Source organism: Acetobacter orientalis (assembly GCF_000963965.1).
Classification (GTDB): Bacteria; Pseudomonadota; Alphaproteobacteria; order Acetobacterales; family Acetobacteraceae; genus Acetobacter; species Acetobacter orientalis.
In genome coordinates this window covers 1-56,388 of the sequence record NZ_BAMX01000010.1, presented here as the reverse complement: position 1 = coordinate 56,388, position 56,388 = coordinate 1, and the positions used below count along the sequence as shown (strand labels likewise).

Annotated in this window: 58 protein-coding genes and 1 tRNA gene (1 of these 59 only partly in view); 40 read left to right on the top strand and 19 right to left on the bottom strand. The window is 53.8% G+C overall.

The window, feature by feature from the left end:
- The 20 genes from folK to gloA all read left to right on the top strand — a co-directional run.
- Positions 1-207: the final stretch of a 2-amino-4-hydroxy-6-hydroxymethyldihydropteridine diphosphokinase gene (gene folK, locus Abor_RS03970; protein WP_084594375.1), read on the top strand. 282 nt of this gene lie to the left of the window's left edge; only the last 207 of its 489 coding nucleotides appear in the window; its start codon lies off the left edge, out of view; it ends in the stop codon at positions 205-207.
- 79 nt (positions 208-286) lie between these two features.
- Complete coding sequence (rpoZ, locus tag Abor_RS03965; RefSeq protein WP_048840547.1) at positions 287-658, top strand: DNA-directed RNA polymerase subunit omega; 372 nt, start codon at positions 287-289, stop codon at positions 656-658.
- Between the two features lie 108 nt (positions 659-766).
- The gene (locus Abor_RS03960; RefSeq protein ID WP_048840673.1) at positions 767-3,022 is read left to right on the top strand and encodes a RelA/SpoT family protein; all 2,256 of its coding nucleotides are present in this window, start codon (positions 767-769) and stop codon (positions 3,020-3,022) included.
- A gap of 31 nt (positions 3,023-3,053) precedes the next feature.
- Positions 3,054-3,461, top strand: coding sequence for a holo-ACP synthase (gene acpS / locus Abor_RS03955; protein ID WP_048840672.1), 408 nt, complete (start codon positions 3,054-3,056; stop codon positions 3,459-3,461).
- Positions 3,462-3,537: 76 nt separating this feature from the next.
- Positions 3,538-4,347 (top strand): signal peptidase I, encoded by an 810-nt coding sequence (lepB, locus tag Abor_RS03950; RefSeq protein WP_048840546.1) that lies wholly within the window; start codon positions 3,538-3,540, stop codon positions 4,345-4,347.
- Positions 4,344-5,090 carry a ribonuclease III gene (gene rnc / locus Abor_RS03945; protein ID WP_048840545.1) on the top strand — a complete coding sequence of 249 codons (747 nt, stop codon included), beginning with the start codon at positions 4,344-4,346 and terminating at the stop codon, positions 5,088-5,090. The genes lepB and rnc overlap by 4 nt, the downstream gene beginning before the upstream one ends.
- Positions 5,083-5,982, top strand: a complete 900-nt coding sequence (era, locus tag Abor_RS03940; RefSeq protein ID WP_048840544.1) for a GTPase Era — start codon at positions 5,083-5,085, stop codon at positions 5,980-5,982. Before rnc ends, era begins: the two co-directional genes overlap by 8 nt.
- A 109-nt stretch (positions 5,983-6,091) precedes the next feature.
- Positions 6,092-6,829, top strand: coding sequence for a UMP kinase (gene pyrH, locus Abor_RS03935; protein WP_048840543.1), 738 nt, complete (start codon positions 6,092-6,094; stop codon positions 6,827-6,829).
- 99 nt (positions 6,830-6,928) lie between these two features.
- Positions 6,929-7,471 (top strand): ribosome recycling factor, encoded by a 543-nt coding sequence (gene frr, locus Abor_RS03930; protein WP_048840542.1) that lies wholly within the window; start codon positions 6,929-6,931, stop codon positions 7,469-7,471.
- A 57-nt stretch (positions 7,472-7,528) separates the two neighbouring features.
- A complete protein-coding gene (gene uppS, locus Abor_RS03925) occupies positions 7,529-8,263 on the top strand; it encodes a polyprenyl diphosphate synthase (protein ID WP_048840541.1) in 735 nt (244 codons plus the stop codon).
- Complete coding sequence (locus Abor_RS03920) at positions 8,260-9,090, top strand: phosphatidate cytidylyltransferase (protein ID WP_048840540.1); 831 nt, start codon at positions 8,260-8,262, stop codon at positions 9,088-9,090. Before uppS ends, Abor_RS03920 begins: the two co-directional genes overlap by 4 nt.
- A 60-nt stretch (positions 9,091-9,150) precedes the next feature.
- Complete coding sequence (dxr, locus tag Abor_RS03915; RefSeq protein WP_048840539.1) at positions 9,151-10,308, top strand: 1-deoxy-D-xylulose-5-phosphate reductoisomerase; 1,158 nt, start codon at positions 9,151-9,153, stop codon at positions 10,306-10,308.
- Positions 10,309-10,339: 31 nt separating this feature from the next.
- Positions 10,340-11,452, top strand: coding sequence for an RIP metalloprotease RseP (gene rseP, locus Abor_RS03910; RefSeq protein WP_180537851.1), 1,113 nt, complete (start codon positions 10,340-10,342; stop codon positions 11,450-11,452).
- Between the two features lie 168 nt (positions 11,453-11,620).
- Positions 11,621-14,050 (top strand): outer membrane protein assembly factor BamA, encoded by a 2,430-nt coding sequence (gene bamA / locus Abor_RS03905; protein WP_084594374.1) that lies wholly within the window; start codon positions 11,621-11,623, stop codon positions 14,048-14,050.
- A gap of 7 nt (positions 14,051-14,057) precedes the next feature.
- Complete coding sequence (locus tag Abor_RS03900; RefSeq protein WP_278368268.1) at positions 14,058-14,936, top strand: OmpH/Skp family outer membrane protein; 879 nt, start codon at positions 14,058-14,060, stop codon at positions 14,934-14,936.
- 2 nt (positions 14,937-14,938) lie between these two features.
- Complete coding sequence (gene lpxD, locus Abor_RS03895) at positions 14,939-16,027, top strand: UDP-3-O-(3-hydroxymyristoyl)glucosamine N-acyltransferase (protein ID WP_048840536.1); 1,089 nt, start codon at positions 14,939-14,941, stop codon at positions 16,025-16,027.
- A 74-nt stretch (positions 16,028-16,101) separates the two neighbouring features.
- On the top strand, positions 16,102-16,548 hold the full coding sequence (fabZ, locus tag Abor_RS03890) for a 3-hydroxyacyl-ACP dehydratase FabZ (RefSeq protein WP_256940292.1): 447 nt from the start codon (positions 16,102-16,104) through the stop codon (positions 16,546-16,548).
- Between the two features lie 135 nt (positions 16,549-16,683).
- On the top strand, positions 16,684-17,541 hold the full coding sequence (gene lpxA / locus Abor_RS03885) for an acyl-ACP--UDP-N-acetylglucosamine O-acyltransferase (protein WP_048840534.1): 858 nt from the start codon (positions 16,684-16,686) through the stop codon (positions 17,539-17,541).
- Positions 17,538-18,380: an LpxI family protein gene (locus Abor_RS03880; protein ID WP_048840533.1), complete on the top strand. Its 843-nt coding sequence runs from the start codon at positions 17,538-17,540 to the stop codon at positions 18,378-18,380. Before lpxA ends, Abor_RS03880 begins: the two co-directional genes overlap by 4 nt.
- A 203-nt stretch (positions 18,381-18,583) precedes the next feature.
- A complete protein-coding gene (gene gloA, locus Abor_RS03875; RefSeq protein WP_048840532.1) occupies positions 18,584-18,976 on the top strand; it encodes a lactoylglutathione lyase in 393 nt (130 codons plus the stop codon).
- A 68-nt stretch (positions 18,977-19,044) separates the two neighbouring features.
- Here gloA and Abor_RS03870 read toward each other — a convergent pair whose 3' ends face one another.
- Positions 19,045-19,467, bottom strand: a complete 423-nt coding sequence (locus Abor_RS03870; RefSeq protein ID WP_048840531.1) for a hypothetical protein — start codon at positions 19,465-19,467, stop codon at positions 19,045-19,047.
- A 158-nt stretch (positions 19,468-19,625) separates the two neighbouring features.
- On the opposite strand from Abor_RS03870, the gene rpmH reads away from it, so the two are divergent.
- The 5 genes from rpmH (at position 19,626) to argB (ending at position 23,729) form a co-directional block, all read left to right on the top strand.
- A complete protein-coding gene (rpmH, locus tag Abor_RS03865) occupies positions 19,626-19,760 on the top strand; it encodes a 50S ribosomal protein L34 (protein ID WP_006559468.1) in 135 nt (44 codons plus the stop codon).
- Between the two features lie 23 nt (positions 19,761-19,783).
- Entirely contained in the window at positions 19,784-20,191 is a 408-nt protein-coding gene (gene rnpA, locus Abor_RS03860; RefSeq protein WP_048840530.1) for a ribonuclease P protein component, read from the top strand.
- A 149-nt stretch (positions 20,192-20,340) separates the two neighbouring features.
- Complete coding sequence (yidC, locus tag Abor_RS03855) at positions 20,341-22,104, top strand: membrane protein insertase YidC (RefSeq protein WP_048840529.1); 1,764 nt, start codon at positions 20,341-20,343, stop codon at positions 22,102-22,104.
- Positions 22,104-22,781 carry a ribosome biogenesis GTP-binding protein YihA/YsxC gene (yihA, locus tag Abor_RS03850; RefSeq protein WP_048840528.1) on the top strand — a complete coding sequence of 226 codons (678 nt, stop codon included), beginning with the start codon at positions 22,104-22,106 and terminating at the stop codon, positions 22,779-22,781. Before yidC ends, yihA begins: the two co-directional genes overlap by 1 nt.
- Before the next feature lie 42 nt (positions 22,782-22,823).
- Entirely contained in the window at positions 22,824-23,729 is a 906-nt protein-coding gene (argB, locus tag Abor_RS03845; protein ID WP_048840527.1) for an acetylglutamate kinase, read from the top strand.
- Here the strand turns inward: argB and Abor_RS13210 are convergent.
- Positions 23,716-23,847, bottom strand: a complete 132-nt coding sequence (locus Abor_RS13210) for a hypothetical protein (protein ID WP_261767199.1) — start codon at positions 23,845-23,847, stop codon at positions 23,716-23,718. The genes argB and Abor_RS13210 overlap by 14 nt on opposite strands.
- A gap of 86 nt (positions 23,848-23,933) precedes the next feature.
- On the opposite strand from Abor_RS13210, the gene dapD reads away from it, so the two are divergent.
- The 3 genes from dapD to Abor_RS03830 all read left to right on the top strand — a co-directional run bounded on the left by dapD (position 23,934) and on the right by Abor_RS03830 (position 26,631).
- Complete coding sequence (gene dapD / locus Abor_RS03840; RefSeq protein ID WP_048840526.1) at positions 23,934-24,782, top strand: 2,3,4,5-tetrahydropyridine-2,6-dicarboxylate N-succinyltransferase; 849 nt, start codon at positions 23,934-23,936, stop codon at positions 24,780-24,782.
- Positions 24,783-24,844: 62 nt separating this feature from the next.
- Positions 24,845-26,008 carry a succinyl-diaminopimelate desuccinylase gene (gene dapE / locus Abor_RS03835; RefSeq protein WP_048840670.1) on the top strand — a complete coding sequence of 388 codons (1,164 nt, stop codon included), beginning with the start codon at positions 24,845-24,847 and terminating at the stop codon, positions 26,006-26,008.
- Entirely contained in the window at positions 26,008-26,631 is a 624-nt protein-coding gene (locus Abor_RS03830; protein WP_048840525.1) for a hypothetical protein, read from the top strand. Before dapE ends, Abor_RS03830 begins: the two co-directional genes overlap by 1 nt.
- Before the next feature lie 274 nt (positions 26,632-26,905).
- Here Abor_RS03830 and Abor_RS03825 read toward each other — a convergent pair whose 3' ends face one another.
- The 4 genes from Abor_RS03825 to def all read right to left on the bottom strand — a co-directional run bounded on the left by Abor_RS03825 (position 26,906) and on the right by def (position 29,793).
- Positions 26,906-27,427 carry a YaiI/YqxD family protein gene (locus Abor_RS03825; RefSeq protein WP_048840524.1) on the bottom strand — a complete coding sequence of 174 codons (522 nt, stop codon included), beginning with the start codon at positions 27,425-27,427 and terminating at the stop codon, positions 26,906-26,908.
- The gene (truA, locus tag Abor_RS03820) at positions 27,420-28,202 is read right to left on the bottom strand and encodes a tRNA pseudouridine(38-40) synthase TruA (RefSeq protein WP_048840669.1); all 783 of its coding nucleotides are present in this window, start codon (positions 28,200-28,202) and stop codon (positions 27,420-27,422) included. The genes Abor_RS03825 and truA overlap by 8 nt, the downstream gene beginning before the upstream one ends.
- A gap of 71 nt (positions 28,203-28,273) precedes the next feature.
- Positions 28,274-29,206, bottom strand: a complete 933-nt coding sequence (gene fmt / locus Abor_RS03815; protein WP_048840523.1) for a methionyl-tRNA formyltransferase — start codon at positions 29,204-29,206, stop codon at positions 28,274-28,276.
- Positions 29,207-29,226: 20 nt separating this feature from the next.
- Entirely contained in the window at positions 29,227-29,793 is a 567-nt protein-coding gene (def, locus tag Abor_RS03810; protein ID WP_048840522.1) for a peptide deformylase, read from the bottom strand.
- Between the two features lie 224 nt (positions 29,794-30,017).
- On the opposite strand from def, the gene Abor_RS03805 reads away from it, so the two are divergent.
- Positions 30,018-30,518, top strand: coding sequence for an Hsp20 family protein (locus Abor_RS03805; RefSeq protein ID WP_048840521.1), 501 nt, complete (start codon positions 30,018-30,020; stop codon positions 30,516-30,518).
- 70 nt (positions 30,519-30,588) lie between these two features.
- Entirely contained in the window at positions 30,589-30,855 is a 267-nt protein-coding gene (locus tag Abor_RS03800) for a DUF1150 family protein (RefSeq protein WP_048840520.1), read from the top strand.
- An 88-nt stretch (positions 30,856-30,943) separates the two neighbouring features.
- Here the strand turns inward: Abor_RS03800 and hpf are convergent, their stop codons facing one another.
- Entirely contained in the window at positions 30,944-31,558 is a 615-nt protein-coding gene (hpf, locus tag Abor_RS03795) for a ribosome hibernation-promoting factor, HPF/YfiA family (RefSeq protein WP_048840519.1), read from the bottom strand.
- A gap of 333 nt (positions 31,559-31,891) precedes the next feature.
- Between hpf and Abor_RS03790 the strand changes: the two genes are divergently transcribed.
- Positions 31,892-32,167, top strand: coding sequence for a hypothetical protein (locus Abor_RS03790; RefSeq protein WP_048840518.1), 276 nt, complete (start codon positions 31,892-31,894; stop codon positions 32,165-32,167).
- A gap of 16 nt (positions 32,168-32,183) precedes the next feature.
- Here Abor_RS03790 and lptB read toward each other — a convergent pair whose 3' ends face one another.
- Genes lptB through Abor_RS03765 form a run of 5 tightly spaced genes read right to left on the bottom strand, consistent with a single transcriptional unit; the run spans position 32,184 to position 36,470 of the window.
- Positions 32,184-32,999, bottom strand: a complete 816-nt coding sequence (gene lptB / locus Abor_RS03785; protein ID WP_126621154.1) for an LPS export ABC transporter ATP-binding protein — start codon at positions 32,997-32,999, stop codon at positions 32,184-32,186.
- A 2-nt stretch (positions 33,000-33,001) separates the two neighbouring features.
- Positions 33,002-34,027, bottom strand: a complete 1,026-nt coding sequence (locus Abor_RS03780; protein ID WP_048840517.1) for an LptA/OstA family protein — start codon at positions 34,025-34,027, stop codon at positions 33,002-33,004.
- Positions 34,028-34,029: 2 nt separating this feature from the next.
- Positions 34,030-34,767, bottom strand: a complete 738-nt coding sequence (lptC, locus tag Abor_RS03775; protein WP_048840516.1) for an LPS export ABC transporter periplasmic protein LptC — start codon at positions 34,765-34,767, stop codon at positions 34,030-34,032.
- The gene (locus tag Abor_RS03770; RefSeq protein ID WP_048840515.1) at positions 34,764-35,789 is read right to left on the bottom strand and encodes a KpsF/GutQ family sugar-phosphate isomerase; all 1,026 of its coding nucleotides are present in this window, start codon (positions 35,787-35,789) and stop codon (positions 34,764-34,766) included. Before Abor_RS03770 ends, lptC begins: the two co-directional genes overlap by 4 nt.
- Before the next feature lie 27 nt (positions 35,790-35,816).
- On the bottom strand, positions 35,817-36,470 hold the full coding sequence (locus Abor_RS03765) for a ribonuclease D (protein ID WP_086552290.1): 654 nt from the start codon (positions 36,468-36,470) through the stop codon (positions 35,817-35,819).
- A gap of 442 nt (positions 36,471-36,912) precedes the next feature.
- Between Abor_RS03765 and proP the strand changes: the two genes are divergently transcribed.
- Both proP and rlmB read left to right on the top strand, forming a co-directional pair.
- Positions 36,913-38,367: a glycine betaine/L-proline transporter ProP gene (proP, locus tag Abor_RS03760; RefSeq protein WP_048840514.1), complete on the top strand. Its 1,455-nt coding sequence runs from the start codon at positions 36,913-36,915 to the stop codon at positions 38,365-38,367.
- A gap of 137 nt (positions 38,368-38,504) precedes the next feature.
- Positions 38,505-39,344 carry a 23S rRNA (guanosine(2251)-2'-O)-methyltransferase RlmB gene (rlmB, locus tag Abor_RS03755; RefSeq protein ID WP_048840513.1) on the top strand — a complete coding sequence of 280 codons (840 nt, stop codon included), beginning with the start codon at positions 38,505-38,507 and terminating at the stop codon, positions 39,342-39,344.
- Here rlmB and Abor_RS03750 read toward each other — a convergent pair.
- Together Abor_RS03750 and Abor_RS03745 are read right to left on the bottom strand one after the other, a co-directional pair.
- Positions 39,278-40,636, bottom strand: coding sequence for a purine-cytosine permease family protein (locus Abor_RS03750; RefSeq protein WP_048840512.1), 1,359 nt, complete (start codon positions 40,634-40,636; stop codon positions 39,278-39,280). The genes rlmB and Abor_RS03750 overlap by 67 nt on opposite strands.
- Before the next feature lie 38 nt (positions 40,637-40,674).
- Positions 40,675-41,493 (bottom strand): SDR family NAD(P)-dependent oxidoreductase, encoded by an 819-nt coding sequence (locus Abor_RS03745; protein ID WP_048840511.1) that lies wholly within the window; start codon positions 41,491-41,493, stop codon positions 40,675-40,677.
- 133 nt (positions 41,494-41,626) lie between these two features.
- Here Abor_RS03745 and gmk point away from each other — a divergent pair, with 133 nt between their 5' ends.
- Both gmk and Abor_RS03735 read left to right on the top strand, forming a co-directional pair.
- On the top strand, positions 41,627-42,277 hold the full coding sequence (gene gmk / locus Abor_RS03740; protein ID WP_048840510.1) for a guanylate kinase: 651 nt from the start codon (positions 41,627-41,629) through the stop codon (positions 42,275-42,277).
- Between the two features lie 120 nt (positions 42,278-42,397).
- Positions 42,398-43,912: a replicative DNA helicase gene (locus Abor_RS03735; RefSeq protein WP_048840509.1), complete on the top strand. Its 1,515-nt coding sequence runs from the start codon at positions 42,398-42,400 to the stop codon at positions 43,910-43,912.
- 190 nt (positions 43,913-44,102) lie between these two features.
- Here the strand turns inward: Abor_RS03735 and Abor_RS03730 are convergent, their stop codons facing one another.
- The 5 genes from Abor_RS03730 to Abor_RS03710 all read right to left on the bottom strand — a co-directional run bounded on the left by Abor_RS03730 (position 44,103) and on the right by Abor_RS03710 (position 49,206).
- On the bottom strand, positions 44,103-46,553 hold the full coding sequence (locus Abor_RS03730; protein ID WP_048840508.1) for a DUF3772 domain-containing protein: 2,451 nt from the start codon (positions 46,551-46,553) through the stop codon (positions 44,103-44,105).
- Between the two features lie 156 nt (positions 46,554-46,709).
- Positions 46,710-47,351, bottom strand: a complete 642-nt coding sequence (locus tag Abor_RS03725) for a TetR/AcrR family transcriptional regulator (RefSeq protein WP_244877861.1) — start codon at positions 47,349-47,351, stop codon at positions 46,710-46,712.
- Between the two features lie 29 nt (positions 47,352-47,380).
- Positions 47,381-47,524, bottom strand: a complete 144-nt coding sequence (locus Abor_RS03720; protein WP_179193293.1) for a hypothetical protein — start codon at positions 47,522-47,524, stop codon at positions 47,381-47,383.
- Between the two features lie 114 nt (positions 47,525-47,638).
- A complete protein-coding gene (locus tag Abor_RS03715; protein WP_048840666.1) occupies positions 47,639-48,418 on the bottom strand; it encodes an ABC transporter ATP-binding protein in 780 nt (259 codons plus the stop codon).
- 2 nt (positions 48,419-48,420) lie between these two features.
- Complete coding sequence (locus Abor_RS03710) at positions 48,421-49,206, bottom strand: MlaE family ABC transporter permease (protein WP_048840506.1); 786 nt, start codon at positions 49,204-49,206, stop codon at positions 48,421-48,423.
- Positions 49,207-49,487: 281 nt separating this feature from the next.
- Between Abor_RS03710 and Abor_RS03705 the strand changes: the two genes are divergently transcribed.
- From Abor_RS03705 to Abor_RS03685, 5 genes are all read left to right on the top strand, one after another.
- Complete coding sequence (locus Abor_RS03705; RefSeq protein WP_048840665.1) at positions 49,488-50,801, top strand: UDP-glucose dehydrogenase family protein; 1,314 nt, start codon at positions 49,488-49,490, stop codon at positions 50,799-50,801.
- Between the two features lie 77 nt (positions 50,802-50,878).
- Positions 50,879-52,273 carry a DNA repair protein RadA gene (radA, locus tag Abor_RS03700; protein WP_048840505.1) on the top strand — a complete coding sequence of 465 codons (1,395 nt, stop codon included), beginning with the start codon at positions 50,879-50,881 and terminating at the stop codon, positions 52,271-52,273.
- Positions 52,274-52,426: 153 nt separating this feature from the next.
- Positions 52,427-52,500 (top strand) — tRNA-Gly (locus Abor_RS03695).
- Between the two features lie 743 nt (positions 52,501-53,243).
- Positions 53,244-54,773 carry an alginate export family protein gene (locus tag Abor_RS03690; protein ID WP_048840504.1) on the top strand — a complete coding sequence of 510 codons (1,530 nt, stop codon included), beginning with the start codon at positions 53,244-53,246 and terminating at the stop codon, positions 54,771-54,773.
- 80 nt (positions 54,774-54,853) lie between these two features.
- Positions 54,854-56,209, top strand: a complete 1,356-nt coding sequence (locus Abor_RS03685) for an amino acid permease (RefSeq protein ID WP_048840503.1) — start codon at positions 54,854-54,856, stop codon at positions 56,207-56,209.
- Positions 56,210-56,388: the final 179 nt, after the last annotated feature.

Sequence of the window (56,388 nt, the reverse complement as noted above, 5' to 3'; positions counted from 1 at the left end):
ACGCTTGATTTGGACATTATAGCCTATAACGCTTTGTGCCAGGCAGACCCTAAGCTAACTCTGCCACACCCCCGTGCGCATGAGCGTGCATTTGTCTTGTTGCCCTTGCACGATGTGGCCCCAGAATGGGTGCACCCAAGCCTTGGTGTGGGGGTGGATGCTTTGCTGGAAGGGGTTTCTGGGCAGGAAATCAGGAGAATCCCCTAAACAGCCCTTTCGTGTTGGGGGCTGATGCGCTAGAATGCTCTTTCTGATTTTTAGCTGAATTGTCTGGAGGCTCTTCGTAATGGCCCGCGTCACCGTCGAAGACTGCGTAGAGAAAGTCCCTAACCGCTTTGAGCTGGTGCTGTATGCGGCCCAACGTGCCCGCAACATCTCCCGCGGGGAAGAGCTTACCATTGATCGGGATAATGACAAGAATCCGGTTGTTGCCCTGCGCGAAATCGCAGACGAAACCGTGAAACTGCCCGAACTGCGCAATGATCTTATCCGCTCTCAGGCCCGTGAGCCTGAACCCGAACCTGTTGATGAAGAAGTGCAGGATCTGGTGCCAACAGAGCAAAATATCTTTGGCTTGCAGGAAGTCTCTCCTGAAGAAGAAGCTGCTGACGACGCCGGTGCGGTTGAAGCTGCCCTGAGCGGGCGCGGTCGCCGGTAAGAGCGTGTGGCGCAGGCGGGTAGCGATAATCTGAGCAGTGCCGGTATTCCGGCACAGATAGATGCACAGGCTGCCCTGCCGCCCGCAACGCAAGAAGGCGCTGTAACAATCGCTCCTACGCGGCCTGAAAAGCTGCGTGGTGATGTTAATTGTGAGCGCCTTGTCCATGTGGTGCGTGAGTACGCACCCGGGGCGGATATGGACCTTATCCGCCGGGCTTTTGCTGTCGCCAAAAAGGCGCACGAAGGCCAGCTCCGTGATAACGGAGACCCCTATATAACCCACCCCTTAGCCGTAGCCATGATTTTGGCTGGCTTTAGGCTGGATGTGCCGTCTTTATTGACGGCGTTGCTGCACGATACGATTGAAGATACCGGCATAACGCAAGACGAACTGCGTAAGCAGTTTGGCGACACTGTGGCCGATTTGGTTGATGGTGTGACCAAGCTAACCCGGCTTGAGTTGCAGTCTGACCGTACCAAGCAGGCTGAAAACTTCCGTAAGCTTGTGCTGGCTATGTCCAAAGACATTCGTGTTCTTTTGGTCAAGCTGGCAGACCGCCTGCACAACATGCGCACTCTGCATTTTGTGGAGCGCACAGACCGTAGGCAACGGATTGCTCGTGAAACGCTCGATATTTACGCGCCTCTGGCCGAGCGTATTGGTATGGACCGGGTTAAGACAGAGTTGCAAAACCTGTCTTTTGCCCAGTTGGAACCCGAGGCCGATGCCACCATTCGTGCTCGTTTAAACTATCTGCGCGGGCAGGGGGCGGATGTTATTGAAGAGGTGCGGCGTGAGTTGCTGCGCCTGTGCCACGAAGCCGGACTGAAAAACGTTCATGTGTCTGGCCGTGAAAAATCTCCCTATTCTATTTGGGAGAAAATGCAGCGTCGGAATGTGGCGTTCGAGCAGTTGTCAGACATCATGGCTTTTCGGGTATTAGTTGATGCACGAGAAGACTGCTATATGGCGCTAGGCGCTGTGCACGCGGCGTACCCCGTTATTGCCGGGCGCTTTAAAGACTATATTTCAACGCCAAAAGCCAACGGTTATCAAAGTTTGCATACGGGTGTGACGCTGCGCTCACCCCGTAACCAAAAAATTGAGGTGCAAATTAGAACCTCTGCCATGCATGACGTGGCAGAAAACGGGGTGGCAGCGCACTGGGCGTATAAAGACGGCACCGCAGAAGATGAAAGCGGGCCAGCAGCCTTTAGGCGGCCACGCTGGGTGCAGGATCTGCTTGAAATTCTGGAGGCATCATCTGCGCCAGATGAGTTTTTGGAAAACACGAAACTTGAACTCTACCAAGATCAGGTTTTTTGTTTTTCCCCCAAAGGTCAGCTTATTTCTCTGCCGCGCGGCGCAACCCCGGTTGACTTTGCCTACGCTGTACACAGCCAGATTGGTGACGCCTGCGTAGGTGCTAAAATTAACGGCCGCCTGATGCCCCTGCGGCATGAACTACAAAATGGCGACCAAGTAGAAATTATGACCGCCCGTGGCGGCGCACCCTCTCCCTCGTGGGAGCGGTTTGTTGTTACGGGTAAAGCGCGCGCGCGTATTCGCCGCTATGTGGCCGCCCAGCAGCGCCAAACTTATTTAGATAATGGGCGCGCGGCCTTGGCTAAAGCCTTCCGTCAGGAAGGGGTCGATGGGTCTGAAAAAGTGATTGAGCCTACGCTCAAAACGCTTAAGCAAGCCAGCTTGCAAGACCTGTATGTGGCCATTGGCAACAACAACCTGAGCGCGCGCGATGTTGTGTCTGTTGCCTACCCAGAGTTACGTCGTGCGTCACGTGCGCCGCGTATGGTGCCGGGTCTGCCCGGTGTGTTGGGTACGGCTGGCCCGCGCCCACGCTCTGCGCCGGGGGCAGCGAGTGGCCGCCGCTCTGGTGGGGCTATTCCGCTCTTGGGGCTTGGGCCGGGTGTGGCTGTGCATTTTGCAGCATGCTGCCACCCCTTGCCGGGTGACCGTATTGTGGGTGTTGTCGCAACGGGTCGTGGCGTTACGGTGCATACCCGTACCTGCCAAACGCTGGAAAGCTTTGCAGCCACCCCAGAACGCTTTTTGGACGTGGACTGGGACTACGATGCCATGTCTCGCGCGGGTGTGGGCGAGTTGCGGGTGGGGCGTATTAGCCTGGTGGCAGATAACGAGCCATCTGTGCTGGCAACGGTTACCAACACGGTTTCAAAATGTGATGCCTCTATGGTGAACCTGAAAATTGTAAACCGGCAGCTCGATTTCATGGAAATACTGGTAGATGTGGAAGTGCGTGACCTGCGCCACCTCTCTTCTGTTATTGCCGGGTTGCGGGCGGCGTCTGGTATTGTGCAGGCAGACAGGGCGCGCTCGTAATGGGTGGGCAGTGCAGCGGTAAGGAATGGGTATGAGTCTTATCGCGGTAGGGGTCGATCTGTGCGATATGCGCCGTATAGAGCGGGCCATAGAGCGCTTTGGTGAACGGTTTTTGGAGCGGGTTTTTACCCCCATAGAGCGTGCACGGGCAGAGCGCCGCACGGGGGCTGCGCGTATTGGCGCCTATGCAAAACGTTGGGCCGCGAAAGAGGCCGGGGCTAAAGCTTTAGGCACCGGCTTTGCGCAAGGTGTGGCCCATAGCTTAATCGGGGTTGAAAACCTGCCAACGGGGCAGCCAACGCTGGTTTTGCAAGGTGGGGCATTACTAAGGTTGCATACGCTTGTTCCCGCAGGGTATGAGCCGCATATTCTTTTAAGTATGACGGATGAACCGCCATATGCTTTTGCCGAGGTGATTATCTCGGCCCGTGCGGGTTGACACACGACAGGCCCCACGGTTTGACTTTGGACGTTTTTCTTTTGTCGGAACCACTTTCACACAGGCGATGCAGGACATGACCAAACCGGAACATCCTCCCTCAAAGGCAGGCGTGGATCGTCCAGCATCAACGGGGCAGATCATTCTTGAATATGCCCGGACAATTATAACTGTTGCTATTGTGGTGACATTTGTCCGGACATTCCTGTTTGAATCCTTCGTGATTCCGTCAGGTTCCATGATCCCGAGCTTGCAGGTGGGGGACTATATCTGGGTTTCCAAATATAGTTATGGCTACTCTAAATACTCGCTCCCGTTCTCTCCTAACCTGTTTGAGGGGCGTGTTTGGGGGGGTGCGCCACACCGGGGTGATGTTGCGGTGTTCCGTTTCACAAAAGATACCTCAATTGATTACGTGAAGCGCGTTATCGGGCTGCCGGGAGACCATATTCAGGTTACGGGCGGGCATCTTTTCCTTAACGGTGAACAAGTGCCTTGCCTTGATGTGCACCCCTATACCGCCATTGATGAATCGCACGTTGCAATGGAGGGTGAAGCCTGTGAAGAGGTTTTGCCCGGCAGCAACGGCCATGCCCCCGTTAAGCATGCCATGTTGAAGCTCATGGATGACGGGCAGCAAAATAACACGCCAGAATATGTGGTGCCCGCAGGCTATTTCTTTGCCATGGGCGATAACCGAGACGACAGTGCAGACAGCCGCTTTATGGGCGATGCCCCCAAAGACCTAGGGTTTGTGCCCATGGAAAATTTGGTGGGCAAAGCTCAGCTTGTGTTTTTCTCGGCAGATTCGGTGGCGCCATTCTGGCAGTTTTGGCATTGGCCAGCCGAAATTCGGTGGGGTCGTTTATTCCGGAGCGTGACGTGACCCGCTTAGGCGCAGAACCTGCGGTTGCACCGCAGGTTGAGCAACTACAGCGCCGCTTAGGGTATGTGTTTAAGCGTTCGGCTTTGTTGCTAGAGGCGTTAACGCACCGCTCTGCTGCGTACCAAAATGCAGGGGGGCGCCGCCGCGGCCAAAAAGCTAAGGGCGCTGGATCTAACGAACGTTTGGAATTTATGGGCGACCGTGTGCTTGGCCTGTTAATGGCCGAATGGTTGCTTGAACGTTTTCCAGAAGAGCAGGAAGGCGCATTAGGGTCCCGGCTTGCGCATCTTGTTTCGCGCACCACACTTGTTGATGTGGCTGAGCGTTTGGATATTGCTACCAGCTTAACCGTAGCGGTACATGAAGCGCGTGTTGGCGTGCAGGCAACCGCCAGTGTTGTGGCTGACGCTATGGAAGCCGTGCTGGGGGCTGTTTTTCTTGATGGTGGCCTAGACCCTGCCCGTAAAATTGTACGTGCCGCATGGAAACCGCTGCTAGACGCGCAAGCCAAGCCCCCCAAAGACCCCAAAACTGCCTTGCAGGAGTGGGTGTTGGGGCGTGGGCAAGCCTTGCCTGTTTATAAAACTATCGGGGCTGATGGGCCATCTCATGCTCCGCTTTTTGTTGTTGAAGTTCAGGCTGGTGGCCAGCGGGCCGAGGGGCGCGCTGGTAGTAAACGGGCGGCAGAAAGTGCTGCTGCCGCCAGCCTTTTGGAAGAATTAGGAAAGACGCGTCATGGTTGAAACGACACGCTGCGGTTTTGCAGCCCTTGTGGGGGCTCCCAACGCGGGCAAATCAACCCTGCTTAACCGCATGGCGGGTGCCAAGCTGTCTATTGTTAGCCCCAAGGCGCAAACAACGCGCTTTCGGGTTTTGGGCATTCTTATGCGTGGCCAAACACAGATTTTGCTGGTGGACACGCCCGGAATTTTCCGCCCGCGCCGTAAGTTGGACCGTGCTATGGTCGCGGCTGCTTGGACTGGCTCGGACGATGCTGACGTAACCCTGCTGTTGGTTGATGCTCAAAAGGGCTTAACCGAAGCTGTGCAGGAAATTATGGAGCGTCTTGCCAGTGCTGGTCGTAAAATTTGGCTGGTGCTGAACAAAACAGACCTTGTGCAGCCAGAAACCTTACTGCCCTTGACCGCCGCTATTACCGAAAAACTGGCAGTTGAGCACGTGTTTATGGTGAGCGCGCGCTCTGGTAAGGGAGTTGATGACCTGCTGGATAACTTGGCTGCCAGCCTGCCGGAAGGGCCATACCTGTATCCAGAAGATGACCTAACAGACCTGCCAGACCGCTTGTTGGCGGCTGAACTGGTGCGTGAGCAAATTTTTATGCTGACACACGAAGAGGTGCCTTACGGTGCAACGGTAGAAACTGAAAGCTACAAAGACCGCCCGGATGGCTCTGTGCGGATTGATGCAACCATCTATGTCTCACGTGCGGGGCATAAAGCTATTCTGATTGGGGAAGGTGGGCAGAAAATTCGCCAGATTGGTGAGCGTGCCCGCAAGCAGCTTTCTTCTTTGCTAGAGCGGCAGTGCCATTTGTTTCTCAACGTAAAAGAGCGTTCTGGTTGGGACGAAGAACGTGCCCGCCTGCGTGCTATCGGGCTGGATGATGTGCCTTAAGCACGCTCTGGCGCTTGTCGCCTGAGGCTATGAAGGATAAGAGAGGGCACCCTGCCTTGCTTGCGCAGTAAGCAGGGGTGTTTCAGACTGTCTGCATGATCGAGGGCCAATGATTGCTTCCAAAGGCGAAACGCCAAGCCGCAAACGCGTGTTGCTTAAGGTTTCAGGTGAAGCCCTTATGGGTGATGGAGCCTTTGGGGTGGACCAGCAAACAGTTGAGCGTATTGCATCTGATGTTGCTGATGTGGTGCGTAGCGGTACGGAAGTTTGCCTGGTTGTTGGTGGCGGTAACATTTTCCGTGGTCTTGCCGCGGCTGCCAAAGGGATGGACCGTGCGCAGGGTGACTACGCAGGTATGCTGGCTACCGTCATTAACGCCCTGTTGCTGCAAAACGCCCTAGAGCGTGAGCAGATTGCAACGCGCGTTATGTCTGCTATTCATATGTCTTCTATTGCGGAGCCATATATTCGCCGCCGCGCTGTACGCCATATGGAAAAAGGGCGTGTGGTTATTTTTGCCGCTGGTACGGGCAACCCGTTCTTTACCACAGATACAGCCGCAGCCCTGCGTGCCGCAGAAATGGAATGCGATGTGCTGCTTAAAGGCACACAGGTTGATGGCGTCTATTCTGCCGACCCGAAAAAAGACCCCACAGCCAAGCGCTACGAGCAGCTTACCTATATGGATGTGCTGGCAAACCAGCTTAACGTGATGGATGCGGCTGCCATCAGCCTATCACGCGAGAACAAGCTGCCCATTATTGTGTTTAATATTGGGGAAGCAGGAGCCTTTGGGCGCGTTATGCGTGGTGAAGGGCCGTTTACACAAATTATCGAAGCCTCTTGAGGGCCTAGCGCCTTATACCTGACCTTGATGAAGAAGAGCGGGATAACGTGACCGCTCGGGAAACGGGAGAACTGAACCGTGTCTGACTTGAATGCCCTGATGGACGACCTGACCCGCCGTATGGATGGCGCACTGGAAAGCCTGCGCCGTGACTTTGCTGGCCTGCGTTCTGGCCGTGCTAGCCCAGCGTTGCTGGAGCCTGTGCGTGTAGAAGCCTATGGCAGTGAAGTGCCCCTTACGCAGGTTGGCTCCATTGCTGTGCCAGAAGCCCGTATGCTGACCGTGCAGGTATGGGATCGTGCTGTGGTTGGGGCGGTTGAGCGTGCTATTCGTGATTCGGGTCTTGGGTTAAACCCTGCGGCTGATGGTCAGGTTATTCGGGTACCCATTCCGCAGTTGACCGAAGAGCGTCGTAACGAGTTGGCGCGTGCGGCTGCACGTTATGCCGAAGGGGCTAAGGTAGCCGTGCGTGGTGTGCGCCGCGACGGGATGGATAAATCCAAAGCCTCTGAAAAGAAGGGCGATATTAGCCAAGATGACGTGAAAACGTGGTCTGAGGCTATTCAGAAGCTGACAGACCAGTATGTGAAAAAAGTTGATGACATGCTGGCTGATAAGGAACGTGAAATTAAGCAGGTCTAGGCTTGCGTGGTTTCAGGTTTGCTTTCCTTGGTTCGTGATGGTGGATCAGTACCGATAATGTCAGCCGGAAAAGCAGACAAAAAACCCATAGTGCCAGCCCATGTTGCCGTTATTATGGACGGCAACGGGCGCTGGGCGTCTGAGCGTGGTTTGCCAAGGCTGGCTGGTCACAAGGCGGGGGCCGAGGCTGTTACGCGGTGCTTGCGGGCCGCTATTAACCGTGGCGTTGGCTATTTAACGCTTTACGCCTTTTCGTCTGAAAACTGGTCGCGCGAGCCAACTGAAGTTGCAGATTTAACCAGCTTGCTGCGGTATTATTTGCGGCACAAAGTGTCTGAATTGCACCGAGAAGGCGTGCGGGTGCGCTTTATTGGCGACCTCGCACGTTTTGATGAAAGCTTGCGTGAAGAGTTGGCCAAGGCTGAAGCCAAAACGCGGGATAATAAGCGTATCACCTTGCTTTTAGCCCTCTCTTACGGGGGGCGGGGTGATATTGTGCAAGCCGCCCGGCGCTTGGCGCAGGCCGCTAAGAGTGGTGACCTGCAACCCGAGCAGATTACCGAAAGCCTGTTTGCCGATAAGCTCTGGACAGCAGGCGTGCCTGATCCTGATGTAGTGGTGCGGACAAGTGGCGAATACAGACTATCCAACTTTTTGTTGTGGCAGAGTGCCTACGCTGAGTTGATGTTTTTAGATATTTTCTGGCCTGATTTTAACGAAGGGCATTTTGCAACAGTGTTAGATAATTATGCCCGACGTGAGCGCCGCTTTGGGGTGCGCCCAACAGTATGACCACAGCCCGTCCCTCAGCGTGGCGAGACCTTAAAGCTCGTCTGATTTCAGCGCTTGTGCTTGTTATTGTGGCTGGTACCGCTATTGGGCTTGGGGGCTGGTTTTATAAAGCGCTGGTGCTGGCCGCTATGGTTGGTATGGCTGCCGAGGCTGGTGTGCTGTTTGGTCTTGCCTCGCGCTCATGGCGTGGCAGCCTGTATATGCTGTGGGCTGCGGGGGCTTGGCTTGCTGCAGCAACGGGCCGGTGGGAGGCTATTCCGGCTTTTTGTATTTCAGCCTTGGTGTTTGGTGCGCCGCTTTGCCTTATTATGTGCATTATTGTGCTGGCAGGTAACGCGTTGCTATGGCTGCGCCCAGAAGGTGTTTTGCCGGTTCTGTTTGTTATTTGTGTTGTGGTGGCAAGCGATAGCTGCGCCTACCTGACAGGGCGCATGATTGGTGGCCCTAAACTGGCACCTCGTATCTCTCCCGGTAAAACATGGTCTGGCTCTGTTGGGGGGTTGGTTGGTGCTTTGGCGTGCGGCACGCTGATAGCAACCTATGCAGGGCAGGGTGGTGTTGCAACGGCAGCGCTATGGGGCGCTGTGCTGGGTATTGTTGCGCAAGCAGGTGACCTTGCAGAAAGTGGCATGAAGCGCGCTTTAGGCGTAAAAGATTCCGGTACATTACTGCCCGGCCACGGTGGTTTGCTCGACCGTTTTGATGGCTTGGTGTTTGCGGCACCCGTTGCTGCAGTTCTTTCTCTGTGCGTGCCTACTGGTGCCCCTTTTTGGGTGGCTGGTTGGCATGCCGTGTTCGCGGCTCTTGCAGGTCATCTGCCGGGGTAAATTATGGTGCGTGCCGCAGGCCCTGTTTTTGCGGTGCATAGGGTTAAAAGAGTAAGGTATATGAGAACCGTAACCGTTCTGGGAAGCACCGGCAGTATTGGCTGCTCCACAGTCGATCTGCTTGAACAGGCACGCGACCAGTATCGGGTACGGGCGCTTGTGGGGGGCAAAAATGTTGCCCGCCTTGCCGAGCAAGCCAAAGGCCTAAACGCTGAACTGGCCGTGCTGGCTGATGAAAGCGGGCTTGAGGAGCTACGCTCCCTTCTGGCAGGCACGCAAACGCGTGTTGCGGCAGGCCGTCAGGCCGTTATTGAGGCCGCAGGTTTGCCCGCAGATTGGACAATGGCTGCCATTACCGGTGCTGCGGGGCTTGAGCCAACATTGGCCTCTGTCAAAAATGGTCATTCTGTTGCATTGGCTAACAAAGAGGCCTTGGTGTGTGCGGGCGATGTGATGCTGCGTGCCGTGGCAGAAGCTGGGGCTACGTTGCTACCGGTCGATTCTGAGCATAATGCCGTTTACCAGTCTATGGCCGACCGGCAGGCCGATCAGGTTGAGAAAATTATTCTCACCGCTTCTGGCGGCCCATTCCGCAAAGCGTCACTTGAGGTGATGGAAGCCGCAACACCTGCGCAGGCGCTTAAGCACCCAACATGGAGCATGGGGGCAAAAATCAGCATTGATTCTGCCACTATGTTCAATAAAGGCCTAGAAGTAATTGAGGCCGCACGGATTTTTGGCCTGACCGAAGACCGTATTGATGTGCTGGTGCACCCGCAGTCTGTTGTGCATGGCATGGTGCAGTACACAGATGGGAGCCTGATTGCCCAGATGGGTTCGGCCGACATGCGTATTCCCATTGCGCACACGTTGGCATGGCCCAAGCGTATGGCCACAACATCGCCCCGGCTTGATCTGGCCGCTTTTGGAACGCTAGAGTTTAGTGCTCCAGACGAGGTGCGTTTTCCGGCTCTAAGGTTGGCCCGTCAAGCCTTGCGGAGTGGCGGTGCTGCCCCGGCTATTCTTTCTGCTGCCAATGAAATAGCGGTAGAAGCCTTTTTGCACGAGCAAATTGGTTTTCTGGATATTGCCCGGGTGGTTGAAAAGGTTATGACCAAACTTGGTGCCCCACCAGCAGATACGCTTGATGCCGTACTGCATTGGGACGCTGAGGCTCGCAGGGAAGCCCGCGCCCTTATTCCTGCCACTGTGGCTTGAGTTTGGTACCTGAAACGCCGATATTCGGATTATCATGATACACGAATACCTCCGTACGTTTGTTTCCTTCGCCTTTGTGCTGGGTGTGCTTGTTACGATTCACGAGCTTGGCCACTATCTTGCTGCCCGCTGGCGTGGGGTGCATGTGGAGGTATTTTCGCTTGGGTTTGGGCCAGCCTTGTTTCGCTGGTACGACAAAAGTGGCACGGAATGGCGTATCTGCCCTATTCCGTTAGGAGGGTTTGTACGCCCGCATGGGTTTGAAGACCCTGAGGATGCAACGCCTGAGCAAAAAGCAGCTTGGATTGCGGGGCGTACCTTCCACGATAAATCTGTTTTGTCTCGGGCTATCGTCATTTTGGCGGGGCCGGTCTTTAATTTCTTGCTCGCCATTGTGCTGTTTACAATTATTTTTGTAGCAAGCGGGCAGCCTAAAGTGCGTAACGATGTGGCGCAGGTGCTCCCCAATAGTGCCGCCGCTGTTGCTGGTGTGCAAAAAGGCGATGAGGTGCTCAAGGTTGGTGAGCATGCGTTTAAAAATGCTGAAGATGTTCAAGCAACAGTTATGGCTCAGCCGGGTGCCCAAACCACTCTGACCGTGCGTCGTAATGGGCAAGATGTTGTGCTGCCGCTTACCATTGGCAGTGTAACCGATTCGGGTAGTGCTGCACCGCATGGCCGCATTGGCGTGCTTTTCGCGACAGAGTTTGGCAAGCCTTTACCCTTACACAAGGCTTTTGTGGCCGGTGTAAAAGAAACTTGGAAAGTTTCTGTCCAGACCCTTCAGGGTGTGTGGCAAATCCTGACAGGGCAGCATACGGCCAAAGACCTAGGCGGGCCGCTTAAAATTGCCCAAATGTCGGGTAAAGTGGCGCAGTACGGTTTTACAAGTCTGCTGTCGTTCATGGCTTTGCTTTCTGTTAATCTGGGTCTAATAAACTTGTTCCCGGTGCCGCTTCTTGATGGTGGAAGACTTGTCTTTTATGCGATAGAGGCAGCAAGGGGGCGTCCGGTTTCTAAACGGGTGCAGGAAGTGAGTTTTCAGGCCGGGTTTGCTGTTCTGGCTGGTCTTTTTCTGTTTTCCACGTTTAATGACCTTTCCAGCTTTGGGTTGTTCAAATGGGTTGCGTCTTTAGTAAGCTAAGGTTCGGCTGGGTTGGAACGGAAGAACTTGCGTGACAACAGCTTTATCGGATACGTCCCATCGTGGGCGAAATACCATCAGGAGATGGACTCCTGATTATGGAACGACCCGGATGGAGGGTGGCAAATCTTGACGGGTAAGCGTTCAGCCCTTTTTGTGTCTGTTTGCATGGTTCCTTTCCTGTTTCAGGAAGGTCATGCCGTTGCCGCGACAGCAGCAGATTATTCTGGTCGGGCTCACCCGCCTTCAGCGGTGTCCGCTGTGCGGCATGGTGGGGCGCGGCTTACCAGCACAGAAATTGCCTCGGCCCACAGCAGTGGGCTACCGAAAGGTGGTGTTATTGAAGAGATTGAGGTCTCTGGTAATACCCGTATCGAAACCAATACCGTACTGTCTTACATGGTGGTGCGTGAAGGAGATGCCTTTGCGCAAGACGATCTCGACCGCTCTTTGAAGACACTTTACGCAACGGGTTTGTTTAAAGACGTTACCCTGCGCCGCGAAGGGAATATTCTCAAGGTGCGGTTGGTTGAAAACCCGATCGTGAACCGTATTGTATTTGAAGGAAACCACGCTGCTAAAGATGAAGACCTGCGTAAGGTTATCTCTTTGCGGCCACGTGCGGTTTTCTCGGCAGAAAGCACGGCAGATGACCGACAGAAAATTCTGGAAGTTTATGCCCAAAAAGCGCGTTATGCGGCGGTTGTAACGCCACAAATTGTTAAGCTGGCCCATAACCGCGTTGATGTGATTTTTCAGGTAACAGAAGGGCCGCAAACCCTTATCCGTAAAATTGCGTTTGTCGGGAATAAAGCCTTTGGCGAAAATAAGCTGGCAGGTGTTGTCTCTTCAAAAGAAACAGCATGGTTCCGCTTTTTCTCCTCGGCTGATGAATACAACCCAGACCGTCTGAAATACGATGCGGAACTGCTCCGGCATTTTTACCTGAATAACGGCTATGTTGATTTTCAGGTGAAAAATGCCACAGGCGAATTGTCTCCCGACCGTAAGTCTTTTTACGTAACCTTTACGGTAGATGAAGGTCCACGTTACCGTTTAGGTAAGGTTGATATTCGCTCAAGCCTGCGCCATGTTCCGGCTAAGTCTTTGCGTAAGTATGTCGAGCTGTTTGCCCACCAGTGGTACGATGGTAAGGCGGTGCAAGACAACGCAACGGATATGGAAGAGATCCTGCAAGGGCAGGGGCATCCGTTTGCTATGGTACGGCCAGAAATTGCCCGTAACCCTGAAAAAGGCGTGGTTAACCTACTGTTTGACGTAAGCGAAGGCCCACGTCGTTACATTGAACGTATTGATGTAAACGGAAACACCGTAACGCAGGATAACGTCATACGCCGTCAGCTTCCGTTTGCCGAGAGCGACCCCTATACGCCAAGCTACAAAAAATATGCCAAGGCAGCCCTGCAAGATCTTGGGTTCTTTAAAACTGTTTCTATTGATGAAACGCCCGGTTCTGCACAGGATCGGACAAACGTGGCTGTTAACGTTGTTGAAAAGCCGACCGGTGAGTTCTCGCTGGGTGGTGGTTACTCAACAGACGTAGGCGTTATTGGTAATATTGGCTTAAAGCAGCATAACTTGCTTGGTACCGGGGTAGATGCTGGTTTGTCTGGCACAATGTCTATGTGGCAGAAACAGGCAGATTTCTCAGTGACTGACCCCGCGTTTCTGGGACGAAATATGGTTGTAGGTCTCGATCTGTTCGGGATTGAGAACAAGTATATGACGTATCAGAACTATTCTGAAAGTCGGTACGGTCTTACCCTGCGTATGGGGTACTCCTATAACCGTTACCTCTCCCAGTCTTGGAACTATACCTTGACCCGCCGTAATGTGGGCAGCGTGTGGGATGAATCTTCATGGTATGTTATTGATCAGAAAGGGCATTCTACCCTTTCCCAGATCGGTACAACTCTGATGTATGATCGCCGTGATAACCACATGAACCCGCATAGCGGCTATATGGTGTCTCTCGGTGGAGACTTCGCCGGTCTTGGCGGGAATGAAAAATACGTCCGTGGCAAGGCCAACGTTGCATATTACATTCCGCTCGATAACCTGATGAATAACCATGACTGGACTGTGGCTTTCCGTGGTGGCGTTGGCTACATGGCAGACTGGGGCGGTGGTCGACACGATATTATCGATAACTTCTATCTGGGTGGTAACAACCTACGCGGCTTCCTTGATGGTGGTGCAGGCCCCCGAAGCGTTGGTTCAAATCCTGGCCATTCAGCAGAAGATCTTATCGGTGGTCGCTTTATGTATACGGCGTCTGCTCAGGTTAATTTCCCCATTCCAATGTTGTCTGACATGGGTGTGAAAGGGCGCGCGTTCGTAGATTCAGGGAGCCTTGCCGGGCTGCGTGTACGCCGCCGCCTGACCAACCCTGTGACAGACCAACCCGATTATACCCCAGTAAGTGGTGACACCTTGCACCCACGTGTAAGTGCGGGTGCAGGCTTCTCGTGGCAGAGCCCGTTTGGGCTGTTGAATATTGACCTTGGTGTGCCTGTTATGCGCAGCCATAATGACCGTACACAGCTTCTTCGCTTTGGCTTCGGCCAGCAATTCTGAGGTAAGAATGCCCTATTCATACAGAAAGGCCCTTCTCGGAGCGGCTCTCCTGTCTTTTTCTGTTGTCGTAACACCTTCTGCGCAGGCGCAAAATTCTGGCGGTGGCTGGTTCGTACCGAAAGCCTCTCAGCCAGCGCCAGCACCTGCGGCACACCCTCAGCATCGTGCAGCCGCGACAGCGCCGGTTGGGGTGCCTGGCCCGGCCACGGATAGCGAAGAAGCAGAGCAGGGCTCACCTGTTCTGCCACTGCCGCCTATTCCTAACGCACCTGAGCTGCCTAAAAGTGTTGCCCCACCACAGGCTATTATTGGGGTGATCAGCGTTTCTGGCGTTATGCGCCAGTCTTCTGCTGCAGCGCAGGTTGAGCGCATTCTTGGTGCTCGGCGTGATGAACTGGCACAAGACCTGCAAAAAGAGCAGGCTGGTTGGCGTGATGAGCAGCAGAAATTGCAGGCTCAGGCTAAGTCTATGACCTCTGACCAGATCCAGTCCCGTGAGCGTAACCTGCAAAGCCGTGTTATGAAGGCTCAGCAGACGTTTAGAAACCGCAACCGTATTATTCAGGAAGCGGCTCAGGTTTCTCTGGGGCAGATTGAGCGTGAGTTGGTGCAGGTTATCCAGAAAGTGGCCAGTGCACATGGTATGAACCTTGTGCTGCATAGCGAGCAAGTTGCTTTGCATGTTGATGGGCAAGATATTACGAATGAAGTGGCAAAGCAGCTAAATACGATCCTGCCTGCCGTTTTCATTCCTGAAGCGAATGTTGACCCAGAAGAGCTGGCAAAATCTGGTAAAATGCCGACAACGGCAGATGCTGACCAACAGCAACTACCCGCTACTGGCCCGGCACCAGCGGTGACACCTGCTGCTAGCCCGAAAAAATAAGCATGGCAGCGCCCCAGCCTTCTCCTTCGGGCCCAGCGAATGCACGTTTTTTTGTGCGCTCTGGGCCGTTTGATGCACAAACACTTGCGCAAGCAGCAGGGGCGACGCTCCAGCTGCCCAAGCAGGGACAGTTGGATGGGGCAAGCTTTAGCGGTATTGCGCCGCTACAAAGCGCAGGCCCGCGTGATGTCAGTTTTCTAGACAACCGACGTTACGCGCCCTTGCTTGAGCAAACGCAGGCAGGTCTGGTTATTGTTGCATCTGCTTTTGCAGAAAAAGTGCCAGCACACTGTGCGGCACTTGTTTCATCTTCGCCATATTTGGCGTGGTCGCGGGTTGCGCGGCTTTTCCACCCCTTACAACCTGCTAAGCCGGGTATTCATCCCTCAGCTTGCGTTGACCCGACAGCTGAGATTGATCCGTCGTGCGAAATCGGGCCGTTTGCCGTTATTGGTGCAGGGGCAGAGATAGGTGCGCGCAGCATTATTGGCGCTCATACTGTTGTCGGTCAGGGTGTACAAATTGCAGCAGACTGCCGCATTGGTAACCATGTAACGCTTTCTCATGCTGTATTGGGTGAGCGGGTTATTTTGTTACCGGGGGCGCGTATTGGGCAAGACGGCTTTGGTTTTGCTGTCGGGCCAGATGGCTTTGAAAGCGTGCCACAGCTTGGCCGGGTTGTTATCGAGCACGATGTAGAAATTGGAGCCAATACAACTATCGATCGCGGTTCGGTGAACGATACGGTTATTGGGGCAGGCTCTCGTCTCGATAATTTGGTGCAGATTGGGCATAATGCCCGGTTGGGGCGTTGCTGTATTGTGGTGTCCCAGGCGGGTATTTCTGGCTCTACCGTGCTGGAAGACTTTGTGACTGTTGCGGCGCAAGCGGGTTTAATTGGCCATATTCGTATAGGGGCAAAAGCCCGCATTGGTGCGCAGTGTGGTGTAATGTCTGACGTTGAAAGCGGCGCAGATGTTATAGGCAGCCCAGCTATGCCTTTCCGTGAATTTTTCCGCAATGTTGCAGTATTGCGTAAATTGGCTAAAAAAGCATCCGGATCTGCGCAAGGCAGTTCGGATAAAGCGTAAACAAACGCCAGATTTTTCTGGCCGAGAAGGGTGGTCTAGGGGACGTGGAGACGAAACAAGAGTCGCAGCAGAGCGTGCAGACAATCGACAAAATTGATGTCAACCGCATTATGCAAGCGATTCCGCACAGATATCCTTTTCTTCTTATCGACAGAATGGTGGATATTGTTCTGGGAGAAGAGGCGACTGGCATTAAGAATGTTTCGGTTAATGAGCCGTTCTTTCAAGGCCACTTTCCAGAGCGCCCAGTTATGCCAGGTGTGCTGCTTATTGAAGCTATGGCACAGACCGCTGCAACCCTTGTGGTCTTGACGCTGGGTGAAGCTTTTGAAGGTAAGCTGGTTTATTTTATGACGATTGATGGCGCTAAGTTCCGCCGCCCGGTAGAGCCAGGTGACCAAGTGCGTATTCATGTCAAAAAAGAACGCCACCGTGCCAATGTTTGGAAATTCCGTGGGGAAGCCAAGGTAGACGGCCAAACTGTGGCTGAAGCTTCTTTTAGTGCCATGATTATGGGCTAAAAGTGGGAGATTTTTCCGCTTCTGTTAGACATATTACAATAGGTTGCCCAGAAAGCGCCTGTTTTCTGCGCAACTTTGTTTTGCATTTTTCTGGTACATGTCGAACTATGCAAAACAGGCATAAGAGGAGTTGAGATGGTGCATGCCGTACAGGAAAACAGGGCAACCGTCATTCACCCCACTGCCATTGTTGCGCCAGAGGCCCAAATTGGCAGGGGCGTTTCTATAGGGCCATGGTGCACGGTTGGCCCGCACGTAGTCATTGAAGACAACGCAGAGCTTATTTCTCACGTAGTGGTTGATGGGCATACCCGCTTAGGTGCGGGGTCTCGTTATTTTCCGTTTTGCACCATTGGTATGGCCCCGCAGGACTTAAAATATAAAGGCGAGCCAACTCGGTGCGAGGTGGGCGCTCGGACTGTTGTGCGCGAGCATGTGACCATTCACCGTGGTACAGCGTCAGGCAGTGGTCTTACCCATGTGGGTGATGATGTGCTCATTATGGCTAATGCCCATGTAGCACACGACTGTTGGTTGGGTAATCGCGTTATTATTGTCAATAACGTGGTTATGGGGGGCCATGTGGTCATTGATGATGATGCGCGCATTATGGGGTCTGCGGCTATTCATCAGTTTGTGCGTATTGGGCATGCAGCACTTGTGGGGGGCGTTGCCGGGGTAGAGGCAGACGTTATCCCCTACGGCAGTGTGCTGGGTAACCGTGCGCGCCTGGTTAGCCTACACTGGATCTGGCTGCGGCGTAACGGTGTACAATCTGCTGAGATCCACCGTATGCGTAAGGCGTATTTTACACTTTACCCGAAAGTGGACGAAGAGGGCACGTTTGCAACACGGCTTGAAGCAGTGCGGCGTGACTTTGGGGCAGACCCACGCATTAAAGAAATTCTGGCCTTTATTGATGCCCCAAGCCGGCGTGGTTTAGTGCGTATTGCACGGGGTGACTATAGTACGGCAGAAACCGAAGGCGCGTGAGCTGGGCTGTGGGTGGGGTTGGTATTCTGGCAGGAGGTGGCCCGTTACCAGCTCAGGTAGCAGAGGCCGCCCGTGCGCAAGGGCGCTCTGTTTTTATTATTGGTTTTGATGGCTTTGCAGAGCCTGAGCAACTTGCCCCATGGCCGCATGAAATGGTGCGGTTGGGGGCTGCTGGGCGCATGCTCTCTCTTTTGCATACCCATAAATGTTCCGATCTGGTGTTGATTGGGCCTATTCGCCGCCCGTCTTTACGGAGCCTTTGCCCAGATACGGAAGGGGCGCGTATTCTTGCGCGCCTAGGGCGTGCTTTGTTTGCGGGAGATGATGGGCTTTTGGCCGCCCTTGTGCGTATTTTGGGCGAGGAAGGTTTTACAGTACGTGGCGCGCACGAGTTTTTATCGGCTGCTGTAGCGCAACCCGGTATATTGGGCTGCGTCGCACCAGATAGCCTTGCACGGCAGGATATTCAACGCGGTATAGAGGTGGTGCAGGCACTCGGCTGCTTGGATATAGGGCAGGGGTGTGTCGTGCAAAATGGCCTTGTATTGGCGGTAGAAGCCATGGAAGGAACAGACCGAATGCTTGCACGCGCTGGCGAGTGCCACCAGCCCGGCGCTGGGGGGGTTCTGGTGAAGCTTTTAAAGCCAGGGCAAGACAAACGGGCAGATATGCCAACCATCGGCCCCTCAACCTTACGCAACGCCAGCAAGGCAGGTTTGCGAGGGGTAGCGTTTGAAGCTGCTAACACCCTTATGACAGACCGAGACGGCTGTATTGCCGAGGCTGATAAAGCTGGACTGTTTTTAATAGCGATCGACCCAACACATTTTGCTGTGTGAGCGGTTGGTCTGGCTTTTGGCTGCGTTTGCGCTACGCATGTTTCTCCTGACCGCAGGGGCGCAGGTGTGTGCCGTAATGCGTGGCCTTTGGGCTGGGTGGGCGCCAAATTTTCTACGTGGGCGCGCAAACGTTTTGTGAACGCCTACTTTGCGTTTGAAAATGATCTGCGTGCAAAAGAGAGCTGAGAAGAAAGGGTATCAAAATGCCAAGCTACCTTCATACTATGGTGCGTGTACGTAACCTTGAGCAAAGTCTCACCTTTTACCGGCTGCTGGGTATGCATGAACTGCGCCGTAGAGACGTGCCAGAAGGGCGTTATACGCTGGTTTTTATAGGTTTTGGCGATAATGCCCAAGGGCAGGCAGAAATTGAACTGACCTATAACTGGGGGCAGGATAACGGATATGATGTGGGCACGGGCTTTGGCCATTTTGCCATAGGGGTGCCTGATGTCGCTGCCCTTGTTGAGCGTGTGCGTGAGGGGGGAGGCAAGGTAACGCGAGAGGCTGGGCCGGTAAAATTTGGCACAACGGTTATTGCTTTTGTTGAAGACCCCGATGGTTATAAAATAGAACTGATAGAGCGGGCAGAATAACCACTGCCTGTGCACTATTGCTTACAAAAGCCGCCAGTATAGTCTGGCGGCTTTTTTTATGATGCTTTTTAGGATGAGCGTTGTTTAAGCCGCGCTAATAGCCGGTCAAAAGAGGCATTTACGGTTGTGGCAGCTTTTTGCACCGTGGGGTCTGTGCTGGTTTCTAGCTGCTCAATAGCCAACATGGCGGGGGAAATAATGCCTTTAATATCGTGGCGGAGTTTGGGGTCTGGCTCAGCCCCGCTGAGTGCCGCAGATGTGATGGGAGCGGGAGCCTGAACCGGAGGCGTGGCTGTGTGCGACTCCTGCATTTGTGGGGGCGTTTTTGTGTGTAAAAAATACCCAATGCCAGCGCCAATAAGGGCGGCCAAAACAACGGGCAGTATCCCTGCAGGAAAAGAAAGGCCCAGCACCCCAGAAACCAGTGCACCAAGAACTGGCAGGCAGAAAAGAGAGGCCAAAATGGCGGAGTAAGAAGCTGTATGGCGCATAGAAAACACTCTTTTTAAGAATTAAGCGATAAAAGCAGTGCCAAGACTCTGCCCTTATGATTGACGGGTGCAAGTCTGAACAGTATAAGCCGCCCCTGATCTGGGTAGGTGGTTTAGTGCTGCCTGCATGTCCTCTATAGTAAAAAGGGAGTGCTGTAATGAAGCGCACTTATCAACCGTCCCGGCTGGTTCGCAAACGTCGTCATGGTTTCCGTGCACGTATGGCAACTGTTGGTGGCCGTCGTATTATTGCTAACCGTCGTTCTAAAGGCCGTAAGCGTCTTTCTGCTTAAGTCTTTACCGGTTATCCGGTATCATGCACCGGAATAAAGGCCCAGAAGGGGCGGGGGCGCCGTTAGAACGTTCCCAGCGCCTGAAAACACGCAAAGAGTTTCTCTTTCTGGCTGCGCGGGGGCGTAAAGCACCTGTGCGGGGTCTTGTTCTACAAGTTTTCCGGCGCAAAGATTCGGAAGCCGCACGAGTAGGCTTTACGGTTACCAAAAAGGTCGGGAACGCCGTAGTACGCAACAGGGCTCGCCGCCGGTTGCGTGAAGTGGTAAGAGTGGTAGAAGCCGAAATGCCGCTCAATGGTCTTGACCTTGTTTTGATAGGTCGTGCTGCTACGGGTGAACGTCTTTTTACGGACCTGGTGGCGGATTTTCGCAAGGCGTTAACTCAGTGCCTTGCCGAAGCCGACAGGAAAACACACACAGCCCAAAAATAACATAAATCCAGATTGGATTATGGTGGGGGTCTGTTTTCTCGGCTTGCATTTCTTCTCATCCTGCGCTGCAACCAGAGTGCCGTTAAGACTCCGTGCTTTACGGTGGTGTTAATCTTTAGGTTTCGTGCAAGGGGGCCAGCTGGCCAGCAATGGATACAAGACGTCTTATACTGGCAACGCTGCTGTCAGCCGCGGTTCTTATCGGGTTTGACTATTTCTTTCCGCAGGCACCTAAAGCGCCTGTTGCGTCAGCCCCTCAGCAAAATATTTCGGCCCCTGCCGCCCAAGGCACAGGGGCGCAAGGGCAGGCTGCTCAGCCTGCAACGGCTGCACAAAGCGTAGAGGCCTCTGGCCAGCCAGATGGCCCAGAGACACGTGTGGTAATTGATGCCCCCGCCGTACAAGGGAGCCTGAGCCTGCGCGGTGCCCGTCTGGATGACCTGGTACTGAAAAACTACCGTGAAACAACAGACGCCAACAGCCCAGATGTGCGGGTGCTTAGCCACGCCAACCAGCCCAAGCCGGACTATATTGATTTTGGCTGGCGCGCGCCGGCAGATGTTGCCGTGCATTTGCCTGATGCCACAACGCTCTGGAAAGCAGATGCCACCCGTTTAGATGCAACCCACCCCGTAACCCTAAGCTGGGATAACGGGCAGGGTCTGACCTTTGAAATTGCATTGAACATTGACCAGAACTTTATGTTCACGGTTACGCAGAGCGTGCATAACCAGACCGGCCAAGCTGTAGCGCTTTACCCGTACTACCGTGTAAACCGTGGCTATACGCCCGAAACTAACGGCGGCATGCTGGTGCATGAAGGCCCCATTTCCGTTATTGATGGCCGCCTGAACGAAGGGTCTTACAAGTCTGTTAAGGCTGATGGTGTACCCCCCAACAATGTTGCATGGAGCCACCAAGGTGTAGGTGGTTGGGCTGGTATTACAGATAAATACTGGCTTATGGCTGTGCTGCCAGACCAAACTGAGCAAGTTGTGGGCACCTATGGCTACCAGCCGCAAAACGGCATGTACCAGGTAGGCTTTACTGCCACAGCCCCTGTGCAGGTTGCCGCAGGCCAAAGTGCGAGTGTGCAGGCCCATGTATTTGCTGGTGCCAAAGAAGTACGCCTGCTTGACCAGTACGAGAAGGCGCTGCATGTGCCTATGTTCTGGAAAGCGGTAGACTTTGGGTGGCTCTCATTCCTGACCCGTCCGGTGTTTTTTGTGCTGGACTGGCTGTATTCCATGATGGGTAATTTTGGTCTGGCCCTGCTGACCTTTACCGTGATTGTGAAGCTGGCCTTTCTGCCGCTTACCATTAAGCAAATGCGTATGACATGGAAAACCAGCCGTCTGAAGCCAAAGGTTGACCAGCTACGCGCCCGCTACAAAGACGACCCGATGGTGATGCAGCAGAAAATGATGCAGCTTTACCGTGAGGAAGGGGTGAACCTGTTTGGTGGCTTCCTGCCGCTGTTTATTCAGGCCCCTGTGTTCTGGTGCTTGTATAAAGACCTGTATGTTACCATTGAAATGCGGCATGCGCCGTTCTTTGGGTGGATTAAAGACCTCTCTGCGCCAGACCCGACCAACATTTTCAACCTGTTTGGTCTTATCCCGTTTGATCCGTCACAGCTTTTGGCTTTGCTGTCTCTTGGGGCTTGGCCAATCATTTATGGTGGCACCATGTTCCTGATGCAGCGCATCAGCTCTAGCGCTACCAGCATGGACCCCGCGCAGCAGAAGGTTATGAGCTTTATCCCGCTGCTCTTTACCTTCTTTATGGCGCATCAGCCTGTTGGTCTGGTTATTTACTATAGCTGGAGCAATATTCTGACCGCCTTGCAGCAGGTTATTATTATGGGCCGCTTTAAATCAGCTGATAAAAAAGCGGTGGTGAGCAAAAACTAATGCCAGATGCCGTACACTCTTTTAGAGAGCTGAAAGACGAGAGCCAGATTACCGCCGCCCTTGAGGAAGGGCGGCTGCTTTTTGCCGGGTCTTGCGAATTTATTTTTGGGGCGCAAAAGCTGGGGCAACTGCCCCCGCAAACTTTGCCAGAAATTGCGTTTGCAGGGCGTTCTAATGTGGGTAAATCGAGCCTGATTAACGCGCTTACGGGGCGTAAGGCCTTGGCGCGCGCGTCGTCAGAGCCGGGGCGCACCAAACAGCTTAATTTCTTTAATCTGGCAGACCGGCTTATGCTGGTTGATATGCCGGGTTATGGGTACGCCAAGGCTGCCAAGTCTGTTAAGGAAGACTGGCAGGAAATGATGTTTGACTACTTGCGTGGCCGCCCAGAGCTTAAACGTGTGTTGTTGCTGCTTGATGCCCGTATTGAGCTCAAGCAGACAGACATAGACGTGATGAAGCTGTTAGACCGGGCGGCAGTGAGTTTTCAGATTGTGCTTACCAAGTGTGATGCGGTTAAGCCGCAGGCCATGGCGCGTAAGCAGGAGGCCATGCAGGCTATTGCCGCCAAGCACCCCGCTGCCTGCCCCTTTTTGTCTCTGACCAGCAGTGAGGCTGGGGAAGGGATAGAGGCACTGCGTGCCGAGCTTGCGGGCTTTGCCCTTCCGACTTCCTGAACGCCTTTTGTGGGCAGATTTTAGCAGCAGGATCTTTCGCGTATGACCCTTGCCAAATACCCTCCTATGGAGCCACACCACGAGGCCGCCATTCTGGCCGGTGCCCTACCGTACCTGCGCCGCTACGCCGGAGACACCATTGTGGTGAAATATGGCGGACACGCCATGGGCGACCCAGAACTGGCCCACACCTTTGGCCGCGATATTGCGTTACTGAAACTGGTAGGGGTTAACCCAGTTGTCGTGCATGGCGGTGGCCCACAGATTAACGCCATGCTCAAGCGGCTTGATATCCGCTCCAATTTTGTTGATGGCCTGCGCGTAACAGATGCCAATATGGTTGATGTTATTGAAATGGTGCTGGCTGGTTCCGTCAATAAAGAGGTGGCGGAGCTTATTAGCCAAGCAGGGGCTCTGGCTGTTGGCATTTCTGGCAAAGACGGCAAGCTCATAACTGCGCGTAAGCTGCAACGCACCGTGCGCGATACAGATAGCCAGATTGAGCGCGTGCTTGACCTAGGCTTTGTAGGTGAGCCGGTAAAGGTTGACCCCCGTGTTATTTATGCCCTGTCTGGCTCTGGCCTTATTCCGGTTATTGCCCCGGTTGGCTTAGGTGAAGATGGCGCAACCTATAACATCAACGCCGACACAGCGGCTGGTGCCGTTGCTGGTGCCGTGCATGCCACGCGCTTGCTCATGCTAACTGACGTACCCGGCGTGCTGGATGCTGAGGGCAACCTCATTCCCGAACTCACTGCCGAGCAGGCCCGTAAAGCCATTGCAGATGGCGTTATTACGGGTGGTATGATTCCAAAGGTTGAAACCTGCATTGAGGCTGTGCAGGCAGGGGCTAAAGCCGCTGTTATTATTAACGGCCGCATACCCCATGCCTGTTTGCTTGAGCTGTTTACGGCCTCTGGCTCTGGCACGCTTATTAGGGCTGAATAAGCGCCTGCCGCTGCTCTAGGCCCTTTGGGTGCTTAGAGCGGGCAAGGCTGGGGTTAGAACCATGCGCAATCAGCCATGGTGCTGTGCCTTTTGCACAGGCATGCGTTGACAGGAGCACTCCCTGTCCGCATGGTTTGCAGCCTTCTTTTTTCGTACCGGGGGTGTTGTGCCCCGGTAAATATTCATTTTGTCTGACGGTGTTCTATGACTGAAGAAACTCTCCGCGCGCATATTGAAACTTTGTGGGAAGCACGTGACCGTGTTTCTTCCGCCACCGTTGGTGAAGACCGCAAAGCCATTGAAACAGTGCTTGAAGCACTTGATTCTGGCCGTTTGCGCGTTGCAGCTCCCAGCGAAAACGGTTGGGTTGTGCATGAATGGCTGAAAAAAGCTGTTCTGCTGTCTTTCCGCCTGAACGATAGCGTTGTTGTGCCGGGTGCCGCTGCTGGTGGCCCAGCTTACGACAAAGTGCCCGTTAAATTTCAGGGTTGGGATCAGGCCCGGTTTGAAAAAGCTGGCTTCCGTGTGGTGCCGGGGGCAGTGGTTCGTTACTCCGCCCATATTGCGCCGGGTGCAGTGCTTATGCCGAGCTTTGTAAATGTTGGTGCCCATGTTGGCAGCGGCACCATGGTAGACACATGGGCTACAGTAGGCAGTTGTGCACAAATTGGCAGCAACTGCCATATTAGCGGTGGCGCTGGTATTGGTGGCGTGCTTGAGCCATTGCAGGCAGCCCCTGTTATTATTGAAGACAACTGCTTTATTGGCGCCCGTTCTGAAGTGGCAGAAGGCGTTATTGTTGAGCGGGGTTCTGTGCTGTCTATGGGTGTGTTCTTGGGCGCGTCAACCAAGATTATTGACCGCGCAACCGGCGAAATCTTTATGGGCCGCGTACCAGCTTACTCTGTTGTGGTGCCGGGTACGCTGCCATCTTCTAACCCCGTTGGGCCAGATGGCAAACCTAACCCACAGCTTGCGTGTGCAGTTATCGTGAAACGTGTTGACGAGCGTACTCGCTCCAAAACGTCTATTAACGACCTGCTGCGCGATTAATTGTTAGGGCATAAGACAAAAGTATGAGCGGATCTTCTTCTGGCCTTTCCTCCATCGAGAGCATGGGTGAAGGGCAGGGTTTACCTGTAGCAACAAACCCAGTGGCACTTGCTCAGGCTTTGATCCGCCAGCCTTCTGTCTGCCCAGACCCCGGCCCGGCACAGCACTTACTTGGTGCCGTGCTGGAGCAGTTGGGCTTTACTGTGTGGCACCTACCCTATGGGGAAGGGGCCGAGCGTACCCCTAATTTTTTTGCACGGCGCGGGCATACAGGCCCCCACATTTGTTTTGCTGGGCATACAGATGTTGTGCCCCCCGGTAACGAGGCGCTCTGGGCGCACCCGCCGTTTGCGGCGCATATAACCGAGGGTGTGCTATACGGGCGCGGTGCTTGCGACATGAAAGGCGGCATTGCTGCTTTTGTAGCTGCTGTTGCGCGCCTTATTGCACAAACAGAGCTGCTTGCTGGCTCTATCAGCTTTCTTATTACGGGTGATGAAGAAGGCCCGGCCACCTACGGCACCCAAAAAGTGTTGGAATGGATGGCCCAAGAAGGCCAGATACCTGATTATTGCGTAGTGGGTGAGCCCACCAACCCTGCCGCAATGGGGGATATGGTTAAAATTGGCCGCCGTGGCAGCCTGAATGCCCATATTGTGGTTGAGGGCGTACAAGGCCATGTTGCCTACCCCCATAGGGCAGATAACCCGGTACACCGTTTATTAAACATTCTTGCAGCCCTACAGGCTCAGCCGCTTGATAACGGGTCTGACTATTTTGAGCCCTCAAGCCTACAGGTTACCAGTGTTGATGTTGGGAATGGGGCTACCAATGTTATACCGGCAAGCGCACAGGCGCGCCTTAATATCCGGTTTAACGACCTGCACACAGGGGCGGCCCTGAGTGGTTGGGTGCAAACTATATGCAGCCAGCATGCGCCCAAAGCTAAGGTTGATATTAAAATTAGCGGCGAATCTTTTTTGACCGCACCGGGGCCAGAAACAACGGCACTCGTGCAGGCCATTGAGAAAATTACCGGCCGGAACCCCAAGCTCGATACCGGGGGCGGTACGTCAGATGCGCGCTTTATTGCCAATTACTGCCCGGTTTCAGAATTTGGGTTGGTAGGGGCCAGTATTCACAAGGTTGATGAGCATACTGATGTGGCCGACCTTGAAACCCTGACACAGATTTATCAGACCTTTCTGGAAGGGGTTCTGGCGTAATGTCTCGTTTTTCAACGCAGTCTAGTAATGGCCGTAAAATTTTTCAGGGTATGTTGCTGCTCGCTAGTGGGCGGCGCGAAGGCATACAGAATTTTTCTGGCACGCCAGACTCATTTGGTGCGGCTTTAGCACCCCAATTGGCCTTTTTGCTGGTTGGGGCTTTTCAGCTTTTCTTTGTGCCAGATAAAATTATGGGCGCTACCAAGGTGGTGCTCTCATTATGCACCATTTTGCTGCCTGCTGTTGTCACGCATTTTTTTGCTAAACGGTGGGGCAGAGGGGCTTTGTGGTTGCGCTATATTACCGCAGCAACATGGAGCAACTGGATTGTACTGCTGGTTACACTCGTGGCTACATTGCTGGCGGCTATCTTGTTTCCGCCACTGTTGGAGCAAACTGGCTTTATTAAAGCCCTTGTGGTTGTGGCCGCCGTGTATGAGCTGTGGTTGCAGTGGTTTGTGGCCCGTGCAGGGCTGGGGCTTAGTGGCCTGCGTGCGGCTGTGCTGTATGCGGCTGTGTTACTGGCAACCTTTGCGCTTTACGCCGTGGCGGCCCTGTTGCCCCCCCATTACATGGTACTCAATGACCTGTTGCAGCCCGCCATTAGCATGAAGGCGGGCTAAGCCGCCGTTTTAAAATTTGGGGGAAGAGGCTGGTAGGTTGTTTGTGACGGTATGGACAGCCTTGTAGTCTCAATGCCCGATGTATCAGCGGAAAAAGAGAGCGCTTGCAGGTATAAAAAGCAGGCCGAGGTTAGCCTAGGCTGTTTTTATAAGAGCCCCTAAAGCACCATTTACAAAAAGACGTTAAAAGTGGGTGTCCCGTTTTTGCCAACACGGCATGGCTCACCATGCTTTTTAAAGACGGGCTTTAAGTGCGTTCTGTCTTGTCTAAATCTCAAAGGCCCGACGGGGGCATGCGTAAGCGGTTATTTAAAGGGTTAAGAGCGTGTTTGCGGGCTTTTACCACAGCGGTATCGAGTGCTGAGAGAAAAGAGGAGCGGTCGTTTTTGCTATAGCTGCGTCCCCCTTGTGTAATAACCCCGGTAGAGCGCAGGTCGTCCATTAGGTTACGCACAGCCAGAGCCATACCAATGGCGTTTTCATCTAAAATACGGCCTTTGGCATCAAGCACACAGGCTCCTTTGGCAACGCACCGGGCAGCGAGCGGAATGTCTGAGGAAATAACAATGTCATGCGCGTGCACGTGCTCGGCAATCCAGTTATCTGCCTCATCCATACCTTCAGACACCACAACACGCTCTATGAGGGCAGAGGCGGGTACACCTAAAAGTTGGTTGGCCACCACAAAGGTGTGTACCCTGTAGCGGTGAGCTACGCGGTAGGTTTCATCGCGCACGGGGCAGGCATCTGCATCTATAAAAATGCGTACGGCGGGTTTTGTCGGGTGGTCAGGCAAAGGGGTCTGGCTCGTAACCAACGCCGGTTAAGTACAGGCCGTCAGGCGGGGCGGTGGGGCCACCTGCACAGCGCGAGCGTGCGGCTAAGGCTTGGGCAATACGCTCAGGCTTCCAACGTTTTTGGCCTACAAGGCTGAGTGTGCCTACCATGTTACGCACTTGATGGTGTAAAAACGAGCGGGCCTGCGCAATAATCCAGACTTCATCATCGTGGCGTTCAATACGCAGGGTATCTAGGCTGCGTATGGGGCTATGGGCTTGGCAGGCCACAGCTCGGAAAGATGTAAAGTCGTGCGTGCCAATAAGGTGGTTGGCCCCTTCTTGCATAAGTGCCAGGTCAAGCGGGCCGCGTATATGCCACACGTGGGTAGCGGCAAGGGCCGGGCGCGATTGGCGGTTGAGAATGCGGTAGCGGTAAGAGCGCCATGTGGCAGAAAAACGAGCACTCCAGTCTTGGGCTACGGGGGCCGCATCAAGCACCACAACGGCGTGGGGTTTAAGGTAGTAGCTCAGGCCATCGCGCACGCGGTGGGGGAGGAGCGCCATATCTGCGGGAAAGTCGAGATGGGCTACTTGGCCGGTGGCATGTACGCCAGAATCTGTGCGCCCTGCGGTAATACTGCTAACAGGCCGCCCGTTGGCCATTTGGGTTGCTGCTTGCTCTAGCAGCCCTTGCACAGATGTTCCTTCACGCTGGCGTTGCCAGCCAACAAGGCCGGTACCATCATATTCCAGCTTTACGGCCCAACGTTGGTAGGCTGTAGGCTCTGCCATGGTGGTGGCTGTGTGCTCTAGCAGTTCTGCTGTGGCAGTGGGTACAGCAGGTGTGTGTGTGTCCGAAAGGGTCATTCTACCGGTAAGCTATGCAGGAGCGTGCCTTTATCCAACGCAAAGCCACGCAAAAAGGCATCGGCTTCCATCATGCCGCGTCCGGGTTTTTGCAGTTGCAGTAGGCGCAGGGTACCGGTGCCGCAGGCAATGGTTAGGGTGCCATCTAAAACTGTGCCGGGGGGGGCGTTATGCTGCTGCGTTGGGTTGGGCTGGGCATTGCCAATTTTAAGCACTGTCCCATCGGCCAGTTGCGTAAAGGTGCCGGGCCACGGGGTAAGAGCACGAATGCGGCGGTCTATGGCTTCTGCACTATCGTGCCAGTTAATGCGGCCATCTTCTTTGGTTAGGCGGGGGGCGTAGGTCACGCCTGCTTCGGGCTGGGGTACGGCGGCATGCGGGCCAGCTAGTGCCTGTACGGCCAAAGTGCCCCCCAATGCGCTTAAGGCATCGTGCAGGGTTGTAGCGGTTGTGTGGGCGGTAATGGGTACACTTTCACGCAGCAGCATGGGGCCAGTGTCCAGCCCGGCTTCCATTTGCATAATGGTAACGCCGCTTTGGGTATCACCTGCTAAAATAGAGCTTTGAATGGGAGATGCCCCACGCCAGCGCGGTAGAAGGCTTGCATGAATGTTCAGGCAGCCAAGGCGTGGGGTATCAAGCATAACTTGTGGCAAAATAAGCCCATAGGCAGCCACAACGGCGGCATCTGCCTGCAAGGCCGCAAAAGCCTCCCACTCCTGTGTGTTTTTGCGCAAAGAAACCGGGCAGCGTACCTCAATACCCAATTGCTCTGCCGCGTGCTGCACGGGGGAAGCCCTTAGTGCCTTGCCCCGCCCGGCAGGCCGTGGGGGTTGGGAGTAAACCGCTACAATGTCGTGGCCAGCAGTGTGCAGTGCTTGCAAGGCGGGTACGGCAAAGTCTGGCGTGCCCATAAAAACAAGGCGCATGGTTTTGGGCCTTTTCGGCTTTATTTGCGTTTGAGCTTCTGTTCTTTGGCCAAACGGCGCAAAAGCATGTTGCGGCGCAAGGTAGACAGGTGGTCTGCAAACAAAACACCTTCAAGATGGTCTATTTCATGCTGGATACAGGTTGCCAGCAGGCCATCAACATCACGCTCCAGCACATCACCATTAACAGACTGCCACTGTACGCGCACCTGCTCGGGGCGGGTTACCTCGGCGTACTGGTTAGGCAGAGACAGGCAGCCCTCTTCACGCGCGGCCAGTGTTTCGGCCTCGGCAATGACCTTGGGGTTGATCATGATCATAGGCTCACGTGCTTCTGGCTCGCCTAGGTCAACAATAACAAAGCGTAGGCCAATGCCCACTTGGGGGGCGGCCAGCCCAATGCCCGGTGCCTCATACATGGCGGCAAACATGCTGGGCAGAACACGGCGAATTTCGTCCATATCTTCTGGGCGCACGTCACGCGCTTTGGCACGCAACACCGGGTGGGGCGCAACAAGAATGGGCATGGGTACGGCATCGGCCGCAGCAGCGGCTATGGCTGCATCTGTCTGGGCTGCGTTTGTCATACTGCACGATGTAGCGTTACCCGCCCCGAGATGCCAGAGGGAACATGCATAAGGTGTGCCAAAGAGCGTGTGAAATATGTCGCACTTTTGGGCAGACTGTGCCGGTGCGCCATGCGTTAAAGGGGTGTCCGGCTTGCGTTTTGGTGTGTGTGTCCCATATCGTTACCAAGACCGGGTGCCATAACGGGCCTGGTTTTGTCTCGCTCAGAAAGGAGGAGGCCCATATGTCAGGCAGAGTTTTTGGCTCCCCTATGTTTTTGGGGTTCGACCATTTGGAACAAATGCTCGAGCGCGCCAGTAAAGGGGCCAGCGATGGTTACCCGCCCTATAACATTGAGCAAATGGCCTCTAACAAGCTGCGTATTACGCTGGCTGTAGCAGGCTTTAGAATGGACGACCTGCAAATTACCCAAGAAGACAACCAGTTGGTGATTCGGGGGCGGCAGGTTGAAGAGGGTGAAGAACGTATTTACCTGCACCGAGGCATTGCCTCACGCCAGTTTCAAAAAGCCTTTGTGCTGGCTGAAGGCATAGAAATTGGGGGTGCATGGCTTGATAATGGTCTGTTGCATATAGACCTCTTTAGGCCGCAACCTGAGGTGCGCGTAAAGCGTATAGAAATAAGGCAGCCCGCGCAGACCCAAGCGCCTGCTGCTTCTGCTCCGGCTATTAAACCCCGTGCAACGCAAATGCTGCACCGGGTTGAAGACATAGAGAGCAACTAACGTATTGCCTGCGCCTTTGCCCCTAAAGGCGCTGGTTAGGGCGCATGGCCCTAATAGGGAAGGAGGTATTATGAGAGTCACCACCCAAGACGGACGTGTGGTTCTTGCACCCGATCAGGCGGAAAAACCGCTCGATGTCCATTCTCTTTCCGATAACCAGTTTTTGGCACTGGGTTTGTCTAACGTGGCGTATATTCGCCCAGCCCTAACCGATGATGGTGAAGAAGGCTGCGCTATTCATGCCGCAGATGGCTCACCTCTGGCCGTAGTGGAAGATATGGAAACGGCATGGGGGGTTATTTTGCAAAACGACATGATACCCGCCAGCCTTCAGTAATTTTGTGGCTTTAAAAAAGCTGCCTTAAACAAAAAGGCCAGTGCGGTGTGCACTGGCCTTTTCTATAACCCGTCCATAGCGGGGGTGGTCAGGACGGGCCTGTGTCAACCCACCCAATATTGCCATCTTCACGGCGGAAGATCACATTAATCTGCTGGTTTTTACGGTTTCTGAACAGCAAAATGCTCGAGGCGGCAAGGTCTAGCCGCATGACAGCCTCACTCACACTCAGTTGCGGAATATCGGTTGTGTGTTCAGCAATAATGGCGGGAAATGTTTCCTGCTCATCATACGCTTCGGGCGGGGCTGCGGTGGCACCGCGCCCTTTTTTGCTGCGTGGGGTTTCGGTTGCGCCGCTTAGGACGTAAGAGCGCCCAATTTCTGGGGCTACGTCTTTTTGGGTTGTGCGGGCGTGGCTGGTAACGCGGCTATGGTAGCGGCGCAGGCGTTTTGCAATATGCTCGGCGGCGTCATCAAAGGCGGCGTTGGCATCTGCGGCCTCGCCTTCTCCGCGCAGGGTCAGGCCGCGGCCTGCATGCACGTTAATGTCGCACGTAAAGAAAGAGCGCGCCTTGCTGAAAGTCACGTCGGCTTCTAGGGCCTTGTCAAAATAACGTTCCGCAAGGTTGCCGAGGTGGGCATTGACCCGATGTTTGAGTGCATCGGACAGATCAATCTGTTTACCGGAAACATGAATATGCATTCGGGATGTCCTTCCTTGCCAGTTACAAGCAGGACCGTCGCACCTGAAAAAGAGTGTCTGACCATAATGCGACCTCTAAGACAGGCGCAGGCGGTTTGTGACGTTAGGGTTTTAACAGGAGTAAGGAGTCTGTTAACGCCCTGACAAGCATTTGGGCACGCTTTGGGGGTGCCTGTCCATGCTTTTGTTACAGTTTTAATGCAGCCTTGGTGGAATGGTTCCCGCCGCCCAGAAAAGGCCATATTCTGCTAAAAAAGGGCCTATTGGGGGTTGCTGCATAAGGGGCTGCCAGCGCATACACACAGAACTGACCTGCAACCCAGACAGGATGCCATGCTGTTACGCTCCAGCCCACCCGCCAACATGCCCAAAATGCGCCGCAAGTGGCGTGCCAAATTGGCTATACTCTGTGTGTTGGTAGGGGTTTACGGCGCATTTATGTGGCACGTAACCCATACTAAGCCACGCGTGCTCATGCAGCGCGTATTGATACCGGTAGATGTGGTGTCTGACACAATTAAGGTTGGCAAAGCCCCGCCAGCCCCACCTGTACCCTTAATAGACGCACCCCACATAGAGGTACCACCGCCCCACCTTAACCTGCACTAAAGGGGGGAGGTTTGGGTTAGAGCGAGAAGCTTTCACCCAGATAAACGCGGCGCACATCTTCGTGAGCAACAATTTCCTCTGGCACGCCCTGCATCAACACTTGGCCGCTGTGCATAATATACGCACGGTCAATGACCTCTAGGGTTTCGCGCACGTTGTGGTCGGTAATGAGCACACCAATGCCGCGGTCTTTAAGGTGCGACACGAGGTCACGAATTTCGCCCACGGCAATGGGGTCAATCCCGGCGAGGGGTTCGTCCAGCAAAATATAGTTGGGCTGGCTGGCAAGGGCGCGTGCAATTTCCAAACGGCGGCGCTCCCCCCCTGAAAGAGCCAGAGAGGGCGAGCGGCGCAGGTGCGAAATACCAAATTCGCTCAGCAAGCCGTCCAGCATGGCATCGCGCTTGTCTGGGTCGCGCTCAACCACCTCGAGTGCGGCCATAATGTTTTGCTCAACATTCAGGCCACGGAAAATACTGGCTTCTTGCGGTAGGTAGCCAATGCCTAGGCGGGCGCGGCGGTACATGGGCAGTTGGGTAATGTCTGCACCATCTAGGGTAATGGAGCCTGTGTCTGGCTGCACCAAGCCTACAATCATGTAAAAGCTGGTGGTTTTACCTGCACCATTAGGGCCAAGCAGGCCCACGGCTTCACCCCTGTGCACCTCAATAGAGACACCTTTAACCACTTCACGCTTTTTGTAAGACTTGCCAATGCCATGCGCAAAAAGCCCATGGCCCGGAATATGAAGTGGATTTTGAGAAACAGGGTCAGGCCCGGTAATGGTTTCTGTAACTGTTTCTTCTGATGTCCAGGTGATTTCCTGAGTCATCTTTATTTCCTGTCTGACCCGTCGCTATTATTGGGAACCACCACACCACTAACCCGGCTACCGGGGTTTTCTGTCATGGTGGCAAGGCCCGTGTGCATATTGATAATGGCCGCCGCACCCTGAATCTGGTTTGGCCCACGGGTGATGTGCACGTTACCCACAATGCGGGCAATACCTGTGTCGGGCACGTACACGCCGCGCTCACCGGTTACGGTTTCTGTTTGGGTGCGTACCCACACATGGCCAAAGGCATTTACTTTCTCAAGTTTGCCAGAGCCACCGCTCAACGGGTCGCCTTTGGTGTCTTTTTTATCTTGCTGGGCTGTGTCTGTTTTGGTGGCGGGTTGTTGTGTTTTATCGGGCGGGGCGCTGTAGCCCACCAGTACATCTGCGCGTATTTGGCGGCCGTCGTTGGTGGTTACGGTGGCATTGCCGCGCCCAATGGAAATACGCAGTTGGGAGTAATATTCCATAGAGTCACGGGCCGTGAGCACATCTTGCGGTGTGGTCAGTTTCATGGCGTTGCCATGCATAACCAGTACCGCCTGATCCATGTCGTACACGGCTTTATCGCCCCAGGCTTGGTCGGTCTGGGTGTAAATATGCACGTGGCCTATGGCTTCAAGCCGGAAAATTTCGTTAGAGCCAGACGAATCTGGCCCGGCACTTGTCCCGTCTGCCGCTTTATCTGCCGGCGTAGTCGTTGCCGCAGGGGGGGCAGCGTTTGGGGCAGTATTAGCCGTGCTGCCGGGTTCTGGCTGCTTTTTGCGGTAATAGGCAATCAGTTTATCAGCAGTAACAGTAACATCACCGCGCACAGCCTTGGCCTGCTCGTAGGCGGTGACTTTTTTCTGGTTTTGGTCCCAGTCAAACCCACCTTGGGCGGTTACGGTAATTTGCCCACCGTGTGAGAGGTCTATGGACTGGGCGTGCGCGCAGGCTGGGGCCAAGGCACCCAGTGCAGAGCTAAGCAGGAGCGCGGCCATACTGCGCCGGGGGCGCAGCGTTAAAAAAGCAGCATGCAGCATGGTCAGGAGGCTTTTCCTTCCTGTGGGTGGCTACCGTGGTCGTCGTTAAGAATGAGGCGGCCCGGCCCACGAAACTGGGCCACGCCATCATGTTGGGATAACAGATAGCTCTTTGCGTCCAGCACGCCAAATGGCCCTTCGGCCCGCACCCAAGAGTTGGAGGCGATAATGCCGCTTTTTAGGTTAATGTCAGCCACGGGGCTGCGCATCATCAGGCCATCATCTCGGTACAGGGTTACTTCTCCGGTTAGGTCGAGCATGTCGTCATGTTGCATGTACACGCCCTTATAGGCCCGTACCATCATCCAGTCATTGCCTTGGCTCAAGACATCAGCCGTGGGGGCAACGAGGTTCATACGCTCTGGCGTAATCTGGTGTGCACTTTCGGCGGTAATCATGAATGGGCGGTTGTGGTCATCAACCCCGCGGTAGGTGGCGCCTACCAGTTTGCCACTTTCTACTTTAACTTTGGCCATGTCGCGCAAAATGGCGTTGTTGGCGTTCATGAGCCGGTCAAGCTCTGGCCACACAGCAATGGAGGCAAGGAGAAGCAAGGCTGTAGAAGGCAGCACCCATTTAGCCCAACGCAGCAGGGTGCGGCGGCGGGCAAGGCCTGCGGCATCGGGCACGTTACGGCGTTGGGTAGAGGCCGCAAGGCGCTCACGGTGCTGGCGTGTTAGTTCTTCAGAGCGGGAGAAGTCATCACGCTGTGGGGGGCGTGGGGGTGTGGGCTCTGTCATCCAACACCAGCCCGCAGCAAGTCATGCATATGAACAACCCCTAGGGGCTTTTGCGCGGTATCCAGCACAAAAAGCGAGGTAACAGGGCGTTTACGCTCGTTCATGATCCGCACCGCTTCAGAGGCGAAAATATCTGGCCCGACTGTAAGAGGTTTACGGTTCATGACATCCTTTGCCTGCGTTGTGGCGAGGTCAAGATCAAGGGCGCGGCGCAGGTCTCCGTCTGTTATTAACCCTGCCAAGCACCCATTATGATCTAGAATGCCTATGCAGCCTAGGGCTTTGTGGGTCATTTCCATAATGACATCGCGCATCAGCATATCTGGCTGGCCAAGGGGCATGGCGGAGCCTGTGCGCATAAGGTCTTGCACGGTGCGCAGGCGCATACCCAGCCTGCCGCCGGGGTGGTAGGTACCAAAGTCTGACGCCGTAAAGCCTTTTTGCTGGAGCAGGGCAACGGCCAGAGCATCTCCAAACGCCAGTTGCATGGTGGTGCTGGTGGTTGGGGCCAACCCCATGGGGCAGGCTTCTTTCATGGCGGGTAGGGTGAGGGCAATATCTGCCGCGCACGCCAAAGACGACTCTGCCCGGCTGGTTACAGCCAGCAGGGGCAGGCCTGCCCGGCGTGTATGGGCGGCAATATCACCCAGCTCTGTTGTTTCACCAGAGTTAGAAAAGGCCAGCACGGCATCGCCTGCCTGCACCATGCCCAAATCTCCGTGAGAGGCTTCAGCGGGGTGCACAAACAGAGCGGGCGTGCCGGTAGAGGCTAAAGTTGCCTGAATTTTGCGGGCAATATGCCCAGACTTGCCAATGCCCGTTACCACCAACCGCCCAGACAGGCTGCTAATAAGCAGCACGGCCTGTGCAAACGCACCGCCTAGTCCGTTGGGGTCGCGCAGGGCATGCTCCAGTGCTGCCAGCCCGTTTTGTTCAGTTTGGAGCACCAAAACTGCGTTTGCGCTCAGGGTTGTAAACTCCTGAGGGGTAGGGGGCGTTAGGGGTTGGCGGGCATCTGTCATGCAGGGGTTGGTCCGGTGTGGCGCGGGTTATGCCCGGTGAGAGAAAATATCTGGGTCTTCGTAGCCAAGCATATCCAATCGGGCGCGCGCTGGCAGAAAGTCGTAACAAGCTTGCGCCAGTTCACGGCGGCCTTCGCGCTCAAGTAGCGCGTCCATTTTGGCCCACAAAGCATGTAGGTACAAAACGTCAGATGCGGCATAGGCCAGTTGTTCGGGCTTAAGGTCTTTGGCTCCCCAGTCTGATGTCTGCTGCTGTTTGCTGAGCTCAACCCCCAACATATCGCGGCACAAAGCGGCCAAACCGTGGCGGTCTGTAAAGGTGCGCACAAGGCGGGCTGCAATTTTGGTGCACACAACCGGGCTTACGGTAATGCCAAGAGCGTGCTGCAAAATGGCCACATCAAAGCGGGCAAAGTGCATAATTTTTGTGACAGCGGGGTCTGCCAGCACTTTTTTAAGGTTGGGGCAGTTATAGCCCTTACCGCCCAGTTTTTCAGGAATAATTTGTACCAGATGTGCCGTACCATCGCCCGCAGAAAGCTGCACAAGGCACAGGCGGTCGCGGTGGGGGTTAAGGCCCATGGTTTCTGTATCAACCGCAACAGAGCTGCCAAAGGTCAGCCCGTCTGGCAGGTCGTTCCGGTGAAGGGTGATGGCACCATCAGATGAGCCGGAAGGCATGTTCATGACCTGCTCCATATTTTGCGGTTTAGCGTGGCTGAGACCGATACAGCCGGGCGCAGGGAATGTCCATTCTTGCCAGAGGGCTTCTCTGCGGCTTTGGGGCGTGTGCTGAGTATCTGCGCTACAAAAGCCTGTGGTTATGAATATAGTTTGCAAGAAACATACTGGGCTATGAAAATATTTTTGAGAGTTTTTAGCATTTGAAAAAATCGCGCCTGTAATAATGCGCATACTCAAGAGTGGACTGGGGGTGGTGGTGGCTTTTTTGTTATCACTTTTTCTTTCTCAGGAAACTTATGTTATAAAATATACTCATCATAGTGCCTGAGTGTCGTGCGGCTGTTCTCGTTTTGACTTCAAAACGGGTAAATTGCTGTTTGTGCAAGTGTGCGCACGCTGCGTTTTGACGGTGTAAAAAAGAGAAAGAAGGAAAAACCGCATGCCGGAGCCTGACTCGGCTCACGCCCATTTTGGTTGGTTTAAACGCCGCCGCCATATCCACCCCGATGATGTTACCGTTGTAGACGGAGAAATGCTCAAGCGTGCGGTAGGGGCCGCAGCGTTGGGCAACGCCATGGAATGGTTCGACTTTGGGGTTTATGGCTACATTGCCGTAACGCTCGGGCGTGTCTTTTTTCCATCGGGGGATGCCGCGGCACAGCTCTTGGCAACCTTTGCCACTTTTACCGTTGCATTTTTGGTGCGGCCCATTGGCGGGGCTGTATTTGGCCCCTTGGGCGATAAATATGGCCGCCAGAAAGTGCTGGCTTTTACCATGGTGCTTATGGCGCTGGGTACGTTTTCTATTGGTCTTATTCCCTCATACGCCAGTATTGGCCTTGGTGCGCCGGTGTTGCTGTTGTTGGCTCGGCTTGTGCAGGGGTTTTCGACCGGTGGCGAATACGGTGGGGCCGCAACATTTATTGCGGAATATTCAACAGACCGTAAGCGCGGCCTTATGGGCAGTTGGCTGGAGTTTGGCACGCTGGCGGGTTACGTGGCAGGGGCTGGTACGGTTACCGCCCTGCAACTTAGCCTGACAGAGGCGCAAATGCTGGCATGGGGCTGGCGTATACCCTTTATGATTGCAGGCCCCTTAGGGTTGCTTGGCCTGTATATGCGCATGAAGTTGGAAGAAACCCCAGCCTTTCAAGCCTATGCAGAGCAGGCCGAAAAAAACGAACACGACAAGCCGGGTTGGAAAGACCTGTTTGCGGTGCATTGGCCGCAATTGCTCAAATGTGTAGGCCTTGTGTTGGTGTTTAACGTAACCGACTACATGCTGCTAACCTACATGCCCAGCTACCTGAGCGTGACCCTTGGCTACCCAGAAAGCAAAGGGCTGCTACTTATTATTCTGGTTATGCTGGTCATGATGCCGCTTAACATTGTAGGGGGCCTTTTTAGCGACCGCTTGGGCCGCCGCCCCATGATTATTGGGGCCTGCCTTGCGCTGCTGTTGCTCTCTATCCCTAGCCTGTTGTTGGTGCAGAGCCAAAATGACTGGCTTATCTTTTTAGGGCTTATGCTGCTGGGGCTGGCTTTGGTGTGTTTTACAAGCTCCATGCCTGCAACGTTGCCTGCGCTGTTTTATACGCCGGTGCGTTATACGGCGCTGTCTTTGGCGTTTAATGTTTCTGTCTCGTTATTTGGGGGTACAACCCCGCTTATTACGGCATGGTTGGTTAAAAGCACGGGCAACATGCTTATGCCTGCCTACTACCTTATGGGGGCAGCCTTTATTGGTATTATTACCATGCTAAGCGTGAAAGAAACGGCCCGCTTACCCTTGCGTGGCTCCCCACCCGCCGTAGCGAGTGAGGAAGAAGTTAAGGCGTTACTGAAAAGCGATAAACCCATTACCGTTGATAGCACCTTGCCCCCCGTACCCTAAGGGGCAGGGCATATCAGAACCTTTAGGCAAGACTTGAAATACGGCCCCAGAGGGCGGAGCCCAAAAAGGGGATAGCTCCACCCCTGGCACATGCTGTAGGGAAAGGGGCACGTTTAGAAGAAAGTAGTAAGGCTACCATGCGTAATCCCCGTTCTGCCCGCCCCGCCCGCCGCCCACGTTCTGGCTCTTCTGCCGGGCGTGATGCTGGGGGGGCACCTGTGGGCAGTGTCTGGCTGTTTGGTACGCATGCCGTAGCGGCAGCTCTGGCTAACCCAGCCCGTGTTTTCCAGCGTTTGTTGGTAACAGAGGCTGAACACCCAGTGTTTGCAGCCGCCCAAGAGGCAGGAGCCAACTTGCGCATTGAGCCAGAGCAGGCCCCCCGTGCCAAGCTGGACGACCTGCTCGGCCCAGAGGCAGTGCACCAAGGGGTAGCAGCTCTCGTTAAGCAACTGCCCAACTTGTCTTTGGAAGAAGCATTAGAACGCCCCGGCCCTGTGCTGGTGCTCGACCAAGTAACAGACCCACGCAATATTGGGGCTATTTTGCGCTCTGCCGCAGCGTTTGGCGCAGCCTGCCTTGTGGTGCAAGACAGAAACGCACCAGAAGAAACCGCCGTATTAGCCAAAGCGGCCTCTGGCGCACTGGAAACTGTGCCAATGGTGCGAGAGGTTAATTTGTCTCGCGCTATTGAGGCCCTGCAAAAAGGTGGGTGCTGGACAGTAGGGCTAGATGCGGGGGGTGGCCTGCTGAACGGCCCCTCTTTTGAAGGCCGCCGTGTCGCCTTGGTGTTAGGGGCAGAAGGCAAAGGCCTGCGCCGCCTTACCCGTGAAAGTTGTGATGAAGTGGCCGGACTTTACATGCCCGGAGATATGGAAAGCCTGAACGTGTCTGTTGCCGCAGCCGTTGGGCTTTATGAACTGGCCCGTGTACGCATGCCCAGCACGTACCAGCCAGCAGCCACCAAAAAGCCTACGTAATAGCCAATATCGGCCCCGTTTAACCAACGGGCCACGGGGCCGGTATAAACTGAGCTGGTAGAAAATAGGGCAATTGTTAGCACAGAGGTTACGGCAAAAATGGTTGCCCCGTATGTCCAGCCCGGAGGGGCGGCGTGCACTTTATGGTCTCCGCAATACCAGTCTGCCAGTACAATACCCACCCATGGGGCAATCCAGTACATGGTTACCATTAGATAGTCTGTATAAAGTGTGGTGTAGCGCCCGGCCCCGGCCCCGGCCAGCACATAGCCAAGGCTTGCAGTTAAAATGGCAGCAGCAATGCGGGGTACGTTAAGCCCGGCTGAAATAAGGCTGTAGCTGGCAGTGTTGTCGTTAAACGCATTGCCAGTAATAGATGACAGCGCAATAGCCGCTAATGCTACAGCCCCCACTGGCCCCATAGCGTTTTGCAAAGAGGCAATAACCGCCGTGGGTGACGGCTCTGCAACACTGACTGCCGTCAGTAACCCCAAAATTTGAAACGGAATGGCCGAGCCAAGCAGCCCAGCTAGAGCCAGCCCCACAACCTTGGTTGGGCTGGTGTTGGCAGGCAGGTAGCGCGTGTAGTCTGAAGAATATGAGGCCCATGAGAGGTTAAAGCTCACCAACACCCCAGTAGCCAGCAAAAAGGTCTGCCAGCTTACGGGGTGGTGCGTGTGCACAGGCGTAACCCCCTGAAAAGCGAGAATAACGCCCATAAGCAGGAAGGTGACTAACAACAGCCCGCCCAAATATTTTTGTAAAAGCTGCACAACATGGTGGCCATAAATAGAGGCCACCATTTGTAGGCAGGCCAAAACCCCAAGGGCCAGCCAAAATGGTGTGCTAACGCCCGCCATAAGCAGCAGGGCTACAAGGGCGGTGGCGGCTGGTACGTTATTAACGGCGTCCCACCCTACGCAGTAAACCCAGTTTAAAAAAGCCGGAGGGCGTACACCTAGGCGGCCTAACGCCCGGCGCGATGCCTCCATTTGTGTAAGGCCGGTGGCAGGCCCAATGGCTGCGGCAAAGGCAACAGGTAAAGCCCCAATAAGATTGCCTACCAATACTGCCAGCACGCCCGTTCTAAAATCTAGCCCCATGCTTATAAGTAACGCCCCAGTAACCCAGCCACCGGGGCCAAGGTTGGGAGAAAAATGGCTCCAGAATACCCGGTCTAGCCGCATGGTTTTGAGGGCATCGGGCACGGGCTCGCGTACAGAGGCGCTAGAGAGTTCTTCCATCAGGCGGCCAGCGGGTTTTGTGGTCGCGGGGGAAGGGGGGTGGCTCATGCCAGGGGCGTTCCTTTACTTGTGGCGGGTGGGGCAGGTTAAGACAGGTCAGGCTCTGGCATGCTGCCTGCGGCTCCGGTGGGTTGGTGGGTGTAATACGCTTCAGCCAGTTTAATGGGTAAAAGATCCATAAACCGAGACCCCGCGGCAAGCCATAACGGAAACACAATACGCCGCTCATTACGCTTTAAGCCACGTAAAATGCGGCGGCTTGCGTTATCAACATCGGTCATGCCCGGCATGGGAAAGCGGTTTTTGGCGGTCATGGGGGTATTTAAAAACCCGCACACCACAGAAGACAGCAAAATACCAGCTTTTTTGGTGTTGCCGCCCGTAGCCACCATAAACCGGTCAACTGCCGCTTTGGCCGCCCCGTAAGACGGTGTGCCAGGGTAAGAGACCAGCCCTGCAACAGATGAAATGGCACAAATACGCCCCCGCATACCATCGGCCCCACGGGGCTGGCTGCGCATAACCTCAAGGGCTGGTAAAACGATGTTTAAAACGCCCTCTAAGTTGGTTTGAAAAAAGCGGTACACTTGGGCGTCTGGTTCGTAAGGGGGGCTGTCTGGTGTGGTGGGGGCACGAGTACCCCCTGTTATGCCAGCACAGGCTAAGACCATATCCAGTGTGCCGGTACTTTTTACCCAGTGGGCCATTGCCGTGCGGTCTGCAACATCGTGGGCGGCTACATCAACCGCAGCCCCGCGTGAAATGCAGTGTTGGGCGACAGCATGCAGGCGGTCTTGGTTGCGCCCGCCAAGGTGCAAAGTACGGCCGGGGCGGGCTAATGTAAGGGCCAGAGAGCGCCCCAAACCAGAAGAAGCGCCTGTAATAAGTACGATATCATGTTTCATGGTGGGGCTTTAACGCGAGAGAGCATAAAGGGCTGCACGCTGTGGGGCAGACCTGATGTGATTTTTGCGCTAAGCAGGGGCACACCGCGTGCTAGGCGGTAAGAACTTATACACGGCAAAAACGGGATACGGCATGGCGCACAACACACAACACACCGGAGCAGGTCTTAGGCGGCGCGGGGTGTGCTTTGTTATTTCGGCCCCTTCTGGCGCGGGTAAGTCTACCATTGCTAATGCTCTGCGCGCGTCAGAGCCGCAGTTGCAACATTCTGTTTCTGTGACCACACGCCAGCCCCGCCCCGGTGAGAAAGACGGCGTGCATTACCATTTTCGTACAATGGAGCAGTTTGAATACATGGCCAGCAGTGGCGAATTGCTGGAGTGGGCTACTGTATTTGGCCGTGGTTACGGCACCCCCCGCGCCCCGGTTGAGGCCGCGCTGGAAGCCGGGCACGATATGGTGTTTGACATAGACTGGCAGGGCCACCAGCAAATACGCGCAGCCTTACCTGATGATGTGGTGAGCTTATTTGTGCTGCCCCCTTCTTTGGCAGAGCTTGAGCGCCGCCTGCATTCCCGCGCGTCTGACCATATTGAAGAAATTGCCCGCCGTATGGCTGCCGCCCGCGATGAAATTTCGCACTGGCATGAGTTTGACCATGTCGTGGTGAACAAAGACCTAGACCGCGCAATTTTTGAGGCCCGCGCCGTGCTGACCTCTGGCCGTTTAAAAACCCGCCGCCAAACGGGTCTGGCAGAATTTATTGCAACATTTGGGGCCTAATTTAGGCCCGTACCCGGAAGGGGCATCACTCTGCCCCGGCTGCGTTTGTGCAAAACTTGCAAGGGCCATAACCCCGTTGCAGACGCACACCCCCATACCTGTTAAACTGGCTTTGTGAGCATGACCAAAACAGATACCAAAGCACAGGCTGACGACAGCATCCTGTCGCTTTCCCTACGCCAGCCCCCGTCCAACCTTGAGGCAGAGCAGGCGCTGCTTGGCGCGTTGCTAACCAATAACCGCGCTTATGACCGCGTTTCAGATTTTTTGACCGGTGCGCATTTTGCTAATCAGGTCAATGGCCGCATTTACGATGCCGTTGCCCGCCGTATTGAAAACGGCCAACTGGCAGACCCCGTAACCCTGCGGGCAGAGCTGGAAAATTCTGGCGTGCTGTCTGACGTAGGCGGCATGGCGTATTTGGGTAAGCTGCTTACCTCTATGGTGGGTATTATCAACGCTGGCGATTATGGCCGCGCCATTCATGATGCATGGATTCGCCGCCAGCTTATTGATATTGGCGAAGGCGTAGTGAACAACGCCTTTGGCTCTACCTCTGACCTATCTGGCCCAGACCAGATAGCAGCGGGTGAGGAGGCCCTGTTTCGTCTTGCTACAGAAAAAGGGCAAGATGGCGGGTTTGTTGACTTTAACCGGGCCTTAACCAGCGCTATTGCCACGGCTGAAAAAGCTTTCCAGAACGAAGGCCATGTGTCTGGCCTGACTTCTGGCCTACGAGACCTTGATAAAAAAACGGGTGGCTTACACCCCTCAGATCTTCTTATTCTGGCAGGCCGTCCAGCTATGGGTAAAACTGCCCTTGCAACCAAAATTGCGTTCTCGGCCGCGCGGGCCTTATTGCAAGATGCAGAAGATGCCGGGCCAAATGTGCAGCCTAATGGCTCTGTTGCTATTTTCTCGCTCGAAATGTCGGCCGAGCAGTTGGCCGCACGTATTTTGTCTGAACAGTCTGAAGTATCGAGCGAGCGTATTAGGCGTGGCGACATTGGGCAAAAAGAATTTGATCGCTTTGTACGCGTAAGCCGAGAGCTTGCCCGCCTGCCGTTGGTTATTGATGACACGCCAGCTATTTCTCTTTCTGCCATGCGTACACGCTGTCGCCGGTTAAAGCGTACGCGCGGGCTTAGCCTTGTGGTGGTTGACTATCTTCAGCTTATGCGCCCTTCGGTTGGCACAAAACCAGAAAGCCGCGTGTTGGAAATTTCAATGATTACACAGGGCCTTAAAGCTATTGCAAAAGAGTTGGAGGTGCCGGTTATTGCGCTTTCTCAGCTCTCACGTCAGGTTGAATCGCGTGAAGATAAACGGCCAATGCTGTCAGACTTGCGTGAATCTGGCTCGATTGAGCAGGACGCAGACGCCGTGATGTTTGTGTACCGCGATGAATATTACCTGCAACAGCGTATGCCTAAAGAAACAGCCTTTGATTCTCAGGACAAATACGGTGCAGCCCTTGATGACTGGCAGCGTAAAATGAGCCTTGTGCATAACAAAGCAGAGCTCATTTTGGAAAAACAGAGACACGGGCCAACCGGCACCGTGCATCTGTTCTTTGAAGGTGAATTCACACGCTTTGCCGATCTGGATAATATCCATGAAGAGCATGCCCGCTAAAATGCGCCTATAGAAATGCGGGTGTAATTTTAAAAATAAACCTAAGCCATTGGTGGGTTTGTTAATACGTGCAACAGGTGCCTTTTGCTTTGGTGCTGTAGCGATACAGCACAACACAAGGCCACAAATAAAAAAGCAGGGCAAATAGAGCCCTGCTTTTTTTATGAGTTTAGCGCAAGCCGCAGTAGGTTCAGGCTGTTGGTGGGGCAAGGTTATTGGGCACAGTAATAGGAATATTATGCTCCTGAAAAGCTTGCCACAGGTCAAATAGAGCCTGAGAGCGCACTTTTGCTGTATCAAACCCGGTAAGTGCTTTGGCTGTGCCAGTAAGGAGGGCTGAGCCATCTGTAATGGCTGAAATACTGGCGGTTGGCGCAAGCTGCGGGTCAACATTTTTGCTTGCGGCTAAGGTCTCAACCATAACCTGCATGGCTTTTGGAATATCTGACGAAAAAGGAAGTTGCAAAACAGTTGTAAACACACCGGGTTTTTCGGCCCGGGTTGCATTGCGTACGGCTGAGGTAATGAATTGAGAGTTTGGCACAATCATGGTGGAGCCATCGGCCAGCTTTATGTTGGTTGAGCGCACGCTTATGCGGGCTACCTCGCCATGGGCACCAGCAATATCAACCACATCACCAATTGAAACGGGGCGCTCGGCCATAAGAATAATGCCCGAGACAAAGTTTTGCACAATGGATTGTAAACCAAAACCAATACCCACAGACAGGGCGCTCACAACCCATGTCATGCTCTTCATGGTAACGCCAAGGGCAGAGGCCATGCTCAACCCAATTAAAATCCATGCTGAGTAGGTGATAATGTTAAGGATAGAGGTTTGAGCCCCAATATCGAGCCGGGTCGTCGGGAAAAAACGTTGTAGAAACCACGTTTTTATAAACTTAATGGCATAGTGCCCCCCAATAGGTAGGAGTGCACACAGAACTATGGCATCGAGCGAGATATTAAAACTATCTTGAGAGGCACTAGTGCTTTGCCCCCTAAAAACAGAGAGAATACGGCTGCCAACCTGTGCTGGGTCAAAGTCTGCTCCGGCGGTGGCAACAGAAAATGCCAAGACAAGCAAAAACACACTGATAAGGCCGGGAATAACCACACTGGCTTGGTCAACCAGCCGCATGGGCAGGCCTAGTGTAACAAGCCGTTGCCCCATAGGCCCATGAGAGGGAAAAACACTGCTACCTAAAGCCGTTGCCAAAAGGGCAATTAATAAAAGCCCTGTCATGGTAATGGCCATAACCGAAATCCAGGAAATAACGGTATAGGCAAAGGGAATATACCCCAAGAACACCGCAACCCAGCACACAATGGCCACTGTCATGGCCAATGTGCGTAAGAAAGGCGCAACGGTTGCGTGTTTTTCATCGCCTTCTTCTGCTGAAAGGCGTAGCTGGCGGGGTATGGCAAATAAAAGGGGGCTAACAGCTAATGTATAAAGCCCGTCACATAATTGTACGGGTAAAATGCTCATGCCGCTTTTTGTATCAACATAGCGCAATACCCCACGAATAATGAGTGCTACAGCAAACCATGTAGGAAAAAGGCGCAAATTACGGGCAAGGCTGTCTGGCATGTTAAACACGCGCCATTCTGCCTTGCGTGACAAGAGGCTTCTGCCCAGCTCAATAACAAACCCACAGAGCGGCACCTGTGCGGCAACCATGGTAGCCAGCGTGTCTAGGTCATCGCCCAATGCTGGGTTGTTAAGGGTCAGGGCACCCCACGCACTATAAAATGCGAGAGCCCACGCAATAACACTTAAAACAGCACAAATAACGGTGGCTGCAATAGGGCGTACGCGGCCCGTTGGTAAAAACCGGGCCACTAAAAACCGGACAGGTTGGTGGCACCGGAAATACGCAAAAAGCAAAAGTGCTGAAAGCAACAACCCGCCGAGGGAAATAAGCGCATGGTAGCCTTTAAAGGCTTGAATGAGCACGGCGCCGGTTTCTTGTGCTAAGGCGTTAAGGCGGCCTTTATCATCGGCAGAGGTGCTGGTGATCTGGCTCCAAAAATTAAACCCAACAGGGGTGGGAAAGCGCTGTGTAAGCGTTGCTTGCTGAATGGCTGTGCCGTGTTGGCGTAGTTCATCAACCAGTTGTTGGGCTTCAAGCTGGTAGAGTTTTAAACGCGTTAAGCGGTTTGAAATATCGCGTTGTTTGGCGCTTAGCGCTTTGCGCTGCGCGGTAATGGAGGCAGGTTCTGCGGTATCGTCCTTACCCGGTGCTTTACCCAAAATATCCAGAAAATTTTGGTAAACAGACTCGTAGGGTTTAATTTTGCTCATCAAGGCGTCAACACGGGTAGAAAGAGTGCTGGCCCGTTTAAGGAGAGCTGCATAAACAGCCGCGTTTTCTCCTTTTGTATAGTTTTTTAAACTATCTTGGTAAACGCTATGAATTTCTGAACCAATTTTATCGAGCGTTTCATCAGACGCAATAATGGAAATATCAGAAATAAGAGGGGCAGTTTGTTGCTCTGTTGGGGCTATTGGGGCGGGCTGTGGTGCCGTGCTGGGGGCTGCAAAACTTGGTGCCGTATAAAAGGGCAGGGGGGCAAAAAGCCCCAAAAAGGCTGCTATCCAAACACAACACACACTACGCCACAGCTTAAGGCCCATAATTTTTTTCTCTTTACGCAATAAAAAACAACATGGTGCTAAAACGTTTAAGCAAACAAAGGGGTTGCCTGTAAGCGTTGCAAAAACCGTTTTTACTTTACGCTAAATTCTAGCAAAAGCAGTGTGTTAAGCGGTAAAATACGGCGCAGGTTTTGCTTAAGTGTTCAAGGCTTTAATATATTCTACCCGCAATAAAGATACCCACATGGCATAGGCTTGCTCAAGACTATGTTTGTCTGTGCCGCGGGCAAATTCAACAGCTAGGCCGCGCAGCATGGTGTTGGTGAGCACGCGCAGGGGCATAAATTTGTCTGGCGTAATGTCGGCAATTTGGGCGGCCAGCCACCGGTTCATGAAGGTATCAATACGTGCCAGCACAGGGGCGGTGGCTGCGGCCAGCTCTGTATCGCTGCGGCGGGCTAATTCTATTTCAACAGTGGCCATAAATTCTGGCCCTTGGCACAGTAATGTCCACAGGGCTTTAAAGAGCGCGTCAATTTTTTGGGGGGAGGTGGTGGTGTGCTGTAAAGCATGCCGGTACAGTCTAACGCGCTTTAGGGCGTAATGCCGTAAAACGGCGGCCATAACCTGCGCCTTGGTCGGAAAATGGTGCTGCATGGCACCAAGGCTAACGCCCGCATGGCGGGCAATGCCTTGCACGGTAGTGGCTGCATAGCCTTGGCTTTGTAGTAAACACGCAGCCGCCTGCACAACACGGCGCTGTGTTTGCGCACTCCGTTCTGACTGTTTGCGGCGCGGTGCTTTTATTTTTAGCGTGGTCTTTGGGGGGGTAAGCACACTGCGCATAGCAACAGAGAAAATACGGGTTACTTGTGGCTCGTGCTCAAATGGTCGTGGTAGCCGTATTTTTCCCACTGTTGGGGGGTGGTCAGGCGTTTTGGCTCGCTTTTAAACAAGCCACAGGCTGAGAGCGCAAAAGCACATACCAGCATCAGCACCGCGTGTTTCATGGTCTCTTTCCTGTTTCTGTCCACAGTTTCTGCTTCTATCTCATTCAGGCGGCGTGTGGGCAAGAAGCTGTATGCAAAAAGCCCTAAAAATTCCTGTCTGGTGGCAGTTGGGCGTTATTTACGCAGTTCCATACTAATAGGCCCCTCACGGCGGCCATGGGTAAACTGGTCAACCATTGGGTTACCACTGTTCATGAGAGAGGTTGCTGGCCCTTGCCAGATAAGCTGACCTTTATAGAGCATGGCGGCTTCATCGCCTATGCGCTGGGCAGAGGCCATGTCGTGGGTAATGGCAATGGCGGTTGAGCCAAGTTTTTTAACGCAATCAACAATCAGGCCATCAATAACGGCCCCCATAATGGGGTCTAGGCCGGTTGTGGGTTCGTCAAAAAACAAAATGTTGGGGGTGGCGGCAATGGCGCGGGCAAGGCCCACACGTTTTTGCATACCGCCAGATAGCTCGGACGGGTAAAGCTCACCTACAGATGGGTCTAGCCCAACTTGTGCCAAAATAGAGCCAGCATGCGCGCGGGCGTCTTTACGGCTTAGGCGTTTGCGGGCCAGTAGGCCAAAGGTCACGTTTTCCCACACGGGTAGGCTGTCAAATAGGGCCGCGTTTTGAAACAGCATGCCAATTTCGCTGCGTAAGGCTTCGCGGCGTTTGTCTGAGACGGTGAGAATGTTCTCACCATCAATTTCAATACTGCCACTATCTGGGGTTATTAGGCCTAAAATACAGCGCAGCAGCACAGACTTGCCACTGCCTGAGCCACCAATAATAACAAACGAGGTGCCTTGGGGCACATCAAGCGTAATGCCGTCCAGCACCTTTTTGGTGCCAAAAGACTTATGCAAATCCCGAATGCGGATTTTAGGGTGTGTGCTGGGGGTCATGCTCATTGTGAGAAAAACAGGTCTGTCAGGAGGTAGTCAAAGGCCAGCAGCAAAATAGAGGCAACCACTACGGCCGCAGTTGTGGCAGAGCCAACGCCTTCTGCCCCGCCTTTACTGTTATAGCCATAATAGCACCCCATAAGGGCAATCAAAAACCCAAACAGGGCGGCTTTTACCAACCCGACTGTTACGTCAATTGCTTTAAGAGAGTTAAGCGTTGCGGTAATATAGGCCTGTGGTGAAAAGCCCAGTTTCATAACGCATACGGTAAAACCACCCGCAACACCCAGCACGTCTGCCACCAGTACCAGCAGGGGTAGGGCAATAAGCCCAGCCAGTAGGCGGGGGGCCACCAGATACTTCATGGGGTTGGTAGAAAGGGTGGTGAGTGCATCAATTTGGTCGGTTACGCGCATGGTGCCTATTTGGGCGGCCATGGCGGCCCCCACGCGGCCTGCAACCATAAGGCCCGCCAGTACCGGCCCAAGCTCACGCGTAACGGCAAGCACCACAATACCCGCAATGGCACTTTGCACATGGTATTGGGCAAAACCGGTGTAAGACTGAAGGGCAATAACCCCGCCAGAGAATAACGCCGTTAAGGCCACAACAGGCAAAGAGAAAAAGCCTGTTTCCATAAAAGAGCTCAAAAACACCCGCCCATAAAAAGGGGGGCGCACAATATGAGACAGCCCTTCAAACGCAAAAAGGGCCAAAGACCCTGCAGCCCGTATAAGGGCCAGCGTTGCACGGCCCAGTCTGGCCACAAGTGTGAGTATGGTATCCATACGCTCTGGTTGCCGCTCCTGCACGAAGGGGTTGGGGGTATAAACCTTTATTGCCGTAGCCTGATACGAAAGGCGCGTCAAAGCCTGAGTGGGCTAAACAATGCCCCACCTGTCTGGTAAGCCTTTGCACAACCCGGTAAAACCGTTTTTAGGGGCTGGGGCATTGTAGCTCGTACCGGCTAAGGGCATTGGTATGGGGTAGAGCCTTGGCTGGCCAGAAAGAGCTGGCGCGTACACAAGGTGCCAAAGACAAAGCAGGAGGGCTGCAAGTGCGTATAGCCATGATTGGCGGCGGGTATGTGGGGCTTGTATCAGGGGCCTGTTTTGCCGAATTTGGCATTCATGTTTCAGTTGTTGAAACAAACCCCGCACGGCTTTCTGCATTGCGTGAAGGGCGTATCCCTATTTACGAGCCGGGGCTGGATAGCCTTGTGGCCTCTAACAGCCAAGCAGGCCGCCTAACCTTTGGCGATGATATTGCCCAAGCTGTTGCCGGGGCAGAGGCTGTGTTTATAGCAGTCGGCACGCCCCCCCGTAATGGAGACGGCGCAGCAGACCTACAATATGTGCACGCTGCCGCCCGGCAAATTGCGCAGGCTATAACAGGTTATACGGTTATTGTTACCAAATCGACCGTACCAGTGGGTACGAGCCGCCGCATTGCCGAGATTATTCGCACAACCCGCCCCGAAGTTGATTTTGACGTAGCCTCTAACCCGGAGTTTCTGCGCGAAGGGAGTGCAATAGGCGACTTTATGCGCCCAGAGCGCGTTATTATTGGCCTAGACCAAAAGCAGCCAGAACGCGCAAGCCGAGCAGAGGCTGTTTTGCGGCAGGTGTACCGCCCGCTTTCCAGCACAGATGCCACGTTGCTGTTTACCGGGCTGGAAACGGCAGAACTGACCAAATATGCCTCTAACTCCTTTTTAGCCATGAAGATCTCTTTCATTAATGAAATGGCAGATCTGTGCGAAAAATTGGGGGCCGATGTGCACCAGCTTGCTAAAGGCATGGGGCTGGATAGCCGCATTGGGCGCGAATTTTTGCAACCCGGCCCCGGTTATGGCGGGTCATGCTTTCCCAAAGATACCTTGGCGCTCTCTCGTATTGCACAAGAAGCCCAGAGTGCCAGCCGTTTGGTAGAAACCACCGTACAAGTAAACGAAGCCCGTAAAGCCGGTATGGCCGGGCGTATTGCTGCGGCTTGTGGTGGGTCTGTTGCGGGTAAAACCGTAGGGGTGTTGGGCTTAACTTTTAAGCCTGAGACAGATGACATGCGCGAGTCTGCCTCCATACCCATTTTGCATAGGCTGGCAGAGGCGGGCGCACAGATTAAAGCCTTTGACCCCGTAGGTATGGACGCCGCCAAGCCCCTCCTGCCAGAGGGGGTGGAATATTGCACCGATGCATTAAGCGTTGCAGATGGGGCCGATGTGCTGGTGGTGCTGACGGAATGGAATATTTTCCGTGCGCTTGCACCAGAGGCACTGGTGGCGCGTATGCGCCACGGTGTTGTGGTTGATTTACGCAATATTTTTGACCCAGCCGCCATGCGGGCCGCGGGCCTACAGTACCAGTCTGTTGGGCGGCCTTGAAATCGTTTGGTTTTGGCCCAGATAACCAACCAGAATGTGGGCCATTAGCCCGGTGTTGAGTAACGGAGAGCGCGCGCGTGGCTAAAAAACCGTTTCGCCAGTTTGTATGCAGCCATTGCGGGGCGGTTTACCCTAAATGGGTAGGGCAGTGCGAAGCCTGCGGAGAATGGAACACGCTGGAAGAAGAGGCCGTGGAGCCTCTGGCAGCGTCTTCTGCCCGTGGCGGGGCGGCGCATAAAGGGCGGCGCGTTAAGCTGGAAGGGCTGGAAGGCATTGCCAAACCACCACCGCGTATTGAAACCGGCATTGTTGAACTAGACCGCGTGTTAGGCGGTGGGCTGGTACCGGCCTCTGCTGTTTTGGTGGGGGGTGACCCCGGTATTGGTAAATCAACGCTTTTGCTACAGGCCGCTTGCAAACTGGCCAGTAAAGGCGAGCGTGTTCTTTATATATCAGGTGAAGAAGCCGCTGATCAGATACGCCTGCGCGCGCTACGTTTGGGAGTTGGTAAAGCACGGCTAGACCTAGCAGCCTCCATTAACGTGACAGATATTGTGGCAACGCTTGAAGCCGAGCCTGATGTAAAAGCCGTGGTGATTGATTCTATTCAAACCATGTGGCTGGAAACGGTAGATAGCGCACCGGGCACCGTCTCTCAGGTGAGAGCGTGTGCATTTGAGCTTATTCGATTAGCCAAGCGGCGGGGCTTTAGCCTTATTTTGGTTGGGCATGTTACCAAAGAAGGGGCGCTGGCTGGCCCCCGTGTGCTTGAGCATATGGTTGATGCCGTTATGTATTTTGAGGGCGACCGCGGCCACCAGTTTCGCATTTTACGTGCTGCCAAAAACCGCTTTGGGGCCACAGACGAAATTGGCGTTTTTGCCATGACCGACCGTGGGTTAGAGGAAGTAAGCAACCCTTCGGCCCTCTTTTTGGCAGAGCGGCGGGGTAATATTGCGGGCTCAGCAGTGTTTGCGGGGCTTGAGGGCACACGCCCAGTGCTGCTTGAGGTACAAGCTCTGCTTTCTCCCAAAAATGGAGATGGTGCGCCACGCCGCGCCGTGGTGGGGTGGGACACGGGCCGCCTTTCTATGCTGTTAGCCGTGCTGGAAAGCCGGTGTGGGCTTAAACTGTCTGGCATGGATGTGTACTTAAACGTGGCGGGCGGCCTGAAGGTGGCCGAGCCAGCAGCAGACCTTGCCGTAGCTGCGGCCCTTATTTCTGCAGCTAGTGGTGTGCCCACAAGCTCGGGTGAGGTCTATTTTGGTGAGGTTGGGTTGTCGGGTGAAATTAGGCAGGTAGCCCAAGCAGATGCCCGCTTGAAAGAAGCGGCCAAACTGGGCTTTGAGCACGCCGTATTGCCCCGCCGTATTGCGCGCGGCAGCGCACGCACTAAACCCCCAGAAGGGTTAAGTTTAAAAGAAATAGGCCATCTTTCAGACCTGATTAGCCCAGATATGGACGCAGATTAACCCGGCAATGCCGTGTTAGAGGCCTTTTGGTGTAGCCTGCTTTGTAGCGTGGTACAGTAAAATGCGGCGCAGTAAGGAAAGCTTTCTTTAGGTGCATAAAGCCTGTTGCCAGAGCAGGTGCAACCCCCTATAGTGCCGCACGCACTGCGTAGTGCGGATGTAGTTCAATGGTAGAACGGCAGCTTCCCAAGCTGCATACGGGGGTTCGATTCCCCTCATCCGCTCCAGTTTTCCCTACAATTAGGCTTTGTTGGTAGCCTGTCGCCTGCTGTGCAGGGCTTATTGAGCATGAGTGTTGTATGGTGCTGCTTAGTTTAGCGGTGTCAGGCTGTGTCTTCTTGGCCGCAAGCTGCGTTTATTCTGGCTTATTTCCCATCACACAAAAGTGAGTTCAAGTGGAGGACAGCGATAATACGCGGCTCTATTGGGGTATGCATGTTATGGCGCATGCATCTGTGGTGTGCTTGATAACACTATGAGATATAAAGAAAATAATGCGTTTTTTGCATTATTTAGGCGAATATCACTTTTTTGTGTTTCATGTGATTAAACGTTTTCCCTAGAAAAAGAAAACTATTCCATGAAATTATAAGATGTTCATATAACTATAATAAATTATATCGCGCATTTACTAGCATCGTAATATTCCGATATAATAACAAAAACACAACGAATGCGGAATGATCCTTCCCCGTTACTTAAGAAATAAAGTAAAACATAATGCGGTTATGATGATAATTTTTGAAAGAAAGCGGCCTTGAAAACAATATAATATTATGTAGAAATTATATCATGTTGAGCATTCTATAATGGCAGAGTGCAAAACGGTAGGGCCGCTTGGCTAAGGGGCCCTGCAAGCAAAAAGAACGAAGGCCGTTACAAGCCGGTAAAAGGCGTTGTGTCAAAGCGTAAGAAAAAAGGAAAAAAAATGCTGCACACACCATGTTCCGTAGGGCATATCTGAAAAGCGATGCGCCGTATTTTTTATTCCGCCTGTCTGTGTGGTCTTTCCATCTGGGGGGCTTCTGCCGCACAGGCTGAAAAAACATTGGTGTCTGTTGGCGGCGTTACCGTGCAAGGTGGGCTGGACATAGGGGGCGCTGGTTTTTTTATGCCTAATGGCAACTTTGGTGCGGGGTCTTATGCCCCTAACAAAAGCAAAACCAGTTATAGCCGCACCGCTAACCCTACATATGGTGAGTTCTACGGCAAGCCCATTCTCTCTGGTCGTTGGGATTTTGGTAACGGCGTTGCTATTATTGGCCGTGCATCTGCGCTTGGGGCCGCAACCCTTGGCAGTGGGGATGCACAGGTGCTCTCCCAAACATCGGGTAACCCACATTCCATTTACCTAGAAGAAGCTAATATTGGCCTGACTTTGCCCGTGCATATTGGCCATGATAGCCAACAACTTACGGTGTTAGGCGGGCGGCAAGCCTTTGCGGTTGATGATGGTTTTTTGATTGGTAAAGGCACGTATAGTGCCGGTAACCGGGGGGCGTGGTGGTATGCGCCGCGTTTTGCGTTTTCTGGGCCGGGGGCTATCAAGCTGGAAGGTAACCCTGTCCGGGCTGATATCTTTATGCTGGAAAGCAACTCAGATAACGATATCGATGAAGGCTACGACCGGCCAAAAACAAAATTTGTGGGTTTTGATGTAAGCTGGTTTGCCAATAAAGCGGGTGGGCATGGTGAAAGCGTTTACGCAGACCGTGCGGCTTACGTAACACTCACCTATTTCCACGTGCGTGATGCCGATGGCTCTGCACATTATGATTACTCAACCCGTGCAGACCGTAACGGCATGAATGTGGCGTCACTCAGTTGGGGTGGTACATTATTGCCTGTTAAAGCGCTTGGTATTTCCAAAAACTTTACATTTTATGGCAGCTTTGTTTCAGAGCAAAACAGCCACGCAGGCAACGGCTACAAATCTGTTGAAGCATACGGCATGTTTTTTGAGCCGGGCTACCGCTTTACAATGTTGCCGTGGCAGCCACAGCTTTTTTACCGTTATACGCAGTATAGTGGCGGCAAAAATGGCAAAGGCGATGTTAAGCGCAGCTACGACAACTTTTTTCTCTATGATGGTAAGCGCTACACCTATGGCGGCTACTGGCCGGGTGAAATTGTGGGCATGTATCTTGCCCCGCTGTCTAACTTGCGCGTGCAGCAATTTGACCTGACAGCAACACCCCCGATACACTTGTTAAAAGCAGATGATAGCCTAAAGCTGGGGGTACACTTTTATGACCTGTCGTTTATCCACCCTGCCGGAAGCGGCCTAGCCGGTGTTGGAAAGCATATCTCGAACGAAGTAGACTTTACGACAGAGTACACCCTAGACGCGACCACATCTGCCGCTTTGGCGGGTGGTGTGGCTTTTGCTGGCCCCTCTGGCAAAGAGTTGGCCCGTACAAGCCTGCCGGGTGGTTACCCGGTGCCTAACATCACAAACCACTCAGGCATTATCGAGGCCTATTTTTTTAAGCATTTCTGAGCAGGAATTTTGCCCGCGGGTTTTTCTTTCCGTGTGGCCAATGATCTGCCCCAGAAACAAAGTTAAAGGACGCCGTGCATATGGTTGACCAGGACAGCACACCACAAGCCCCCCCCACAGACGGGTTGCGAAACCGCCACATTGCCATGATTGCACTGGGCGGCATTATTGGGGCGGGCCTGTTTGTGGGCAGCGGGGCGGCTATTGCTGCAACCGGGCCTGCGGTTTTGCTGGCGTTTTTAGCCGTAGGTATTCTGGTTATTCTGGTTATGCGTATGCTGGGCGAAATGGTCGTGGCAGACCCCGGCCGTGGCTCGTTTGTGGAATATATTCGTGCAGCATATGGCAACCGGGCAGGCTTTACAGCCGGGTGGCTTTACTGGTTTTTCTGGGTTGTTGTGCTGGGCAGCGAGGCCATAGCCGGCGCCATATTACTGCGTGACTGGGTGGGCCTACCTGTTTGGGTTTTGTCTATTCTGCTCATTGCCGTACTTAAACTTATTAACTTTGCCGCCCCGCGTGTATTTGGTGAGTGCGAATTCTGGCTATCCCTTATTAAAGTTTTTAGCATTATTGCCTTTATTGGCGTGTCTTTGCTGTATGTGTTTCATGTTTTTGGGCCGGGTGTGCCGGTAAGCCAAAACTTTTTAGGGCATGGCGGTTTTGCTCCCCACGGTTTTGTGGCGGTTCTCTCTATTATTCCCACCATCTTGTTCACCATGATGGGGTCTGAAATTGCGACAGTTGCGGCCGCAGAATCTCCAGAGCCGGGTAAAAATGTTGCCCGCGTAACACGCAGCATTGGCACCCGTGTAACCCTGTTTTATCTGGCTTCTGTCGCCATGATTTTGCTTGTGGTTTCATGGACAACCATTGTGCCCGGTAAGTCTCCGTTTGTTACGGCAATGGATACCATGGGCATTCCCGGTGCTGGTCTGCTTATGCGCATTGTGGTGCTAAGTGCCATTTTGTCATGCTTAAATTCCAGCATGTATATTACCTCGCGCATTTTGACAGAGCTTGCAGGGCAGGGCGATGCCCCCGCTAAGCTGGCGCGTTCTGCAGCAACAGAAGTACCGCGCCTTGCGATTGTGGTGAGCAGCATTGCTGGCACGCTGGTGGCGTTTTCCTCTATTTTGGCACCAGACACCATTTTTGCCTTTTTGCTGAGCTGTAGCGGTGGCGTTATTCTGGTTGTCTATTCCATGATTGTTGGCTCGTACTTAAAAGTCCGCACAAAAGCGCAGGCAAAAGGTGATGCAGATGGCTTTAGCCTGCCGTTGTTCCCTTTCTGCAATTACGCAACCTTGCTGGCTGTGGTGTTTGTTTTTGTTGCCATGATGTTTAACCCGGCTGAGCGTATGACCGCTATTGCCAGCATTGGTACCTCTATCGTGTTTTATGGCGTGGCCTGCTTACGCCCACGTAGCCAATAAGGGGCTGGTTTTACCGTAAACTAAACGCGGCATGGCCTGTATTTATTGGTAGTGCCATGCCGGTGTGGCATGAAGCTAAACAAAGGGGAGAGGGAGCGGTAAAGCTTCTCTCCCTTTTTTATGTCTTGCACCTTTAAAAGGTTACTCCAAAATACAGGGCACAGGGCACAGGGCACAGG

Coding starts and splice junctions, on each gene's coding strand:
- rpoZ (WP_048840547.1), top strand. CDS start 287: ATGGCCCGCGTCACCGTCGAAGACTGCGTAGAGAAAGTCCCTAACCGC.
- acpS (WP_048840672.1), top strand. CDS start 3,054: ATGAGTCTTATCGCGGTAGGGGTCGATCTGTGCGATATGCGCCGTATA.
- lepB (WP_048840546.1), top strand. CDS start 3,538: ATGACCAAACCGGAACATCCTCCCTCAAAGGCAGGCGTGGATCGTCCA.
- era (WP_048840544.1), top strand. CDS start 5,083: ATGGTTGAAACGACACGCTGCGGTTTTGCAGCCCTTGTGGGGGCTCCC.
- pyrH (WP_048840543.1), top strand. CDS start 6,092: ATGATTGCTTCCAAAGGCGAAACGCCAAGCCGCAAACGCGTGTTGCTT.
- frr (WP_048840542.1), top strand. CDS start 6,929: ATGGACGACCTGACCCGCCGTATGGATGGCGCACTGGAAAGCCTGCGC.
- uppS (WP_048840541.1), top strand. CDS start 7,529: ATGTCAGCCGGAAAAGCAGACAAAAAACCCATAGTGCCAGCCCATGTT.
- Abor_RS03920 (WP_048840540.1), top strand. CDS start 8,260: ATGACCACAGCCCGTCCCTCAGCGTGGCGAGACCTTAAAGCTCGTCTG.
- dxr (WP_048840539.1), top strand. CDS start 9,151: ATGAGAACCGTAACCGTTCTGGGAAGCACCGGCAGTATTGGCTGCTCC.
- bamA (WP_084594374.1), top strand. CDS start 11,621: ATGGTTCCTTTCCTGTTTCAGGAAGGTCATGCCGTTGCCGCGACAGCA.
- Abor_RS03900 (WP_278368268.1), top strand. CDS start 14,058: ATGCCCTATTCATACAGAAAGGCCCTTCTCGGAGCGGCTCTCCTGTCT.
- lpxD (WP_048840536.1), top strand. CDS start 14,939: ATGGCAGCGCCCCAGCCTTCTCCTTCGGGCCCAGCGAATGCACGTTTT.
- lpxA (WP_048840534.1), top strand. CDS start 16,684: ATGGTGCATGCCGTACAGGAAAACAGGGCAACCGTCATTCACCCCACT.
- gloA (WP_048840532.1), top strand. CDS start 18,584: ATGCCAAGCTACCTTCATACTATGGTGCGTGTACGTAACCTTGAGCAA.
- Abor_RS03870 (WP_048840531.1), bottom strand. CDS start 19,467: ATGCGCCATACAGCTTCTTACTCCGCCATTTTGGCCTCTCTTTTCTGC.
- rpmH (WP_006559468.1), top strand. CDS start 19,626: ATGAAGCGCACTTATCAACCGTCCCGGCTGGTTCGCAAACGTCGTCAT.
- rnpA (WP_048840530.1), top strand. CDS start 19,784: ATGCACCGGAATAAAGGCCCAGAAGGGGCGGGGGCGCCGTTAGAACGT.
- yidC (WP_048840529.1), top strand. CDS start 20,341: ATGGATACAAGACGTCTTATACTGGCAACGCTGCTGTCAGCCGCGGTT.
- yihA (WP_048840528.1), top strand. CDS start 22,104: ATGCCAGATGCCGTACACTCTTTTAGAGAGCTGAAAGACGAGAGCCAG.
- argB (WP_048840527.1), top strand. CDS start 22,824: ATGACCCTTGCCAAATACCCTCCTATGGAGCCACACCACGAGGCCGCC.
- dapD (WP_048840526.1), top strand. CDS start 23,934: ATGACTGAAGAAACTCTCCGCGCGCATATTGAAACTTTGTGGGAAGCA.
- dapE (WP_048840670.1), top strand. CDS start 24,845: ATGGGTGAAGGGCAGGGTTTACCTGTAGCAACAAACCCAGTGGCACTT.
- Abor_RS03830 (WP_048840525.1), top strand. CDS start 26,008: ATGTCTCGTTTTTCAACGCAGTCTAGTAATGGCCGTAAAATTTTTCAG.
- truA (WP_048840669.1), bottom strand. CDS start 28,202: ATGGCAGAGCCTACAGCCTACCAACGTTGGGCCGTAAAGCTGGAATAT.
- fmt (WP_048840523.1), bottom strand. CDS start 29,206: ATGCGCCTTGTTTTTATGGGCACGCCAGACTTTGCCGTACCCGCCTTG.
- def (WP_048840522.1), bottom strand. CDS start 29,793: ATGACAAACGCAGCCCAGACAGATGCAGCCATAGCCGCTGCTGCGGCC.
- Abor_RS03805 (WP_048840521.1), top strand. CDS start 30,018: ATGTCAGGCAGAGTTTTTGGCTCCCCTATGTTTTTGGGGTTCGACCAT.
- Abor_RS03800 (WP_048840520.1), top strand. CDS start 30,589: ATGAGAGTCACCACCCAAGACGGACGTGTGGTTCTTGCACCCGATCAG.
- hpf (WP_048840519.1), bottom strand. CDS start 31,558: ATGCATATTCATGTTTCCGGTAAACAGATTGATCTGTCCGATGCACTC.
- Abor_RS03790 (WP_048840518.1), top strand. CDS start 31,892: ATGCTGTTACGCTCCAGCCCACCCGCCAACATGCCCAAAATGCGCCGC.
- lptB (WP_126621154.1), bottom strand. CDS start 32,999: ATGACTCAGGAAATCACCTGGACATCAGAAGAAACAGTTACAGAAACC.
- Abor_RS03780 (WP_048840517.1), bottom strand. CDS start 34,027: ATGCTGCATGCTGCTTTTTTAACGCTGCGCCCCCGGCGCAGTATGGCC.
- lptC (WP_048840516.1), bottom strand. CDS start 34,767: ATGACAGAGCCCACACCCCCACGCCCCCCACAGCGTGATGACTTCTCC.
- Abor_RS03770 (WP_048840515.1), bottom strand. CDS start 35,789: ATGACAGATGCCCGCCAACCCCTAACGCCCCCTACCCCTCAGGAGTTT.
- Abor_RS03765 (WP_086552290.1), bottom strand. CDS start 36,470: ATGCCTTCCGGCTCATCTGATGGTGCCATCACCCTTCACCGGAACGAC.
- proP (WP_048840514.1), top strand. CDS start 36,913: ATGCCGGAGCCTGACTCGGCTCACGCCCATTTTGGTTGGTTTAAACGC.
- rlmB (WP_048840513.1), top strand. CDS start 38,505: ATGCGTAATCCCCGTTCTGCCCGCCCCGCCCGCCGCCCACGTTCTGGC.
- Abor_RS03750 (WP_048840512.1), bottom strand. CDS start 40,636: ATGAGCCACCCCCCTTCCCCCGCGACCACAAAACCCGCTGGCCGCCTG.
- Abor_RS03745 (WP_048840511.1), bottom strand. CDS start 41,493: ATGAAACATGATATCGTACTTATTACAGGCGCTTCTTCTGGTTTGGGG.
- gmk (WP_048840510.1), top strand. CDS start 41,627: ATGGCGCACAACACACAACACACCGGAGCAGGTCTTAGGCGGCGCGGG.
- Abor_RS03735 (WP_048840509.1), top strand. CDS start 42,398: ATGACCAAAACAGATACCAAAGCACAGGCTGACGACAGCATCCTGTCG.
- Abor_RS03730 (WP_048840508.1), bottom strand. CDS start 46,553: ATGGGCCTTAAGCTGTGGCGTAGTGTGTGTTGTGTTTGGATAGCAGCC.
- Abor_RS03720 (WP_179193293.1), bottom strand. CDS start 47,524: ATGAAACACGCGGTGCTGATGCTGGTATGTGCTTTTGCGCTCTCAGCC.
- Abor_RS03715 (WP_048840666.1), bottom strand. CDS start 48,418: ATGACCCCCAGCACACACCCTAAAATCCGCATTCGGGATTTGCATAAG.
- Abor_RS03710 (WP_048840506.1), bottom strand. CDS start 49,206: ATGGATACCATACTCACACTTGTGGCCAGACTGGGCCGTGCAACGCTG.
- Abor_RS03705 (WP_048840665.1), top strand. CDS start 49,488: ATGATTGGCGGCGGGTATGTGGGGCTTGTATCAGGGGCCTGTTTTGCC.
- Abor_RS03690 (WP_048840504.1), top strand. CDS start 53,244: ATGCGCCGTATTTTTTATTCCGCCTGTCTGTGTGGTCTTTCCATCTGG.
- Abor_RS03685 (WP_048840503.1), top strand. CDS start 54,854: ATGGTTGACCAGGACAGCACACCACAAGCCCCCCCCACAGACGGGTTG.